At 65.5% G+C, this 57,671-nt stretch carries 47 protein-coding genes (2 of these 47 cut by a window edge); 31 read left to right on the forward strand and 16 right to left on the reverse strand.

Features of this window, described 5'->3' with window-relative positions:
- A protein-coding gene (gene nudB / locus ACI48I_RS21725; protein WP_193687391.1) for a dihydroneopterin triphosphate diphosphatase crosses the window boundary here: on the forward strand, positions 1–17 show its final stretch. Its footprint begins 448 nt before the window's first position; only the last 17 of its 465 coding nucleotides appear in the window; the start codon falls outside the window, past its left edge; the stop codon is at positions 15–17.
- A 164-nt stretch (positions 18–181) separates the two neighbouring features.
- Positions 182–2,899 carry an N-acetylmuramoyl-L-alanine amidase gene (locus tag ACI48I_RS21730; RefSeq protein WP_498575370.1) on the forward strand — a complete coding sequence of 906 codons (2,718 nt, stop codon included), beginning with the start codon at positions 182–184 and terminating at the stop codon, positions 2,897–2,899.
- Here the strand turns inward: ACI48I_RS21730 and ACI48I_RS21735 are convergent.
- Positions 2,896–3,306, reverse strand: a complete 411-nt coding sequence (locus ACI48I_RS21735) for a hypothetical protein (RefSeq protein ID WP_193687389.1) — start codon at positions 3,304–3,306, stop codon at positions 2,896–2,898. The two genes, ACI48I_RS21730 and ACI48I_RS21735, sit on opposite strands and share 4 nt — an antisense overlap.
- 478 nt (positions 3,307–3,784) lie before the next feature.
- On the opposite strand from ACI48I_RS21735, the gene epsC reads away from it, so the two are divergent.
- Positions 3,785–4,702, forward strand: a complete 918-nt coding sequence (gene epsC / locus ACI48I_RS21740; RefSeq protein ID WP_193687388.1) for a serine O-acetyltransferase EpsC — start codon at positions 3,785–3,787, stop codon at positions 4,700–4,702.
- On the opposite strand, the gene ACI48I_RS21745 is transcribed toward epsC, so the two are convergent.
- Genes ACI48I_RS21745 through ACI48I_RS21765 form a run of 5 tightly spaced genes read right to left on the reverse strand, consistent with a single transcriptional unit; the run spans position 4,699 to position 9,628 of the window.
- Positions 4,699–6,102, reverse strand: coding sequence for an LLM class flavin-dependent oxidoreductase (locus ACI48I_RS21745; RefSeq protein ID WP_498575371.1), 1,404 nt, complete (start codon positions 6,100–6,102; stop codon positions 4,699–4,701). The genes epsC and ACI48I_RS21745 overlap by 4 nt on opposite strands.
- Positions 6,099–6,926 (reverse strand): MetQ/NlpA family ABC transporter substrate-binding protein, encoded by an 828-nt coding sequence (locus ACI48I_RS21750; protein WP_498575372.1) that lies wholly within the window; start codon positions 6,924–6,926, stop codon positions 6,099–6,101. The genes ACI48I_RS21745 and ACI48I_RS21750 overlap by 4 nt, the downstream gene beginning before the upstream one ends.
- Before the next feature lie 29 nt (positions 6,927–6,955).
- Positions 6,956–7,618: a methionine ABC transporter permease gene (locus tag ACI48I_RS21755; protein ID WP_193687385.1), complete on the reverse strand. Its 663-nt coding sequence runs from the start codon at positions 7,616–7,618 to the stop codon at positions 6,956–6,958.
- On the reverse strand, positions 7,611–8,423 hold the full coding sequence (locus ACI48I_RS21760; protein ID WP_498575373.1) for a methionine ABC transporter ATP-binding protein: 813 nt from the start codon (positions 8,421–8,423) through the stop codon (positions 7,611–7,613). Before ACI48I_RS21760 ends, ACI48I_RS21755 begins: the two co-directional genes overlap by 8 nt.
- Positions 8,423–9,628, reverse strand: a complete 1,206-nt coding sequence (locus tag ACI48I_RS21765) for an acyl-CoA dehydrogenase family protein (protein WP_498575374.1) — start codon at positions 9,626–9,628, stop codon at positions 8,423–8,425. Before ACI48I_RS21765 ends, ACI48I_RS21760 begins: the two co-directional genes overlap by 1 nt.
- Positions 9,629–9,818: 190 nt before the next feature.
- Here ACI48I_RS21765 and ssuE point away from each other — a divergent pair, with 190 nt between their 5' ends.
- From ssuE to ACI48I_RS21835, 14 genes are all read left to right on the forward strand, one after another.
- A complete protein-coding gene (gene ssuE, locus ACI48I_RS21770) occupies positions 9,819–10,370 on the forward strand; it encodes an NADPH-dependent FMN reductase (protein ID WP_498575375.1) in 552 nt (183 codons plus the stop codon).
- A gap of 33 nt (positions 10,371–10,403) precedes the next feature.
- Complete coding sequence (locus ACI48I_RS21775) at positions 10,404–11,381, forward strand: sulfonate ABC transporter substrate-binding protein (protein ID WP_498575376.1); 978 nt, start codon at positions 10,404–10,406, stop codon at positions 11,379–11,381.
- 10 nt (positions 11,382–11,391) lie between these two features.
- Entirely contained in the window at positions 11,392–12,543 is a 1,152-nt protein-coding gene (ssuD, locus tag ACI48I_RS21780) for an FMNH2-dependent alkanesulfonate monooxygenase (RefSeq protein WP_498575377.1), read from the forward strand.
- A complete protein-coding gene (gene ssuC / locus ACI48I_RS21785; protein WP_193687379.1) occupies positions 12,543–13,328 on the forward strand; it encodes an aliphatic sulfonate ABC transporter permease SsuC in 786 nt (261 codons plus the stop codon). Before ssuD ends, ssuC begins: the two co-directional genes overlap by 1 nt.
- A 19-nt stretch (positions 13,329–13,347) precedes the next feature.
- Positions 13,348–14,100: an ATP-binding cassette domain-containing protein gene (locus ACI48I_RS21790; RefSeq protein ID WP_498575378.1), complete on the forward strand. Its 753-nt coding sequence runs from the start codon at positions 13,348–13,350 to the stop codon at positions 14,098–14,100.
- Between the two features lie 525 nt (positions 14,101–14,625).
- Positions 14,626–14,829, forward strand: coding sequence for a hypothetical protein (locus ACI48I_RS21795; RefSeq protein ID WP_193687377.1), 204 nt, complete (start codon positions 14,626–14,628; stop codon positions 14,827–14,829).
- A 100-nt stretch (positions 14,830–14,929) separates the two neighbouring features.
- Positions 14,930–15,742, forward strand: a complete 813-nt coding sequence (locus ACI48I_RS21800) for an endonuclease/exonuclease/phosphatase family protein (RefSeq protein WP_193687376.1) — start codon at positions 14,930–14,932, stop codon at positions 15,740–15,742.
- Positions 15,743–15,746: 4 nt separating this feature from the next.
- Positions 15,747–16,907, forward strand: a complete 1,161-nt coding sequence (gene clsB, locus ACI48I_RS21805; RefSeq protein WP_498575379.1) for a cardiolipin synthase ClsB — start codon at positions 15,747–15,749, stop codon at positions 16,905–16,907.
- A gap of 13 nt (positions 16,908–16,920) precedes the next feature.
- Positions 16,921–17,295 carry an RNA-binding S4 domain-containing protein gene (locus ACI48I_RS21810; RefSeq protein WP_498575380.1) on the forward strand — a complete coding sequence of 125 codons (375 nt, stop codon included), beginning with the start codon at positions 16,921–16,923 and terminating at the stop codon, positions 17,293–17,295.
- 242 nt (positions 17,296–17,537) lie between these two features.
- A complete protein-coding gene (locus tag ACI48I_RS21815) occupies positions 17,538–18,149 on the forward strand; it encodes a TetR/AcrR family transcriptional regulator (protein WP_498575381.1) in 612 nt (203 codons plus the stop codon).
- A gap of 65 nt (positions 18,150–18,214) precedes the next feature.
- The gene (locus tag ACI48I_RS21820) at positions 18,215–20,005 is read left to right on the forward strand and encodes an acyl-CoA dehydrogenase C-terminal domain-containing protein (protein WP_193687373.1); all 1,791 of its coding nucleotides are present in this window, start codon (positions 18,215–18,217) and stop codon (positions 20,003–20,005) included.
- A gap of 20 nt (positions 20,006–20,025) precedes the next feature.
- The gene (locus tag ACI48I_RS21825) at positions 20,026–22,422 is read left to right on the forward strand and encodes a 3-hydroxyacyl-CoA dehydrogenase/enoyl-CoA hydratase family protein (protein WP_193687372.1); all 2,397 of its coding nucleotides are present in this window, start codon (positions 20,026–20,028) and stop codon (positions 22,420–22,422) included.
- 15 nt (positions 22,423–22,437) lie between these two features.
- The gene (locus ACI48I_RS21830; protein ID WP_193687371.1) at positions 22,438–23,634 is read left to right on the forward strand and encodes an acetyl-CoA C-acyltransferase; all 1,197 of its coding nucleotides are present in this window, start codon (positions 22,438–22,440) and stop codon (positions 23,632–23,634) included.
- Positions 23,635–23,790: 156 nt separating this feature from the next.
- Positions 23,791–24,564: an enoyl-CoA hydratase gene (locus tag ACI48I_RS21835; RefSeq protein ID WP_498575382.1), complete on the forward strand. Its 774-nt coding sequence runs from the start codon at positions 23,791–23,793 to the stop codon at positions 24,562–24,564.
- A gap of 66 nt (positions 24,565–24,630) precedes the next feature.
- Here ACI48I_RS21835 and ACI48I_RS21840 read toward each other — a convergent pair whose 3' ends face one another.
- The 4 genes from ACI48I_RS21840 to ACI48I_RS21855 all read right to left on the reverse strand — a co-directional run bounded on the left by ACI48I_RS21840 (position 24,631) and on the right by ACI48I_RS21855 (position 29,263).
- A complete protein-coding gene (locus ACI48I_RS21840; protein ID WP_498575383.1) occupies positions 24,631–26,799 on the reverse strand; it encodes a putative bifunctional diguanylate cyclase/phosphodiesterase in 2,169 nt (722 codons plus the stop codon).
- A gap of 276 nt (positions 26,800–27,075) precedes the next feature.
- Entirely contained in the window at positions 27,076–27,540 is a 465-nt protein-coding gene (locus ACI48I_RS21845) for a hypothetical protein (protein ID WP_193687368.1), read from the reverse strand.
- 158 nt (positions 27,541–27,698) lie between these two features.
- Complete coding sequence (locus ACI48I_RS21850; RefSeq protein ID WP_498575384.1) at positions 27,699–28,730, reverse strand: acetoacetate decarboxylase (ADC); 1,032 nt, start codon at positions 28,728–28,730, stop codon at positions 27,699–27,701.
- Positions 28,731–28,840: 110 nt separating this feature from the next.
- A complete protein-coding gene (locus ACI48I_RS21855; protein ID WP_498575385.1) occupies positions 28,841–29,263 on the reverse strand; it encodes a MerR family transcriptional regulator in 423 nt (140 codons plus the stop codon).
- Positions 29,264–29,446: 183 nt separating this feature from the next.
- On the opposite strand from ACI48I_RS21855, the gene ACI48I_RS21860 reads away from it, so the two are divergent.
- Together ACI48I_RS21860 and ACI48I_RS21865 are read left to right on the forward strand one after the other, a co-directional pair.
- The gene (locus tag ACI48I_RS21860; protein WP_498575386.1) at positions 29,447–30,679 is read left to right on the forward strand and encodes an NADH:flavin oxidoreductase/NADH oxidase family protein; all 1,233 of its coding nucleotides are present in this window, start codon (positions 29,447–29,449) and stop codon (positions 30,677–30,679) included.
- 12 nt (positions 30,680–30,691) lie between these two features.
- Positions 30,692–32,209 carry a coniferyl aldehyde dehydrogenase gene (locus ACI48I_RS21865; RefSeq protein WP_498575387.1) on the forward strand — a complete coding sequence of 506 codons (1,518 nt, stop codon included), beginning with the start codon at positions 30,692–30,694 and terminating at the stop codon, positions 32,207–32,209.
- Positions 32,210–32,286: 77 nt separating this feature from the next.
- Here ACI48I_RS21865 and ACI48I_RS21870 read toward each other — a convergent pair whose 3' ends face one another.
- The 3 genes from ACI48I_RS21870 to ACI48I_RS21880 form a co-directional block, all read right to left on the reverse strand.
- Complete coding sequence (locus ACI48I_RS21870; protein WP_498575388.1) at positions 32,287–34,287, reverse strand: MHYT domain-containing protein; 2,001 nt, start codon at positions 34,285–34,287, stop codon at positions 32,287–32,289.
- 188 nt (positions 34,288–34,475) lie between these two features.
- Positions 34,476–35,708, reverse strand: a complete 1,233-nt coding sequence (locus ACI48I_RS21875; RefSeq protein ID WP_193687362.1) for an MFS transporter — start codon at positions 35,706–35,708, stop codon at positions 34,476–34,478.
- Between the two features lie 96 nt (positions 35,709–35,804).
- On the reverse strand, positions 35,805–36,203 hold the full coding sequence (locus ACI48I_RS21880) for a hypothetical protein (RefSeq protein ID WP_193687361.1): 399 nt from the start codon (positions 36,201–36,203) through the stop codon (positions 35,805–35,807).
- A gap of 250 nt (positions 36,204–36,453) precedes the next feature.
- Between ACI48I_RS21880 and ACI48I_RS21885 the strand changes: the two genes are divergently transcribed.
- Complete coding sequence (locus tag ACI48I_RS21885) at positions 36,454–38,853, forward strand: sensor domain-containing protein (RefSeq protein ID WP_498575389.1); 2,400 nt, start codon at positions 36,454–36,456, stop codon at positions 38,851–38,853.
- Between the two features lie 3 nt (positions 38,854–38,856).
- On the opposite strand, the gene ACI48I_RS21890 is transcribed toward ACI48I_RS21885, so the two are convergent.
- Positions 38,857–39,138, reverse strand: a complete 282-nt coding sequence (locus tag ACI48I_RS21890; RefSeq protein WP_498575390.1) for a hypothetical protein — start codon at positions 39,136–39,138, stop codon at positions 38,857–38,859.
- Between the two features lie 160 nt (positions 39,139–39,298).
- On the opposite strand from ACI48I_RS21890, the gene acpA reads away from it, so the two are divergent.
- The 6 genes from acpA to ACI48I_RS21920 all read left to right on the forward strand — a co-directional run bounded on the left by acpA (position 39,299) and on the right by ACI48I_RS21920 (position 46,783).
- Complete coding sequence (acpA, locus tag ACI48I_RS21895; protein WP_498575391.1) at positions 39,299–40,945, forward strand: acid phosphatase; 1,647 nt, start codon at positions 39,299–39,301, stop codon at positions 40,943–40,945.
- A 207-nt stretch (positions 40,946–41,152) separates the two neighbouring features.
- A complete protein-coding gene (locus ACI48I_RS21900) occupies positions 41,153–41,896 on the forward strand; it encodes a DUF4142 domain-containing protein (protein ID WP_193687357.1) in 744 nt (247 codons plus the stop codon).
- Between the two features lie 164 nt (positions 41,897–42,060).
- On the forward strand, positions 42,061–42,627 hold the full coding sequence (locus ACI48I_RS21905; protein WP_193687356.1) for a DNA-3-methyladenine glycosylase I: 567 nt from the start codon (positions 42,061–42,063) through the stop codon (positions 42,625–42,627).
- The gene (gene mnmC1 / locus ACI48I_RS21910; RefSeq protein ID WP_193687355.1) at positions 42,624–44,279 is read left to right on the forward strand and encodes an FAD-dependent 5-carboxymethylaminomethyl-2-thiouridine(34) oxidoreductase MnmC1; all 1,656 of its coding nucleotides are present in this window, start codon (positions 42,624–42,626) and stop codon (positions 44,277–44,279) included. The genes ACI48I_RS21905 and mnmC1 overlap by 4 nt, the downstream gene beginning before the upstream one ends.
- Positions 44,280–44,375: 96 nt before the next feature.
- Positions 44,376–45,092, forward strand: coding sequence for a sensor histidine kinase (locus tag ACI48I_RS21915; protein WP_498575392.1), 717 nt, complete (start codon positions 44,376–44,378; stop codon positions 45,090–45,092).
- Entirely contained in the window at positions 45,089–46,783 is a 1,695-nt protein-coding gene (locus ACI48I_RS21920) for a tetratricopeptide repeat protein (protein WP_498575393.1), read from the forward strand. The genes ACI48I_RS21915 and ACI48I_RS21920 overlap by 4 nt, the downstream gene beginning before the upstream one ends.
- 232 nt (positions 46,784–47,015) lie before the next feature.
- On the opposite strand, the gene ACI48I_RS21925 is transcribed toward ACI48I_RS21920, so the two are convergent.
- Positions 47,016–50,294 carry a patatin-like phospholipase family protein gene (locus ACI48I_RS21925; RefSeq protein ID WP_498575394.1) on the reverse strand — a complete coding sequence of 1,093 codons (3,279 nt, stop codon included), beginning with the start codon at positions 50,292–50,294 and terminating at the stop codon, positions 47,016–47,018.
- A gap of 133 nt (positions 50,295–50,427) precedes the next feature.
- Complete coding sequence (locus ACI48I_RS21930) at positions 50,428–51,129, reverse strand: PhaM family polyhydroxyalkanoate granule multifunctional regulatory protein (protein WP_498575395.1); 702 nt, start codon at positions 51,127–51,129, stop codon at positions 50,428–50,430.
- A 111-nt stretch (positions 51,130–51,240) separates the two neighbouring features.
- On the opposite strand from ACI48I_RS21930, the gene ACI48I_RS21935 reads away from it, so the two are divergent.
- The 5 genes from ACI48I_RS21935 to ACI48I_RS21955 form a co-directional block, all read left to right on the forward strand.
- Positions 51,241–52,347: a DUF3108 domain-containing protein gene (locus tag ACI48I_RS21935; protein ID WP_498575396.1), complete on the forward strand. Its 1,107-nt coding sequence runs from the start codon at positions 51,241–51,243 to the stop codon at positions 52,345–52,347.
- A 2-nt stretch (positions 52,348–52,349) separates the two neighbouring features.
- On the forward strand, positions 52,350–53,093 hold the full coding sequence (locus ACI48I_RS21940; protein ID WP_498575397.1) for a DUF3108 domain-containing protein: 744 nt from the start codon (positions 52,350–52,352) through the stop codon (positions 53,091–53,093).
- A 322-nt stretch (positions 53,094–53,415) separates the two neighbouring features.
- Complete coding sequence (locus tag ACI48I_RS21945; RefSeq protein WP_193687349.1) at positions 53,416–54,795, forward strand: hypothetical protein; 1,380 nt, start codon at positions 53,416–53,418, stop codon at positions 54,793–54,795.
- Positions 54,788–55,486 carry a hypothetical protein gene (locus tag ACI48I_RS21950; protein ID WP_498575398.1) on the forward strand — a complete coding sequence of 233 codons (699 nt, stop codon included), beginning with the start codon at positions 54,788–54,790 and terminating at the stop codon, positions 55,484–55,486. Before ACI48I_RS21945 ends, ACI48I_RS21950 begins: the two co-directional genes overlap by 8 nt.
- A gap of 6 nt (positions 55,487–55,492) precedes the next feature.
- Positions 55,493–57,671, forward strand: the 5' portion of a protein-coding gene (locus tag ACI48I_RS21955) for an ATP-binding protein (RefSeq protein WP_498575399.1). The gene runs 644 nt beyond the window's last position; 2,179 of the gene's 2,823 nt are visible here — the first part of the coding sequence; its start codon is at positions 55,493–55,495; its stop codon lies off the right edge, out of view.

Raw genomic sequence — 57,671 nt, forward strand, 5'->3', positions numbered from 1 at the left:
GTGGGGCCGACACCTGACAAGGCCGGAATTTGTCGGCCAGATGCGCGGACGTCCTCCCCTGGCGCTGCGCTGCCATGCTGGCGGTTGAACTCTGCTTCTCAGCGGTGTCTAACACATCATCAAGCTGTCGGCTTTCAGCGCGAGCCGGTGTGTGAATGACGTTCACCGACAGGAGGGCGGCATGGCGATTGCGGTTATCGATCCCGGGCACGGCGGGACCAGCGAGGTCGGAGGTTCGGACGCGAACCACGCCGAGGGGCCGATGGGGCTGCTCGAGAAGGACGTCACCCTCGACCTCGCGCGCCGCGTGTGCAAGGCACTCAATGGGTCGGACGTCGAGGCCCGGCTGACGCGCGACGCCGATCGCAACCTCGGCCTGAAAGCGCGCGCCGACATCGCCCGGCAAGCGCGGGCGGACGCCTTCGTCTCGATCCATTTCAATGGCTTCGACCACTCGGCGCAAGGCACCGAAACCTGGCACCACAGGTCGGCCTCGAGCGACTCGAAGGCATTGGCCACGCTCGTGCAGACGGCTGTCTGCAAGGCGACCGGGCTCAAGGATCGCGGAGTGAAGTCGAGTGGCTTCGGCGTGCTGCGACCCGAACAACACGCGGCCACGACAGCGGCCTGCCTCGTCGAGGTGAGCTTCATGGACGTCGCAGCCGAGGAGGCGCGCCTCGAGACCGACGCCTACAAGGACAAGATCGCCGCCGCGCTCGCCGGGGCCGTCAAGGGATGGCTGGTCGCTGACGGACGCATGGCCAGGCCCGAGCTGCTCGCCGCGACCGCTACCCCTCGCACCAGGCCCGAAGCGGAACCCCAGGACGGCTACGACGTGATTCAACTCGACGATGCGCAGACGAGCGAACGCGCCCCTCAGGGCGAGGTGGCGCGGATGGACCCCGCGGGCGCGCCGCGTCCCGCCGGGGAGACGTACGGCGGCGATCTGTCCCTGTCAATCGGCTTCCTCGCCAACCCGCGCGAGCGCGCGATCAACAGCGCGGCCGGCGTCGAGGATCTCGGCGCGATGTTGCGCGGCTGGCGCAAGGAACGGCTCTGCCCGCCGGACAGCGATGGCATCCGGCCGGAGATCATCATCGGCCGCGATGAGTCGCTCGAGGCCGCCTTCCTTGAGCGGCTCGCCAGGCAGCGCCAGGCGGTCGGTATCGTCCGTACCGAGGGAGTCGACTTTCTCGGCCGCCGCGGCCGCTGGAGTGGCACCGGCTTCCTGGTGGCGCCCAACATCCTGCTTACCAATCACCACGTGCTGAACTCGCCGGAGGTGGCCGAAGCTGCGGAAGTCGCCTTCGACTACGAACTGAGCGCCCAGGCGCTCGCGAGCGGGCGCAAGACCGAGCCGGCGCCGGGACGGCGCTATCGGTTGCGCCCCGACCGGCTGTTCGTGACCAGTCCGATCAAGGACGGGCTCGATTACAGTTTCGTCGGGATAGAAGACGTGCAGCTGGCCGATGGCGCGCTCATCCGCATGGAGCGGGTGGCCTTCGCGATCCAGCCCGAGGAGCGGGCCTTCATCATCCATCACCCGAGTGGCCGTCCCAAGCGCGTTTCACTCGACGACACGGACATCGTCACGGCTCGCCCCGACGGTGCCGTCCTCCACTATACGAGCGATACCGAGCCCGGCTCGTCAGGCGCGCCCGTGTTCGACCGCAGCGGCCGGCTCATCGCCCTCCATCATGCGTCGCAACCTAACCGCGATGGCATCCAGGACTCGGACGGACTCAGGCCGGAATACGTCAACGAAGGCATTAAGCTGGCCGCCATCGCGCTCGACCTGGAGGCACGCCGCGGCCGCGAAGCGAACGCCATGATCGACGTGATCCTGGGCGAAGTGTACGGGTCCGACACGCTCAGCGGTTTCTTCGGCGCCGCCGGGCGCCAGGTGGACGCCGCCCAGCCTGGCGCCGAGCGGGTGGTCGACCTGTATAACGCGACCACGCAGGACATCGACATCGGCTTCTGGAACATCGAGTGGTTCGCCAACCGCTACGACGAAAAGGTCGACGAGATCGCTACCATGATCGTCGACCTTGGCCTCGACCTCTGGGCACTCGTCGAGACCTCGCCGCCGGCGACGGCTGCGCTGGCAGAGACCATCGAGCGCAAGTTCGGGCTGCCAATGCGCTACCTCCATTCCGAACCCGACTCGCCGGAGTCGAAGCAGACAACCGCCGTTCTCTGGAACCCGGCCACGGTGGACGGCGAGCAGCTCGCCTGGCCGGCCGGGATCGACGCGCTGTTTCGTCTCCGTAGCGGCGACTTCGAGGCGGAGTCGCAAGTGGCGCCGAAGCCGGGCAAGATCTTCGACCGCTACCCGGCGCTATTTCGCTTCCGCGCACGCTCGGATGCGGGCGACGGCGTCGATTTCAACCTGGTGCCGCTCCATCTCAAGGCGATGGCCGAGGGCTGGAAGCGCCGGCGCATGGCGTCGCAGATCCTCGCGCGTGCCGTCAAGGAGATGATCGAGCGGCACGATGCCGACCAGGACTGGGTGCTGGGCGGCGACTTCAATGCCGAACTCGCGAGCGGGGATTTCGACCCGCTCATCAAAGCCGACTTCAAGCCCTTGTCGGCACAAGACGAGGCGGCCGGGGCGGTGAGCTACCTCAAGAGCCCGCACTCGCTCATCGACCATGTGTTCCTGTCGCCGAACATGTCGCGGCTCTACGGGCCGCAGGACTTCTTCATCCTCGCCAGGGAGAAGAGCCAGGTCGACTACCTCAAGCGCTTCTCCGACCACCGCCCGGTGCTGCTGCGCCTGTCCGCCCGCAGCGCAGGAACGGCGCCCGAACAGTGGATCGGGCCCGACCGCGCGCTCGACGAGCGGATCGACGCAGCCTTGCGCCGCGCGCGCGGTCGAGAGGGCGCGGATGCTTAACGGCGGCAGCTCAGGCGCAGGGTTTCGTTTTCGCGCGCGACCACCCGTACCGGTTCGTCGTCGCCGCAACGGTAGACGATGCTCAGGCGCTTCTCGACGTTACGGATCGGATCGCCGCACAACTGATTGTTGGCGGTGATGATGGCGCCGCCTCGCTCGACTTCCTGGCGAACGGCCTGGCGCGCGTCGCACATCGCGCCGCGCGCGCCATAAGTCGCTTCTTCGATATGCAGGCGGTTGCGGCCGTAGCCGCGGCCGCCGTCATCGCGGGCGGCGCGCTGGCCGGCGGCAAAACCGTCTTCGTAGCCACGGCGATACTCGGCACTCTGGGCGAACGCCGAGGTGGAAGCGGCGGTCAGGGCCAGGACGGCGGCGATGCGCATGATGGATTGGTTAGTAAATCGCATGGTTGTTCTCCGATTCAGTGATGAGTCGATGCTAGCGTGCCGCTAGTGCCCGCTCTGTACGTACGCCCACAGTGTGTCAGCGAATGGCTTCGAAAGCTGTTGATGGCGCTGTAAGAGAAGTTTCAATCTGTATCAGCGGGCGTTGGTTCTCGAATTGCCGGTCCCGTCAGGCCGACCGGTCCAGGTACTTGTCCAGCAAACCAACCGGCTTGTAGTGATCGATGCCTTCGAAAAAGCCGGTACTGATGACTTGCTGGGCCAAGATAATGCTCTGCCATTTGATTTGCCGGCATTTTCTTCCTTTCTTTATCTTCGAGAGCAAGTGGCTAATCGGCAGTGTAGGTCGGAAGTTTATTGGCGGCAATAGATTAATCCTTCTCATCGTAAGCGGAACAGGCTGCTGGAAAGCGGCCACCGCATATAAATAACTGTATTTAAAATCGTTCGTTTTCTCCGGCGCCTGGAGTAATCTGGTCGAATGGATAACTACGACACGGAGCAGGCCGGCTCCAGCCATTGGCACCTCGGCCCCATCATCGACGCGCTGCGCACCTCGCGCGAATCGACCCACAACATCCGTCACCAGGGGCGCGTGCGCGAACTGCCTTCGCGCACCGTGCTGCGCCAGGTGATCGAAGGCGTGTCGGCGGCGCTGTTTCCGACCCATTACGGCCGTCCCGACCTGAACGACGAGAGCATCGATTATTTCGTCGGCGACACTTTAAATGTCGCGCTCGACCGCCTGGTCGAACAGGTGCGGCGCGCACTGCGCTTCACTCCGGGAATGGAGGACATCGCCGAGGCCGAACTGGCCGAGCGGGCGCGGGCGATCACGCGCCGCTTCGCCGCCAGCCTGCCCGAAATCCGCGCCTTACTCGTGTCCGACGTGCAGGCGGCGCTGGCCGGCGACCCGGCCGCCAGCTCGGTCGCCGAAATCATGCTCTGCTATCCGGGCACGATCGCCGTCCTCTACCACCGCCTGGCGCATTGCCTGCACCGTCTCGGCGCGCCCTTCCTGGCGCGATTGGCGGCCGACATCGCCCACACGCTGACCGGCATCGACATCCACCCGGCCGCCCAGATCGGCGCCAGCTTCTTCATCGACCACGGCACCGGCGTCGTCATCGGAGAGACCGCCATCATCGGCAAGCACGTGCGCCTGTACCAGGCCGTGACATTGGGCGCACGCCGCTTCCCGCTTGATGCGACCGGGGCACTGGTCAAAGGCGCGCCGCGCCATCCGATCGTCGAGGACGACGTCGTCATCTATGCCGGCGCCACCATCCTCGGCCGCATCACGGTCGGCGCCGGCTCGACCATCGGCGGCAACGTCTGGCTGACGCAGAGCGTGGCGCCGGGCAGTAACGTGACGCAGGCGAAGATGTGCAACGACTAGGCTGCGGGGCGCAGCGAAGCAAGGGAGCCAGGCCCGTCGATCCGCACCTGGCGGCCCGGGTGCGTCTGATGCAGGCGCGGACCGGCGCCGAGCAGGCGTTCGCGCAACGTGGCGCCGCCGCTGTCGACCCGGTAACGCCCGCGCCGCTGCAGCTCGGGCACGACCAGTTCGACGACATTGCGCATGTCTTCATGCGGCAGCGCGTAGGCAAGATTAAAACCGTCGATGCCGGTCACGTCGAGCCAGGTCTCCAGTTGGTCGGCCACCTGCGCCGCATCGCCGGCCAGCACCGGTCCGCGGCCGCCGAGGCCGATGAACTGCGCCGCTTCGCGCACGGTCCAGCGTTTATCCGGATCGGCCACGCTGAGCGAAGCGAGCGCCGAGCGGCCGGCATCGGTGTCGATGTAGTCGATGGTGTCGTCCAATGCATAGCGCGAAAAATCGACGCCGGTCCAGCCCGAGAGCAGGGTCAATGCGGCCTCGATGTCGATGTGCTGCCGGTAGTCGCGCAGGCGCGCCTGCGCTTCGGCTTCGGTGGCGCCGGTGACGATCAGCGCCTGGGCATACACCAGCAAGGAATCGCCGTCGCGCCCGGCGGCGCGGGTGGCGGCGCGCGCGCTGTCGACATAGCGTTTCACGATGCCCGGCGTCGGTCCGCTGACGAAAGTCGCTTCCGCATGGCGCGCCGCGAACGCCAGTCCGCGCGGCGAAGCGCCGGCCTGGTACAGGAAAGGCGTGCGCTGGGGAGACGGTTCGCACAGGTGGATGCCGGGCACCGTATAGTGCGTTCCCTGGTGATCGATCGGATGCACCCGCGCCGGGTCGGTGTAGATGCCGCGTTCCCGGTCGCGCAGCACGGCGCCGTCTTCCCAGCTCTTCTCCCACAATTTATAGACGACCTCCAGAAATTCGTCGGCCAGGTCATATCTCGCGTCGTGCCCGAGCTGGTGCTGCTGGCCGAGGTTGCGTGCGGCGCTGTCGAGGTAGCCGGTGACGATGTTCCAGCCGACCCGTCCGCCGCTCAGGTGGTCGAGCGTCGACATGCGCCGCGCGAAGGTGTACGGGTGCTCGTAGCTGACGGCGGCCGTCACGCCGATGCCCAGGCGCGTGGTCGCTCCGGCGATCAGCGGCACCAGCGCCAGCGGATCGTTCAGCGGCAGCTGCACGCCGTGTCTTAACGCCGCGTCGGCGCTGCCGGCATACACGTCGTAGGCGCCCAGCACGTCGGCCAGGAAGAGCGCGTCGAAGCCGCCCGCTTCCAGCAGCTGCGCCAGCTCGACCCAGTACGCGGCGTCGAGGTAGGACGCGGCGCTGCGCGGATGGCGCCACAGTCCCGGCGACTGGTGGCTCGCCGTGTTCATCTGGAAGGCGTTGAAGCGGATCGGCCTGAGGGTGCTCATTGTGCGCTCTTCTCCAGCGCCAGCTGGTAGTCGGTCTTGGCGTAATCCGCAAACAGGCGGTTCGTCACCTCGAGGAATTCGCGCGAGCGGTAGGCGGCCGCGATGTCGCGCGCGAAGGGCTTGTCGCGGTCGGCCGTGCGCACGGCGACCAGGTTGGCGTAGCTCGGCGAGATGGTCTCGCGGCGCAGCGCGTCGCGCAGCTTGAGGCCGGAGGCGAGCGCGAAATTGCCGTTCACGAAAGCGTAGTCGGCGTCCTGCAGCGAACGCGGCAATTGGGCCGCCTCCAGCGGCAGCAGTTTGATCTGTTTGAGGTTGGCGGCGATGTCCTTTTCCGAGGCCTTGATCGGGTCGATACCGGGTTTCAGCCTGACCCACCCGAGCTGATCGAGCATGACCAGGGCGCGCGCCTGGTTGGTCGGGTCGTTCGGCAGCGCCACCGTGGTGCCGGCGCGTACTTCGTCGAGCGACTTGTGCTTGTGGCTGTAGATCGCGATCGGCGCCGTCGGGATTTTCACGAGTTCCGACAAGGCCAGCTTGTGCTGCTCGGCGAAGCGCGTCAGGTAGACGATGTGCTGGAACACGTTGGCGTCGAGCGCGCCTTCGGCCAGGGCGAAGTTCGGCTGGATGTAGTCGTTGAATTCGACCAGCTTGACCTTGTAACCCTGGCGTTCCAGGATCGGCTTGATGCCGAGGCGGACCTGGTCGGCGTAGGGACCGGCGCTGGTGCCGATGACGACTTCCTTCGGGTCGCGTGCCTGGGCATTGAAGCTGAGCGTCGCGGCAAGGGCCAGGGTGACAAGCAGGGAACGGCGGGGAGGGCGCATGCGGTGGGTCCTTTCGGTAAGTGGAAGAGTCAACGTTTGTCGAGGCGGCGCGCCAGGCGGGTGCCGGTCAGCTGGATCAGCTGCACCAGCGCGACCAGGATCACGACCGTCAACACCATGACGTCGGTTTCGAAGCGGTAGTAGCCGTAGCGGATCGCCAGGTCTCCGATGCCGCCGCCGCCCACCACGCCGGCAACCGCCGAGTAGGAAAGGAAGCTGATCGCCAGCACGGTGAGCGAGAGCACCAGGGCGGCGCGCGCTTCGGGCAGCAGCACGCGCAGCACGATTTGCAGTTCCGAGGCACCCATCGCCTGCGCCGCCTCGATCACGCCGCGCGGCACGTCGCGCAGGTTCTGCTCGACCAGGCGCGCGAAATAGGGGATGGCGGCAAACGACAGCGGCACCGCGGCCGCGAGCGGCCCGATCGAGGTGCCCGCCAGGCTGCGCGTGATCGGCACCAGCGCCACCATCAGGATGATGAAGGGGAAGGAACGCACCGTGTTCACGAACCAGCCCAGCACCAGCGCCAGCTTGCGGTTGTGCAGCGCCTGGCCGTCGGAGAACAGGAACAGCAGCACGCCGAGCGGGCCGCCGATGACGAGCGCGGCGATCAAACCGATGCCGAGCATGAGCGCCGTCTGCAGGAAGGCGGTCCAGAGTTCCGGCAGGATGGCGACGAGTTGGTCAGGCATGTGCATCTCCCCAGGCGGCGGCCGCGAAGGCCTCGGTGCCGTAATAAGCCAGTTCGCGTCCCAGCGCGGTCTTGCGCGGCGCGCTGTGGTCGTCCAGCGAAAACTCCTCGGCCACGATCCCGTGTTCGATCACGGCGACGCGGTCGCACAGGGTGCCGAGTACCTGCAGTTCGTGGCTGACGATGACGATGGTGACGCCCAGCTGGCGGTTGATGTCGCGCAGCGTTTCCAGCAGTTCGCGCGTCGTCTCAGGATCGAGTGCCGAAGTCGGCTCGTCGCACAGCAGCACCGCCGGCTGGCTGGCCAGGGCGCGCGCGATCGCCACGCGCTGTTTCTGGCCGCCCGAGAGCTGGGCCGGGTAGCTGGCTGCGCGGTCCGCCAGGCCGACCAGCGCCAGGCACTCCTCGACGCGCGCCTTCAGGCGCGGCGCGTTCATCGCATCGTGGATGCGCAGCGGGAAGGCGACGTTCTCGAACACCGTCGCGTTCTGCAGCAAATTAAACTGCTGGAAGATCATGCCGATGCGCCGCCGCGCATTGCGCAGTTCGCGCTTGCCGAGCCGCGTCAGCTCGGCGCCGTCGACGGTGACGCTGCCGCGGTCCGGGCGTTCCAACAGATTCATCAGGCGCAGCAGGGTCGACTTGCCGGCGCCGCTGCGGCCGACCAGGCCGACAATCTCGCCTGCGCGCACTTCGAGCGTCACGCCCTGCACGGCCGCGAAGGTGCCGCCGCCGGGCAGGGCGAAGCTGCGTGCCACATCGTCGAGCCGGATCGCGACGGCGGGAGGAGGAAGGGGCGCGTTCATCACGAATACGGGGTCGGGTCGGGCAGGCGGCCTTCCAGCGCGTAGCGCCCGAGGTCGCGCAATTTATAGTCGACCGGATCGTGCAGCGTATGCACGCGCGCATTGCGCCAGAAGCGATCAAAACCGAAACGGGCCGAGGTCGAGCGGGCGCCGGTCAGTTCGAACATCTCGTTGCCGATCTCGATGGCCGCTCGGTGCGCCAGTACCTTCGCTTCGGCGCCGGCCACCGCGACCTCGCCGCGTTCGCGCGCCGTCAATGCCGCGCCCTTCGCGAATGCGGCGTCGAGCAGCTGCGCCGCATGGTCGGCCAGCAGGGTTGCCGGGCGCAGTTTGAGCCACAGGTCGCCGTAGCGGTGCTGGATAAACGGGTCGCGCGTGGCTTCGTCGACGCCGGATGCGAACCAGGGGCGGGCCTGGGTCAGCGTATATTCGCGCGCCGCCTCGAAGGCGCCCAGCGCGATGCCGAGATACAGGTTGGTCATGACCAGTTGCGCCACCTGCGAGCGCAGCGTGGCCTGGGCGGTGGGCGTTTGTCCCGGTGCCTGCAAAACCAGCGCCGCGGGCAAATACACCTTTTCGAAACTGACGTTGCCGCTGTCGGTCTGGCGCTGGCCGAAGGCGTCCCAGTCGGCTTCGACCTGCACGCCCGGCTGGGCGGCGGGCAGCACCGCGATCAGGGCGGCGCCAGCCTCGTTGTCCCAGGCGGAGATCGTCAGCCAGTCGGCACCGACCGAACCGGAAGCGAAACTTTTGACGCCGTCGAGGACGTAGCCGCCGGGGATGGCACGCGCCGTCGTCCTGCGGTCGAGGGGATTCAATGCATTCCCCCAGAACAGCCCCTGCTGCACGCTGGCGCTGTACAGGTTGCGCTGCTGGACCGCGCTGCCGTACAGCGCGATGCCGGCCAGCTGCAGGTGGTGGAAGCCGAACACGTGGGCGAGGGCGCTGTCGGCGCGGGCCAGGCTGCGGATCACCGCGTAGACGGTCGACCAGGGTGCGCCTTGGCCGCCGAATTCCGTTGGAATCGACAGCGTCAGCAGGCCGCTGTCGCGGATCAGGCTGCGTTCGTGGGCAGCGTGGCCGCCGGCGCGGTCGCGCTCGACGGCAGTGGCGGCGAATTGTTCTGCCAGCTGTGCCGCCACGGCCAACGGATCGGTGAATCTGCCGGAATCAGGAGTGCGCAAGGGAAGGACGGAGGAAGACATCGGATGGGCCTTGATGAGTGAATGACAAACAGTGTGCATCGGCGTGTGCGCCGCGTGAACGAAGAAATCCGCCCGTCGATATGCGCAAAACCTTAAAACGCCGGACGCATATGGATGTGCAAAACGATTCGTGTCCTTTCGTCCCGGACCGCTCTAGGCTGTCCTCATCTGTGAACGAATGGACAACACCATGAGCATCATCCTGCTGGGCGGAAGCCCATCCCCGAACTCCTCGACCTCGCGCCTGCTGCAGCACGTCGGCAACCAGCTGGCCCCCTTCGGCCGGCGCATCACCCGGATCGAAGCGCGCGAACTCGATCCCCAGGCCTTGCTGGCGGCCGACTGCGGCGAGCCCGGTATCGCCCGCCTGCTGCACCTGGTGGCGCAGGCCGAGGTGCTGGTCGTGGCCACGCCGGTCTACAAGGCGGCCTACAGCGGCCTGCTGAAAGCGGTGATCGACCTGCTGCCGCAGGATGGCCTGGCCGGCCAGCTGGTGCTGCCGCTGGCGACGGGAGGCAGCCAGTCGCACATGCTGGCGCTCGACTACGCGCTGCGCCCGGTGCTGGCGTCGATGGCGCCGCGCTCGATCCTGCCGAGCATCTATGCCACCTCCGACCAGCTCGGACGCCATCCCGACGGCAGCCTGGCGCCGGCACCCGGCATCGCCGCGCGCGTGGCGCTCGGTATCGAACAGCTCGGCGCCGAACTCGGCACCCGGGACGCCGCCGCGCTCGCGGCCTGAATTTCATCGCCCATTCATATAAGAGAGAACACCATGCACGATCACCCATCGCGGCCGGCGCGCCGCCGCACCCTCGGCCTGCTGGCGGCCGCAATCGCATCCGGTGCGGCCGCCGGCCTGCCCGGCCGCGCATTCGCCCAGGCGCCGAAGGAAGTGCGCATCGGCTACCAGAAGTACGGCACGCTCACCCTGCTCAAGGGACGCGGCACGCTGGAGCAGCGCCTGGCCGCGCAGAAGATCGCCGTCAAATGGACCGAATTCCCGGCCGGCCCCGTGCTGCTGGAGGGCCTGAACGTCGGCAGCATCGATTTCGGCACGGTCGGCGAGGCGCCGCCGATCTTCGCCCAGGCTGCCGGCGCGCGCCTGGTATATGTCGGCCACGAGCCGCCTTCGCCCGGCAGCGAAGCGATCGTGGTGCCGAAGGGCTCCGCCTTGCGCACGCTGGCCGACCTGCGCGGCAAGAAGATCGTGCTGAACAAGGGCTCGAACGTGCACTTCCTGTTAGTGCGGGCCCTGGAAAAGGCGGGCGTGCCCTGGTCCGGAATCCAGCCGATCTACCTGCCGCCGGCCGAAGCGCGCGCCGCCTTCGAGCGCGGCAGTGTCGACGCCTGGGTGATCTGGGATCCCTTCCTGGCCGCCGCCGAGCAGCAGCTGGGCGCGCGCGTGCTGGCCGACGGCCGCGGCCTGGTCTCGAACCACCAGTTTTATCTGGCCGCGCGCGGCTTCGTCGAGCAGCAGCCGGCGCTGACGCGCATCCTGTTGGAAGAGATCGCGAAGGTCGACGACTGGGGCCGGGAGAACCCGGCCGAGGTGACCCGGATTCTCGCCGCCCAGACCGGCCTGCCGCCGAACGTCGTCGAGCTGGCGGGGCGCCGCTATGCGTATGGCGTCAGGAAGATCTCGCCGGAGGTCGTGCGCGAGCAGCAGCGCATCGCCGACGCCTTCCACAACCTGAAACTGATCCCGAAACCGCTGAATGTGGCCGAGGCCCTGCCTGCGGCGCCGCTCTGAAGGAAACACCATGTCCACCCCCAACATCTTCTGGTTCCTCCCCACCCACGGCGACAGCCGTTATCTCGGCACGGCGAAGGGCGCGCGCGCGGTCGATGCCGACTACCTGCGCCAGATCGCCGTCGCCGCCGACACCTTTGGCTACGACGGCGTGCTGCTGCCGACCGGGCGCTCCTGCGAAGACCCCTGGATCGTCGCGGCCTCGCTGATCGGCGCTACCCGCCAACTGAAATTTCTGGTCGCGATCCGCCCCGGCCTGTCGACGCCGGGTCTCGCCGTGCGCCAGGCCGCGACCTTCGACCGCCTGTCGAACGGGCGCCTGTTGATCAACGTCGTCACCGGCGGCGACCAGGGAGAACTGGAAGCGGACGGCCTGTTCGCCGACCATGCGAAGCGTTACGCCATCTCCGACGAATTCATCCGCGTCTGGCGCGCCAGTCTGGCAGGCGAGGGCGGGGCGGCCGGCTACGATTTCGAGGGCAAGCATATCCAGGTGAAGGGCGCGAAGACCTTGTATCCGCCGCTGCAGACGCCGCATCCGCCGCTGTACTTCGGCGGCTCGTCCGAGCCGGCGCACCAACTGGCGGCCGAACAGATGGACGTCTATCTGACCTGGGGCGAGCCGCCGGCGGCGGTGGCGGAAAAGCTGGCCGACATCCGCGCCCGCGCCGCGAAACACGGCCGTACGCTGCGCTTCGGCATCCGCCTTCACGTGATCGTGCGCGAGACCAATGAAGAAGCCTGGCGCGCCGCCGATGAACTCATCAGCCACCTGGACGACGAAGTCATCGCCAAGGCGCAGGCCGCGTTCGCGAAGATGGATTCGGTCGGCCAGCAGCGCATGGCGGCCCTGCACGGCGGGCGGCGCGACAAGCTGGAGGTCTCACCCAACCTGTGGGCGGGCGTGGGCCTGGTGCGCGGCGGCGCCGGCACCGCATTGGTGGGCGACCCGGAAACGGTAGCGGCCCGCATGCGCGAGTACGCGGACCTCGGCATCGAGACGTTCATCTTGTCCGGCTACCCGCACCTGGAAGAGTCGTACCGCTTCGCCGAGCTGGTGTTCCCGCTGCTCGGCAAAGGAAAAACGGGCGGCGAGCAATCGATCACCGGGCCGTTCGGCGAGATGATGGCCAGCGACATCGTGCCGAAGAAGGCGGCGTGATGGCGGCCGGAGCAAACCCGGCGCCGCGTGGGCTAACCGGGCTGCTGGCGCCCTGGGCCTTGCCGGCCTTGCTGGTGCTGGCCTGGCAGGTCGCGGCGCAGGCCGGCTGGCTCTCGAGCCGCATCCTGCCCGAGCCGCTGGCGGTGCTGCGCGCCTTCTGGACTTTGACGGTCTCGGGCGAACTCTGGATCCACCTGCGCACCAGCCTGTGGCGCGCCGGGGCCGGCTTTGCCATCGGCGCCGGCGCCGGTCTGCTGCTGGGTCTGTTGAACGGCAGTTCGCGGCGCGCCGAAACCCTGCTCGACACCAGCCTGCAAATGCTGCGCAACATCCCGGCACTGGCGCTGGTGCCCTTATTGATCCTCTGGTTCGGCATCGACGAGACCGCCAAGCTCTTCCTGCTGGCGGTGGGGGTGTTCTTCCCCGTCTATTTAAATACCTTTCACGGGGTGCGCTCGGCCGACGCCGGCCTGATCGAAATGGCACGCAGCTACGGGTTGTCGGGCTGGACGCTGTACCGCGACGTGATCCTGCCGGCGGCGCTGCCCGCTATCCTGGTCGGCATCCGCTTCGCGCTCGGCCTGGTCTGGGTGCTGCTGATCGTGGCCGAGACGATTTCGGCCCAGCAGGGGATCGGCTACATGACCATGAATGCGCGCGAATTCCTGCAGACCGACGTGGTGCTGGTCGGCATCCTGCTGTACGCGCTGCTGGGCAAGGCCGCCGACGTCGGCGCGCGGTTGCTCGAACGCCATTTCCTGCGCTGGAATCCGGCTTACCTTTGATTACCGTTAACGAGGACATATGCGGATCACAAGCGAAGAAACGCAGCGGGTCGCCGCTGCCAGCGACGCCGTCGCCTTGCGCGGGCTGACCAAGCGCTATGCCGGGCGTACCGTGCTCGACGGCATCGACCTGCGCATCGCCCCGGGCGAATTCGTGGCCCTGGTCGGGCGCAGCGGCTGCGGCAAAAGCACCTTGTTGCGCCTCGTTGCCGGGCTCGAGCAGGCAGACGGCGGCACGGTGGCGATCGACGGCGCCGGGCGCGCCGATGCGCTGCGCCTGATGTTCCAGGAGGCCAGGCTGCTGCCCTGGAAGAGCGTACTCGACAATGTCGCGCTGGGACTGGCCGGGCGCGACGGGCGCGATGCGGCGCGCGCGGCGCTGGCGCAGGTGGGCCTGGAAGCGCGTGCCGACGAGTGGCCTGCGGTCCTTTCCGGCGGGCAGCGCCAGCGCGTCGCCCTTGCCCGGGCCCTGGTCCACGCGCCCGGCATCCTGCTGCTGGACGAACCGCTGGGCGCCCTCGATGCGCTGACCCGGATCGGAATGCAGCAATTGATCGAGTCGCTCTGGCTGCGCCACGGCTTCAGCGCCGTGCTCGTTACCCACGATGTCCAGGAGGCGCTGGTGCTGGCGGACCGGGTGCTGGTGATCGAAGCGGGGCGGGTCGCGCACGATATCCGGGTCAACTTGTCCCGGCCACGTGAGCGTGGCAGTGCCGCTTTCGGTGCGCTGGAACGCGAACTGCTGGGACGGGTATTGGGTGGGCCGACCTAGATCGACAGCTGTTTTATTGACAGGCGGCAAGCTTCAGGCTTTCCACCATCCCAGGCTGCCGATTTTTGTTCCGTTAAGTAAATCATAAGGCAGTTTATTCCTTGTCAAGGAATTTTTTATCTGTAGGCGCAAATACAACAGTCACCTTCCTTTTGTCCTACACGACTACCTCACGAAGACGTACAAAAAATTGTCTGAATGAAAAAATTCTGTTCATTCGGTACCAATAGTCATTAATGACTCAGTGAAAGTTCGTCAGACTGCCCGGAAAACCCGGCTAACATGCATACAAATTGATACAAATATGCTCTTGGCTTAAACAAATTATATATGGAAACATTTCCTGTTACATATTGAAACAAGTTCCCCAGGGAAAAATTACTGAAGGAAATTCGCTATGTTAGGTAGCGCACAATAGAATCCGCGTTTGACAAGAGGGAGCTCGTCCCCTATCGTCAGCAATTCGCGTCGAGCGAAGTTTTTAAACTGCAACACGTCCAACCAACGGATTCTGGGAGAAAATACATGGAACAATTCGAACCGAAGCACGAGGAAAAAGTGAAGGCAGTGAGCGTAGACGATGATTGCTTCTACATCGACCTGCTCTGCGGACTGCGCCTGAGCGGCCCGCGTCTGGTTTCCGTTCCTCTGTCCGAGGCAGAGAATCTGGCCGCGCCGCGCAATGCCGCGTTGCGCCAGCATTGGGAAGCAGCTCCCGCATTTGAATAAGCTGCACACGGGGTCGTGGCTCCCAGAAGGCTGCACCCCGTGCCGCACGATTGGAAACGTTATAAAAATGAACACGGACTGATGGGGTTAGAATGTTCCCATGAAGATTCGTGTCGCTACCTACAATATCCATAAGGGTGTCTCCTCGCTGCGCAGTACCCCCCGGGTGCTTGCGCTTAAGAAGGCGATTGCCGAGTTTCACGCCGATATCGTTTTCCTGCAGGAAGTGCAAGGGCGGCACGACCGCCATCACGCACGCTACGGCCAGCATAAACGCGAGACCCGCATCTGGCCGGAAGCCGCGCAATACGAATACTTTGCCGGCGAGTCGCATCACTCCGCCTATGGCATGAACGCCGTCTACGACCACGGCCACCATGGCAATGCCCTGCTCAGCTGTTTTCCGATCGAAAACTCGCATAACCACGACGTCTCCGACCACGCCTACGAGCAGCGCGGCATCCTGCACTGCGTGCTGGAAACGCCGGCGGGCAAGGTGCATTGCTATGTCGTCCACCTCGGCCTGTTCGAAGGCGGGCGCGGGCGCCAGACCGAACAGCTGATCGAAGCGGTCAACAAGTCGGCGCCGAACGGCGAGCCGGTCCTCATCGCCGGCGACTTCAACGACTGGCGCAATACCCTCAGCGAGCGCCTGCGCAATGCGCTCGGCGTGGTCGAGGTGTTTGACGAACTCGGGCCGAAATCGGCGCTGGGCGACATGGTGCGCGGCTGGGCCGGCCGCCAGCCGAGACTGGCGCCGGCACGCACCTTCCCGGCCGCGCTGCCCTGGTTCCGCCTCGACCGCATCTATGTGCGCGGCTTCAAGGTCGACAACGCCCAGGTGATGGCCGGCCCGATCTGGGCCAAGCTGTCGGACCACGCGCCCATCGTCGCCGAATTGCAGCTGGCCTGAAGCGATGCGCAGCGTTACCTATGTAGCGAACAACGACATCACCCTGCTGGAAACCGGACAACAGCTGTTCCCGGCGATGATCGCCGCGATCGACGCCGCCCGGCACGACATCCTGTTCGAAACCTATATCTTTGCCGAGGACGCCGTCGCGCGCGGCATCGAAGCGGCGCTGATTCGCGCAGCCGGGCGCGGCGTCAAGGTGCGGGTGCTGGTCGACTGGTTCGGCACCGGCCACCGCGCCTGCTGCCGCCGCGCCGAAGCCTTTGCCCAGGCCGGCGTCCAGTACCGCGTCTTCAACCCCTGGTTCAAGCGTGGCATCGCCCGCACCCACCGCAAGATCACGGTGGTCGACGGCGAAATTGCCTTTGTCGGCGGCATCAACATCAACGACGACATGCTGTGCGACTACGAGCCTTACCGGCCCTTGTCCGCCCCGCGCTGGGATTTCGCGGTGCAGGTACGCGGGCCGCTGCTGGCCCAGATCCACTTTGAAGCGCAGGCGCAATGGATGCGCGCCGGACGCCTCGATCTGCTCAGCCGCATCGAGCTGTTCCGCGAGACGCGCCGCTCGCCGCCGACCGAAGGCGCGCGCCCGATGCGCGCCGCCTTTGTCGTGCGCGACAACCTGCGCAACCGGAGGACCATCCAGCGCGCCTATTTACAAGCGATCGGCCAGGCCAGGAAAAGCGTGCTGCTGGCCAATCCGTATTTCGCGCCGGGCCGCAAGTTCCGCGAGGCCCTGGCCCAGGCCGCAAGGCGCGGCGTACAAGTGACGCTCTTGATCGGCGTCGGCGAATTCAAGATGCAGGATGCCGTGGCGCGTTCCTTCTATCCGAAGCTGCTCGCGGACGGCATCGACGTCGTGGAATACCGCAAGACGCAGTTGCACGCGAAGATCGCCGTGGTCGACGACGACTGGGCGACGGTCGGCTCCAGCAATTGCGACGGACTGTCCCTGTTCCTGAACCAGGAAGCGAATATCGTCGTGAAAAACGCTGCCTTTGCGCGCGCCGTGCGTACCCACATCGAGCGCGGCATTGCCGACGGCGAAGTGGTGCGCATGGAGGACTTCGAGGGCATCGGATGGGTGCGCCGCGTGCGCTATGAAATGGCTTACCTTCTCTATAAACTGACCATGCGCATTTTTGCTATCGGTTACGCATAAGGAAGAGCCAGACATGGATAACGTACGCATCGACAAGTGGCTGTGGGCCGCGCGTTTTTTCAAAACCCGTTCGATGGCGGCCGATGCCGTCGAGCGCGGGCGAGTGCGCATTGCCGGCGAACCGGTGAAGCCGGCGCGCGCCGTCAAAGTCGACGACAAGATTGCCATCGACAATGGTTCGGATCGCTGGGAAGTGGTGGTGCTCGGGATTTCCGATAAACGCGGCGCGGCGCCGATCGCGCGCGAGTTGTACCGGGAGACCGAGGAGAGCATCCAGCGCCGCGAGAACGATTCGGAGGCGAGAAGGTTGTTTCCGGAGCCGGGCAGTACGATCAAGGGCAGGCCGACCAAGCGGGACCGCCGGGCGATTGCGCGGGCCAGCGAGTAGGGTGGGCATGCCCACGCGGAACGTGATGTCATCGGCGGCGCCCAAAGCGAAGCCAACATGGTTCGACCGTTCGCGTGGGCACGGAGTGCCCACCCTACCGTAGCATCGGCACGGGGTGCCGATGCTACTAGAACCCCACCTCTAAGTTCCCGTTTGACATTCCACGCCTGATAGATAATAGTACGAGCGTTCGGATTTTTCGATTCACCCAGGGGAAACGTATCAACACTTCAGCAAAATTCATGCGCAAGGGCGAGCAGACGCGGGCGGCGATTCTCGACGTCGCGCTCGAGCTGGCCAGCCGTAATGGCCTCGAAGGCCTGACCATCGGCTTGCTCGCGGATCGCATGAACATGAGCAAGTCGGGCGTGTTTGCCCACTTCGGTTCGCGCGAAGATTTGCAGATGGAAGTGCTCAAGCTCTACCACCACCGTTTCGAACAGGAAGTGTTTTTCCCAAGCGTCAAGGAAGCACGCGGCTTGCCGCGCCTGGAATCGATGTTTGCGCGCTGGGTCAAGCGGGTATCGGTCGAAATCGCATCGGGCTGCATTTATATCAGCGGCGCGGTGGAGTACGATGACCGGCCAGGCCCGATCCGCGAATCGCTGGTAGCGATGGTGCGTGCCTGGCAGGGCGCGCTGTTGCGCGCCGTGCAGCAAAGCATCGACTGCGGCGACCTGCAAACGGGCGCCGACCCGCAGCAGCTGGTCTACGAGATGTACGGGCTGATCCTGGCCCTGCACCACGACGCACGTTTCCTGCGCGTCCCCGGCGCGCTCGACCGCGCCAACCGCGGCTTCGCCCGGCTGATCGAGAATTACCGCAATCCGGTTCACTGCAAGCATTCAGATTAAATGCGGCCGGCCTCGCCGCCCGCTCTTCAGTTACAAACAAATCTCACCTTCATCAGGAGAACACCATGGGTCAGTACGTCGCGCCAATCCGGGATATGCAGTTTGTGCTGCATGAATTCCTCAACGTCACCGAAGAATTCAAGAACCTGCCTGCCTACCAGGAAATCGACGCCGACATCATCAACCAGGTGCTGGAAGAAGGCGCAAAGTTCACCCAGGAAGTGCTGTTCCCGCTGAACCACTCGGGCGACCGCGAAGGCTGCCATTTCGACGCCGCCACCAAGACCGTGACCACCCCGAAAGGTTTTAAAGAAGCCTATAAACAGTACGTCGAAGGTGGCTGGGCGGCGCTGGCCTGCGATCCGGAATACGGCGGCCAGGGCCTGCCGGTTTCGCTGAACAATTCGTTCTACGAAATGCTGAACTCGGCCAACCAGGCCTGGACCATGTACCCGGGCCTGTCGCACGGCGCCTACGAGTGCCTGAAGGAACACGGCACGGACGAGCAGAAGCAGTTCTACCTGCCGAAGCTGGTCTCGGGCGAGTGGACCGGCACCATGTGCCTGACCGAAGCGCATTGCGGTACCGACCTGGGCCTCTTGCGCTCGAAGGCCGAGCCGCAGGGCGACGGCACCTATAAAATCACCGGCTCCAAGATTTTCATTTCCGCCGGCGAACACGACGTTGCCGAAAACATCATCCACCTGGTGCTGGCGCGCCTGCCGGACGCACCGGAAGGTTCGAAAGGCATCTCGCTGTTCCTGGTGCCGAAATTCCTGCCGAACGCGGACGGCTCGCTGGGCGAACGCAACCCGATCTTCTGCGGCGCCATCGAAGAAAAGATGGGCATCCACGGCAACGCCACCTGCCAGATGAACCTGGACGGCGCCGTCGGCACCCTGATCGGCCAGCCGCATAAAGGCCTGAACGCGATGTTCGTGTTCATGAACGCCGCCCGCCTCGGCGTCGGCATGCAGTCGCTCGGCCTGACCGAAGTCGCTTACCAGAACGCCCTGGTCTACGCCAAGGACCGCATCCAGATGCGCAGCCTGTCGGGCCCGAAAGCACCGGACAAGCCAGCCGACCCGATCATCGTGCACCCGGACGTGCGCCGCATGTTACTCACTGCTAAAGCCTACGCCGAAGGCGCCCGTGCAGTGTGCTCGTATGTCGCGCTGCAGATCGACCGCGAACTGAACCACCCGGACGAAGATGTCCGCAAGGAAGCCGCCGGCGAAGTCGCGCTGCTGACCCCAATCGTGAAAGCCTTCATCACCGACAACGGCTGGATCGCCACCTCGGAAGCGATGCAGGTCTACGGCGGCCACGGCTACATCAGCGAGTGGGGCATGGAGCAGTACGTGCGCGATGCGCGCATCAACATGATCTACGAAGGCACCAATACCATCCAGTCGCTGGACCTGCTGGGCCGTAAGATCCTGATGGACAACGGCGCCAAGCTGCGCGCCTTCGGCGAGAAGATCAAGGCATTCGTCGAAGAGAACGGCCTCGACGAGGCGATGTCCGAGTTCGTGACCCCGCTGGGCGAACTGGGCGACAAGGTCGGCAAGCTGACCATGGAAATCGGCATGAAGGCATTCACGAACCAGGACGAAGTCGGCGCCGCTGCCGTGCCTTACCTGCGCGTCGTGGGCCACATGGTGTTCTCGTACTTCTTCGCGCAGATGGCGAAGATCGCGCTGTCCAAGCAGGATTCCGATGACAAGTTCTATGCATCGAAGCTGGCCACCGCGCGCTTCTACTTTGCCCGCCTGTACCCGGAAACCGCGATGCTGATCCGCCAGGCACGCTCGGGTTCCGCCAACCTGATGGCGCTCGACGCCGACCTGTTCTAAGAACGCAAGGGATAAAAACCATGACCAATTTCACCGTCAAGAAAGTCGCCGTGCTGGGCGCGGGCGTGATGGGCGCGCAGATCGCTGCGCACTGCGTCAACGCCAAGGTGCCTGTCGTGCTGTTCGACCTGCCTGCGAAGGAAGGCCCGAAGAACGGCATCGTGCTGCGCGCCATCGAGAACCTGAAAAAGCTGTCGCCGGCCCCGCTGGGCAACAAGGACGACGCATCGCTGATCGAAGTCGCCAACTACGAAGACAACCTCGACGTGCTGGCTGGCTGCGACCTGATCATCGAAGCCATCGCCGAGCGCATGGACTGGAAGCACGACCTGTACGCCAAGGTCGCGCCGCACATCGCCCAAAACGCGATCTTCGCCTCGAACACCTCGGGCCTGTCGATCAACAAGCTGGCCGAAGGTTTCGATGAGAACCTGAAGGCGCGCTTCTGCGGCGTCCACTTCTTCAACCCGCCGCGCTACATGCATCTGGTCGAGCTGATCCCGACCACGTCGACCAATCCGGAAATCCTCGACCAGCTCGAGACCTTCCTGACATCGACCCTCGGTAAAGGCGTCGTGCGCGCCAAGGACACGCCGAACTTCATCGCCAACCGCGTCGGCATCTTCGGCATGCTGGCCACCATCCACGAAGCCGAAAAATTCGGCCTGTCGGTGGACGTGGTCGACGACTTGACCGGCGCCAAGCTGGGCCGCGCGAAGTCGGGCACCTTCCGTACCGCCGATGTCGTCGGCCTGGACACGATGGGCCATGTGATCAAGACCATGCAGGACACCCTGCAGGACGATCCGTTCTTCAGCGTGTACAAGACGCCTGAAGTCCTGTCGAAACTGATCGAGAAGGGCGCCCTGGGCCAGAAGAGCGGCGGCGGCTTCTACAAGAAGGTCGGCAAGGACATCCAGCGCCTCGATTTTGCAACCGGCGAGTACGTCGCAGGCGGCGGCAAGGCAGCCGACATCGTCGCGCGCATCCTGAAGGAAAAGGACCCGGTCAAGAAGTTCAAGGCCCTGCGCGAATCGACCAACCCGCAGGCGCAGTTCCTGTGGGCGATCTACCGCGACGCCTTCCATTACATCGCCGTCCACCTCGACACCATCGCCGACAACGCGCGCGACATCGACTTCGCGATGCGCTGGGGCTTCGGCTGGAGCGTCGGTCCGTTCGAGACCTGGCAGGCCGCAGGCTGGACCCAGATCGCGCAGTGGGTCAAGGAAGACATCGATAGCGGCAAGGCGCTGACCAACACCCCGCTGCCAGCATGGGTCTTCGAGGGACAAGTCGCCGAGAAGGGCGTGCACACCGTCGAGGGTTCGTACTCGGCCGCATCGAACAGCTATGTGCCGCGCTCGACCCTGGCCGTGTACGAGCGCCAGGCCTTCCGTGCACCGGTGCTGGGCGCAGGCGTCACCGACGCGAAAACCGCCGGCACCACCGTGTTCGAGGACGACTCGGTGCGCCTGTGGCACACCGGCGACGAGGTCCTGATCATTTCGCTCAAGACCAAGATGCACGTCATCGGCGACGGCGTGATCCAGGGCCTGAAGCGCGGTCTCGCAGAGGCCGAGAAGAACTTCAAGGGCCTGGTGATCTGGAATACCGACGCCACCGAAGGCGGCGCCTTCTCGGCCGGCGCGGACCTGCAATCGGCCCTGCCTGCCTTCATGGCCGGCGGCGCGAAAGCGATGGACCCGATCGTCAAGGAACTGCAGGACACCTTCATGCAGATGAAGTACTCGAACGTGCCGGTGGTCGCCGCAGTGGCTGGCCTGGCGCTGGGCGGCGGCTGCGAGATGGCCCTGCACGCGTCGAAGCGTGTCGCCTCGATCGAGTCCTATATCGGCCTGGTCGAAGTTGGCGTCGGCCTGGTGCCGGCCGGCGGCGGCCTGAAGGAAGCGGCAGTGCGCGCCTTCACGGAAGCCAAGGGCAACGACATCCTGCAATTCCTGAAGACCGGTTTCACCAACGCCGCCACCGCGCAGGTGTCGAAGTCGGCACTGGAAGCGAAGGCAATGGGTTACCTGAAGGAAGACGACATCATCGTCTTCAACGCCTACGAGCTGCTGCACGTGGCGAAGGTCCAGGCGCGCGCGATGTTCGACGCCGGCTACCGCGCACCGCTGCAGCGCCCTGTGACCGTGACCGGCCGCTACGGCTGGGCGACGATCCGCGGCCAGCTGGTCAACATGCGTGACGGCGGCTTCATCTCGGCCCACGACTACAAGCTGGGCGACATGATCGCCGAGATCGTGACCGGCGGCGACGTCGACCAGGGCAGCGTGGTGTCGGAGCAGTGGCTGCTCGACATGGAACGTAAAGCCTTCATCGAACTGCTGAACAACCCGAAGACGCAAGAGCGGATCATGGGCATGATGCAGACCGGCAAGCCAGTGCGGAACTAATCAAGGACGAATGACATGAGCAAACAACTTCAAGACGCATACATCGTCGCAGCGACCCGCACCCCGATCGGCAAGGCGCCACGCGGCATGTTCAAGACCACCCGTCCGGACGACCTGCTGGTCGCCGCGATCCGCGGTGCGATGGCCGCCGTGCCGAACCTGGACCCGGCACTGATCGTCGACGCCATCGTCGGCTGCTCGTTCCCGGAAGCGGAGCAGGGCTTCAATATCGCCCGTAATTCGGTGGTGCTGGCCGGCCTGCCGAACACGGTCGGCGGCGTGACCGTCAACCGCTACTGCGCCTCGGGCATCACCGCCCTGGCGATGGCGGCCGACCGCATCCGCGTCGGCGAAGCCGACGTGATGATCGCCGGCGGCGTGGAATCGATGTCGATGGTGCCGATGATGGGCCACCACCCGTCGATCAACATGGACACCTTTAAGGACGAGAACGTGGGCCTGGCCTACGGCATGGGCCTGACCGCAGAGAAGGTCGCCCAGCAGTGGAAAGTGTCGCGCGAAGACCAGGACGCATTCGGCCTGGAATCGCACCGCCGCGCCATCGCGGCCCAGCAGGCAGGCCTGTTCAAGGACGAGATCACCCCGGTCGAGATCATCACCCGCACGCCGAACCTGGCGACCGGCGAGATCTCGGTCAAGCGCCGCACCGTCGACCTCGACGAAGGCCCGCGCGCCGACGCCAGCCCTGAGGGCATGGCCAAGCTCAAGCCCGTCTTCGCCGCCAAGGGCACCGTCACCGCTGCGACTTCGTCGCAGATGTCGGACGGCGCCGGCGCCCTGATCGTCGTCAGCGAGAAGATCCTGCGCGAGCACAACCTGACTCCGCTCGCGAAATTCTCCTCGTTCGCCGTGCGCGGCGTACCGCCGGAGATCATGGGCATCGGCCCGAAGGTCGCGATTCCCGCAGCCCTGGCCGCCGCCGGCATCACCCAGGACCAGCTGGACTGGATCGAACTGAACGAAGCCTTTGCCGCGCAGGCATTGGCCGTGATCCGCGACCTCGGCCTGGACACCAGCAAGGTCAACCCGATGGGCGGCGCGATCGCCCTCGGCCACCCGCTGGGCGCAACCGGTGCCATCCGCGCCGCGACCGTCGTGCACGCACTGCGCCGCAATAACCTGAAATACGGCATGGTGACGATGTGCGTCGGCGCCGGCATGGGCGCGGCCGGTATCATCGAGCGCGTTTAATTGTGAACAGTGGCCGTGTCAGCGTGTTCGTTGATGCGGCCGGCACGTATCACCGCGTGGGCACGAGTGCCCACCCTACGGCCGTCGCGTAACGTAGGGTGGGCACTTGTGCCCACGCGTTTTCGTGCTTCTGAAAACCCGGGAGACAAAAACATCATGAGCATTCAAACGACCAAAACCAACGGTGTTCTGACCATCGAATTCAACCGCCTCGAGCGCAAGAACGCCATCACCGGCGCCATGTATTCGACCATGGCCGAGGCGCTCCTCGACGCCGAGCAGGACCCGCAAGTGCGCGCCGTCCTCATCACCGGCAAGCCCGAAATTTTCACGGCCGGTAACGACCTCGACGACTTCCTGAACAACGCCGGCGACGGCGCCATGACCGAAGACCGTCCCGTCTTCCAGTTCATGAAAGCGCTGGAGGGCTGCACCAAGCCGGTCGTCGCCGCTGTCGCCGGCGCCGCGGTCGGCATCGGCACCACGATGCTGATGCACTGCGATCTGGTCTATTGCGCCGACAACGCGAAATTCTCGATGCCGTTTACCCAGCTCGGCCTGTGCCCGGAATTCGCCTCGTCCCTGCTGGTCGCGCAAGCGGCCGGCTATACCCGCGCGGCCGAAAAGCTGATGCTGGGCGAAGCGTTTACGGCACAGGAAGCCTTCGAGATGGGCATCGTCGCCAAAGTGCTGCCGGCCGCCGAGCTGCTCGCCTTCGCGCAGGGCCAGGCGATGAAACTGGTGGCGCTGCCTGCCGCCTCGATCCGCGCCACCAAGGCCCTGATGCGCCGTCCGCGCGCCGCCATCGTCGCCGAGACGATGAACGTCGAAAACAAGCAGTTCGGCGCCATGCTGGTCGGCGCCGAAGCGAAGGAAGCGTTCACGGCTTTCTTCCAGAAGCGCAAGCCGGACTTTTCGAAGTTCGATTGAGCAAAAGCAGGGACAGGGATGACATTCGGACACGCACTCAACTGTAGCGCTGCAGTGAGGCGGAGGTCATGTTCGAATGTCGGACCTGGCGCCAGTAGGGATGCTGCTGCCGGGCGGTGAGACTGTTTCGCAGCGTTCGGTGAGCCAGGCCAGAAACGCGTCCTTGTCCATCGGCCGCGCGATGTAATAGCCCTGCAGCGCCCAGATACTCATCTTCGCCAGCGTGGCGCGTTGCGTCTCGTTTTCAACACCCTCTGCGACCACCTGCATGTCCATGTGGCGCGCAATGCGGACGATCGTCTCGACCAGGTCGGTATCGCGGGCGTTCATGCCCAGGTTCTTGACGAAGCTCTGGTCGATTTTTAGTTCATCGATCGGCAGCCGGCGCAGGTAGGACAAGGACGCATATCCGGTGCCGAAGTCATCGATGCTGAAGCGTAAGCCGAGAGCGCGCAAGGCGTTAATCCGCGCGATGGCGTCGTTCAGGTCGTGGATGAACAGGCTTTCCGTTATTTCAAGCGTCAGGCGGGAGGCGTCCGCCCCAGCGTTCGCGAGGATGTCCTGGACGTGGCTATCGAAACCTCTCTGGTTGATTTGCCAGTTACTGATATTCACGGAGATGTGGCCGTCAAAGGCCGGCACGTTTCGGGCCAGCTGTCCAACCTGTTCACACGCCTGCTGTAAAACCCATGTTCCCAGGTCGTGAACGAAGCCGCTCCGTTCCGCGATCGGGATGAAGACAGCGGGCGAAACGAACCCTTTGCCGGGATGCCGCCAGCGCAGCAATGCTTCGGCACCCAGGACATTGCCCTGAAAATCCACTTGAGGCTGGTAATAGAGCTGGAATTCGCCTCGCTTCAGGCCAATGCGCATGTCGCGCTCGAGCTCGTGCTTCTCTGCCAGTTCGGTCTGCATCCCGGATTCATACAGCTGGATGCTGCCGCGCCCGGCGGACTTGGCACGCGCCAGCGCCATTTCCGCGCATTGCAGAGGCTTCTTTGCCAACGGGGAGGGGTAGGCGAATACCGAAATGCCGGCACATGCCCCAACGTCAAGCGTCCTGTCATTGAACGCGAATGGTTGGGACAAGATATGCAGGCAGCGTCTTGCAATGTCGCATGCCACCTCCGTCGGCTCGCGTGTATCGAAGGCAAGATCGGGAAACAGGAAACTGAATTCGTCTCCACCATAGCGAGTAAGTAATCCGCCTTCTATGTCGGAAGCTCCCAGCCTCTGTGCCACCAGCTGTAGGACGGTGTCGCCCACGTCATGTCCAAGCACATTGTTGATGGTCTTGAAGTCGTCCAGGCCAAGCATGATCAGCGCGCCGTGCTTGCTGCCGGTTTCCTGTCGCAACACCAGATCGAGCTGTTCGTCCAGCTTGGCGCGGTTGGGGAGCCCGGTCAGGCTGTCGCGAAAGCCGATTTGCCGGATATATTCTTCGGTCCTTTCGCGTAGCGTGATTTGGTGCTGCAGGTGTTTGGAAGTCCTTTCCAATGCACGGTTCATTTCGTGCAGATCCATTCCCAGCGAGAAGTTCATGAACAGGATCAGCCCGAAGTAGGCAATGCCGCCCAAATAGAGAAACTGGACACGCCCAAGGTCGACCAGCAAACTCGATACCGACGCCGCCAGCATGGCCAGTAGCGCCAGGCCCAGCAGGATTGCAGCGCGTCGGGCGCCATGCCGGTAGAGATGGGCGGACCTGGCCAGGCCCCATAGCAGGACCGTCGTCGTCAGGCACCTGGAAACGATATTCCAGCGACTGATGCTCCCATAACGCAGTGCGAAAGTTTCGCCCCAGGGCATCGATTGCACTCGTACGCTATCCAGGGAGTCGAAGCGCAAGCTATAGGGCATGGCGAAATTGAGGGCGACGAGACCGGCGCTGGCGATCGTCATCAGCAACAGCCAGCGGCGGTAGCGTTCCTGTCCGGTATAGATCGCGATGAATCCAAACAGGGCCGGATAAAATGCCAGCGCAAACGCCACGCGCCACTGCGTGAGCCTGGCCGTGACCGCGGGCGCGTCTGCCATATAGAAGCGGTGATCGACCAGGAATAAAAGCGTTACGGCGATACTCATCGCAGCGTAAAAACTGTACAGGCCACGACGATAGCCGGAGAAGACAACGAGCAGAGCCTGCATGGCCGTATAAGCGGAAATTGCCGCTGCCAGCAGAAATGCGAGGGGGACCAACTGCATCTGTCCCGGTTCGTTCAGCATGAGATTCATGGGCGCTCCGGCATCGGTGATCGATCGGCGGCAGGAAGTGAGCCGCGATGCCTGACTCGGTCGAGCGCAATTGCAGCGTAGTCATTGATGTCTCGTCCCCAGTCTACCCGCAGTGGATAGGAGAGACAAGGCAAGGCACGCCTGAATCGTGCTACCGAAAGGCGCGATGTTCCAGGAAACAAAAAGGGGCAAAACTGCCGCGTGACAAAACCTGACCCCGAAAAGAAATCTTTCCGGCACCAACGCCCATGTACGCAGGCAGGTCTGCCCTGGGGGCTAGTAATCCGTGCTAGCGGAGCTCAGGCGATCCGCGACGACGGCGGTCACCACCGCCTGCAGCACGTGGATCGCCCAGCGCTCGCCGGCCTTGCGCGGGCCCGCTTTGATCTCGCCTTGCGTGATGCCGAGCACCGGTGCGATGGCGCCGATGTTGACGGCGTACAGCGCCGTGCCGTACAGCGCACCGAGTGCGACCGGCGAGACCGAAGGCGCGAGATCCTGGATCTTGGCGTAGCCCGCACCGAAGGCGGCCGAGGCGCCCAGGTGATTGACGAACTCGACGACGCTGGTGCCGGTGTCGCCGATCACCGCGCGCGAACCCGTCTTGTCGTCGATCCAGTCGACGGCATCCCGGTCCAGCGTCTTGGTCAATACGCCGCTCTTGCGGCCCGCAAACATCACTGCGCTCGTCACCACTCCCGCGATGACTCCGCCTACCATGGCGGCGATCTGTCGTTGCATGAACGCTCTCCTGTAAAAGTTGAATCGACGGCGGCGGTGCCCGCACTGCCGGGGTTGTCTTGCGACATTACCCCGCCGCGCCGCGTGCTTCGGTTCGATATCGTACGGAGTGGCGCCAGGCGGCGCGACAGGCAGTGCGCGTCCGCTGCCCAGTCGAACTACTTCCCTTCAGAAGCAAGAGCCAGCGGTGCCGGTGCATACAAGGCACTCTGGAAATCGGGAACATATTCGTACTTCAGCATCTTCCCCAGCTTCAGCGCCTTGATATAGGCCGACAGGCTTCCCTCTCCCAGCCTCAGCGTGACGGCCTCTTCCTCCTTGCTCGACGCATGCTGAAGTTGGCGGGAAACGGCGTAGCCGGAAGTCAGTCGATCCTGTCGATCGGTATTCGTAAAACTGTTTTTGACGAGCGTGACCTCGTTCGACAGATCGGGCAGTTTGCGGCCCTCGAAGACGACGTCGGTCTTGCCCGTCCCGCTATCGGCAATGGCAAAGGCCAGGGTCTTGTCGTTCTCGCGAATATCGATGCCGGTCGTCCATTTCGGCAGGTTGTAGCCGACCACGCCGCGTACCCTGGCCAGCTCCGTATTCACCGGCAGCTTGAGCACATAACCCCAATAGTCGTCCGCCATCGATTGGCGCAGCAGGGAAATCGGGCCGAAGTTGAAGCTGCCCGGTTTGTTGGTCACGATGGACAGGGAGATTTCGTTGTAGCTGTCGTTGTCGCAAACCTCGTAGGCATAGGCAGTCAGCGCGACCACGCCCCGACCCGGCCATAATTGCAGCGGCTGCACTGCCTGCTTCACCTGCGCCGGCATCAATTCGCGCAGTCGCTCCAGGTCGGCCGTGAAGATGGCCGTGATCCGGCGGTTCTTGTAATAAAAATTGGGCGAATACGTCTCGAAGCCGACATCGACCCTGGTCTTGGGAAGCGTCCTGAACCAGCTCAGGTCCAGCTCCGGCGCCGCGGCCTGGATCACGGAAAGGGGAGGATTCGATCGATAGCGGTCGTACAGGCCGCCTGCGACGACGGGTACCTTGTGGCCGGCAATGTCGATGGTCGTGGTGTCTGCCTTCGTGTCGTTCACGATGGACATTGCCAGCAGACCCGCCAGGGTCAGTGCTGCTGTTGTGGAGTGCATATGCTGTCGCCTTGCTGAAGATTTCAGTGGATTCCATGAGGTGGCCAAGGCCCCTCACTCATGGCGCGCGGGTGTCCTCGTGTGCCGCCAGGCGGCACCATCGTTCACCCTCGACGCGATCCTAGGCTTCAAGCAAACTTGAAGGTCAAGCGAAAAATTCAGGAAAGTTTTTTCTGGTCTGGAATGCCGACCGTGTCCATGACCCGGGCCGCATTCTCCGCGCAGGCCATGTCGTCCGGTTTCGAGTTGATGAGCTCGATGAGGGTGCGCAGATGCGCCTTGTTTTGCGCCAGCCGCAGCTCCATCGATTCGATGTCCTCCAGTTTCTTCGTCAGCATGGCGACCAGCTCGTCATGCCGCCAGTTGGTGGAGTTGGCAGGCAGTACCTGCCTGATTTCGTCGAGCGTAAAGCCGGTCTGTTGGGCATTGATGATGATCGACAGGATGGCGACGGCTTCGAGCGGATACTCCCGGTAACCGTTGGACAGGCGGCCTACCGATTTCAACAATCCTTTCGATTCGTAGAAGCGGATCGTCGATGGGGTGAGGCCGGTACGTTTGGCGAGCTCGCTGATTTTCATGGGGGTCTCGTGGGGAAAAACGGAAAAACGGTGCATGCCGACTCTACACGTGAAGTTAACTTGAATGTCAACAGGGTCGGCGAAGTGCGTCGCGTGGAGATTACGCGACACAATAATTTTTCGCTTGACCTTCAAGTTCACTTGAACCTTAGGATGCTCCATATTGCACACAAGGAGCATCGAATGAACCCATTTTCCCCACTGACTTTGCCAAACGGCACCGTTATCCCGAATCGATTCGCCAAAGCGGCGATGGAGGAAAACCTGGCCGATGCCGACCATGCGCCCTCCGACGACTTGATCCGCCTGTACCGGACCTGGGCCGAGGGCGGGGTCGGCTTGATGATCACCGGAAACGTCATGGTCGATCGCCGTGCCATGACCGGACCCGGTGGCGTCGTGCTCGAATCCGGGGAACACCAGGCGCGCTTCCAGCGCTGGGCCGAATTTGCCCGCGCCCGCGGCGCCCAGATCTGGATGCAGATTAATCACCCGGGGCGCCAGATGCCGGCCGCCCTGGGCCAGGATACGGTCGCTCCTTCTGCCGTTCCTATGGACATGGGTAATTTCTCGAAGCAGTTTACGGCGCCTCGTGAAATGACGGAGCGCGAGATCGAGGAAGTCAGGGAGCGCTTCGTCAACGCGGCGGTGCTGGCCGAACAAGCCGGTTTCAATGGGGTGCAGGTGCATGCGGCCCATGGCTACCTGGTCAGCCAGTTCCTGTCGCCGATCACGAACCGGCGTACCGACCGCTGGGGCGGCGCGCTCGAGAACCGGGCGCGCCTGCTGGTCGACATCGTCAAGGACATCCGCGGCCGCGTCGGTCCGGCCTTTGCGCTCTCGGTCAAGCTCAACTCGGCGGACTTCCAGCGCGGCGGTTTCAGTCCCGAGGACGCCAGGCAAGTCGTCTCCCTGCTCAATCCGCTCGGCGTCGACCTGATCGAGATTTCCGGCGGCAGCTACGAGGCGCCGGCCATGCACGGCCAGGCGCGCGACGGCCGCACCCTGGCGCGGGAAGCGTATTTTCTCGAGTTCGCCCGGGACATCGCCGCGGTCGCCCGCATGCCGGTCATGGTCACCGGCGGGATCCGCCGCATGCCCGTTGCCGAGCAGGTGCTGGCCAGCGGCGTCGCCATGGTCGGGATCGGCACCGCGCTGGCCCTGAACCCGAACCTACCGCGCGAATGGCAAGCGGGCAAGTCCAGCGCGCCGATGCTGCGTGCGATCGCATGGAAGAGCAAGGTATTGGCATCGCTGGCCTACATGGCGATGGTCAAGCACCAGATGCGCCGCCTGAGCAAAGGGAAGTCGACGAACCCCGGCGTCGGGCCGGCATTTGCCTTCATCGAACAGCAGCTCGACACGATGATTAAAACGCGCCGCTACCGCCGCTGGATCGGGCGCCAGGCGACTTGAACAGGAGTTTCCATGACCGCAATGCCCAAGATACTCCCTGAAGAGCTGATGCACATGACGCTGCTGCGCCAGCGCACCGCCTTTCTCGCGGAGGGGCCGCCCACGCTCGCCGAACGCAAGGACAGCCTGAAGCGGCTGCGCGCCCTGGTCCTCGATTACCGGACCGAACTCGAGAGCGCGATCAGCCTCGACTTCGGACACCGGTCCCGCCATGAGACCGGTCTCATGGAGCTGATGGGGGTGGTCGGGGCCATCGATTACCTGCTGCGCCACCTGCGCCGCTTCATGCAGGCCGAGCGCAGGCACGTCGCCCTGTCGTACCGGCCGGGCCGCGCTTATGTGACGTACCAGCCCAAAGGCGTGATCGGCATCATGGCGCCCTGGAACTATCCCTTCTCGCTGGCGATGATCCCGCTCGCAACCGCGCTGGCCGCGGGAAACCGCGCCATGATCAAGCCGTCCGAACTGACGCCGCGCACGAGCGAACTGATGAAGCGGATGCTGGCTACTGGTTTCGCGACGGACGAAGTGGCGGTGGTGCTGGGCGGCCCCGAGGTCGGGGCGCAGTTCAGCGGCCTGGCCTTCGATCATCTGGTCTTTACCGGGAGCACGGAAGTGGGGCGCAAGGTCATGAAGGCCGCGAGCGACAACCTGGTGCCGGTCACGCTCGAACTCGGCGGCAAGAGCCCGGCAGTCGTCGCGCCGGGGCAGTGCGACGCGCGTACGGTGTCGAGCCTGGTGTTCGGCAAATTGTCGAATGCCGGGCAAACCTGTGTGGCGCCGGATTACGCCATGGTGCATGTGGACGATTTGGCGCAGTTCGTCGCGCGCTACCAGGATGCGGTGTCCGCCTTCTATCCCGAGGGCCCGACCGCCGCCGACTACACCTCGATCGTCAGCGAGCGCCACCTCGCGCGGCTGCGCGGGCTGCTGGACGATGCCCGGGACAAGGGCGCCACCGTGATCGAAGCAGGGGTCGATCCCGCCAGCGCGGCCAGTCGCATTCGGACGCTCGCGCCGACGTTGGTCCTGAACGTCGACGACAGCATGAACATCATGCGAGAAGAGATATTCGGCCCCATCCTGCCGGTGCTCTCCTACCGTACCCTAGACGAGGTCGTCGACTACGTGAACGCGCGTCCGCGGCCGCTCGCACTCTATTATTTCGGCCCGGACGACAGCAATTGCAGGAGCCTGTTGCGGCGCACGACTTCAGGCAATGTCGGCATCAACAATACCTTGATGCATGTTGCGCAGGACGACTTGCCCTTCGGCGGAGTGGGGCCGAGCGGTATCGGCGCCTATCACGGCATCGAGGGCTTCAGGGCCATGAGCCATGGGAAGGGAGTCTATGCGCAGGGACGCTGGAGTCTCGCACGGCTGCTGCATGCCCCTTTCGGACGCATTGCCGACAGGACGCTGGCGCTGTATCTGGGCCGCGGCGGCAAGGGCCGGCAGCGGCCGGCGCCCCGCCAGGTGACGGAGGGGGAATCTGGTGCCGGTATGTTTCCCGACCGCCGGCGCCGGTAGGGCAGCGACGCTGCCGTGTTCTTGCGAACAGGGCTATCTTCGCTCCGGAATATGACAGCCTCTTGACGGCCGTCCGGCTAGACCCGCTTCGGCGCCGGCGCCGGCCTGTGCAGCGCGCTGTCGCACAAGGTCAGCACCGCGCGCACCAGTTCCGCCGGCGCCACCGGCTTCGACAGGTATTCGTCGAAACCCGCTTCCAGCGAGCGCAGGCGGTCTTCGCGGCGCGAGAAGGCGGTCAGCGCCAGGGCGCGCACGGCGGCCACCTGCGGGTTGTTTGAAGCGCGCACGCGGCGGATCAGTTCCAGGCCGTCCATGCCCGGCATGCCGATGTCGCTCACCATCAGGTCCGGCTTCAGGCGGTCGATCATCTGCAGGGCTTCGTAGGCGGTCGAGGCGGTGACGATGGTGGCGGCCATGTCGGCCAGCACGTAGTGCACGATGTCGAGCGAATCGCGCTCGTCGTCGACCACCAGGATCGTCAGCCCGGCCAGGGCCCCGCTGCTGGCGCGTACGGCGTCGAGGTCGTGCGGCTTGAGCAGGCAGTCGGGCGCGGCAGGGGTGTCGTCCTGGCTCGAGAGCGGCATGGTCAGCGTGAAGGTCGCGCCTTCGCCCTCGCCGGGGCTGGCCGCGCTCAGGCGCCCGCCCTGCAGTTCGACCAGCTGCTGGGCGATCGACAGGCCCAGGCCGAGGCCGCCGTGGCGCCGCGTGGACGAGGAATCGGCCTGGCGGAAGCGGTCGAACACGTAGGGCATGAACTCCGGCTTGATGCCGATGCCGGTGTCGGTGACCTCGATGACGATCGTGTCTCCTGCGCGCTTCGAGCTGACGCGCACCGCGCCGCCGCCGGGCGTGAACTTGATCGCGTTCGACAGCAAATTCGTCATCACCTGCTGCAGGCGGCCGGCGTCCGCCGCGAGGGGGCCGGCGTGGCTTTCGATCAGCATTTCCAGGCGCACGCCCTTGGCCAGGGCGACGGGACGCACGGTCTCGACCGCGGCGCTGATGAAGTCGGACGGCCAGGTGCGGTCGACCTCGATCCGGATCTTGCCGGCGATCAGGCGGCTCATGTCGAGCATGTCTTCGATCAGCTGCGACTGCGCGCGCGCATTGCGCTCGATGGTCTGCAGGCCGCGCTTGAGCATCTTTTCGTCCTTGCCGCCGTCCATCAGCAATTGCGCCCAGCCGAGCATGGCGTTCAAAGGCGTGCGCAGTTCGTGCGAGAGGGTGGAGAGGAATTCGTCCTTCATGTCGGACAGGCGCTCGGCTTCCACGCGCGCCTTCTGTTCATGCAGGTACAGGGTCTGGCGTTCGGCCGAGGTGGCGAGCGACGCGGCCAGGATGCGCGAGCGGTCTTCCAGGCGCGAGTCGTAGACGGCGACCAGGGTGGCGATCGTCAGCAGCAGCAGGGCGGTGACGGTGACCATCGCGGCCAGCAAATCCTGGCTGATGCCGACGTCGGCTTCCAGGCAGATGCTGCCCGCCGAGAAATGCGCCGCTTCCATGCCGGTATAGTGCATGCCGACGATGGCGCCGCCCATCACCAGCGCGGCCGCGAACTGGGCCAGTCCGGCGTGCTGCATGCGATGGCGCAGGTGGAAGGCGAGCCAGAGGGCGCCGGCCGAGGCGCCGATGGCGATCAGGACCGACAAGGCAAACAGCAGCGGGTCGTATTCGATGCCGGGACGCATGCGCATGGCCGCCATGCCGGTGTAATGCATGGCATTGATGCCGATGCCCATCAGCACCGCGCTGAGCGCGAAATGGGAGGCCCGTGGCGCCGGGCGGCTGATCTGCGACAGGGCCAGCACCGAGGCCAGCACCGGCAGCAGCCAGGAAATGAAGGTGATGCCGGTGTCGTAGCCGACCGGGAAAGGCAGGCGGTAGGCCTGCATGCCGATGAAGTGCATGGCCCAGATGCCGGTACCCATGGCAAAGGCGCCGCCCGCCATCCACCAGTAGGTGGCGCGGCCGTGCGAATGGCGCACGCGCTCGGCCAGGCTCAGCGCCGTGTACGATGCGTAAACCGCGACCAGGATCGACACCATGACCAGTGTCGGTTCGTAATGGCCAAGAGACATGGCAAACCCGATAGCTCAGCGGGCAAAACTGCCCGCCAGGTTGGAAATGAAGACAAGGGAGCAAGTCTACACGGCGACGGCTCAGGCCGCAGTAGATTTCCTATCGGCAATTCGCGCTGTGATGCAATCTGGCGCGGGGATGCAACAGCGCCAGGGTAAAGGCTGCCGTTCCGCCTGCGCCGTCCAGTCTATTTCTTCCGGGTAGTCGGCAGGAAGGCCGTCGCCAGGCCCAGCAGCGGCAGGAAGGAAATCACGCCGTACACCCAGACGATGCCATAGGTGTCGGCCAGCTTGCCGAGGCAGGCGGCACCGATGCCGCCGATGCCGAACATGAGCCCGAACATCAGGCCCGAGACCATGCCGACCCGTCCCGGCACCGCTTCCTGGGCATAGACGACGAGCGCCGCAAAGGCCGACGACATCACCAGGCCGATCGTGATGGCCAGCACGGCTGTCCAGAACAGGTTGGCATAGGGGAGCGCGAGCGCGAAAGGCGCGACGCCGAGGAAGGAGATCCAGATCACGGCCTTGCGGCCGATCCGGTCGCCGACGGGGCCGCCGGCAAAGGTGCCGGCCGCCACCGCCGCCAGGAACAGGAACAGGAACATCTGGCTGTGCTGGACGCCGAGGCCGAAGCGCTCCATCAGGTAAAACGTAAAATAATTCGTGAACGAGGCGATGTACACGAATTTGGCGAACATCAGGATGCAGATGACGATCACGGCGCGGATCACGCCGGCGCGGTCGAGGCCTTCATGGTGGCCGTGCGAGAGGCTTTTCGCCTTGGCTGTGCCGTGGTGCATGACCCAGCGCGTCAGGCGCGACAGCAGCAGGATCGCCGCCAGGGCGACGACCATGAACCAGGCGACAGCAGCCTGGCCGTAGGGAATGACGATGGCGGCCGTGACGAGCGGGCCGATGGCGCTGCCGCTGTTGCCGCCGACCTGGAAGGTCGATTGCGCCGTGCCGAACCGGCCGCCCGAGGCGAGGCGCGCGATGCGCGAGGTTTCCGGGTGGAAGGTGGCGGAACCGACGCCGATGGTGGCGGCCGCGGCCAGCAGCATCGGATAGCTGCCGGCGGTGGCCAGCAGCCCGATGCCGATCAGGGTCATCACCATTCCGAGGGGCAGCAGCCAGGGTTTCGGATGCTTGTCCGTATAAAAGCCGATCCAGGGTTGCAGCAGCGACGCCGTCAACTGGTAGACGAGCGCGATGATGCCGATCTGCCCGAAGTTCAGGGCGAAATTGGTTTTAAGAAGAGGATAGATCGCAGGCAGCATCGCCTGGATCATGTCGTTGAGCAGGTGGGCGACCGCCGCGCCGCCGACGATGGGCAGCAGGAAACCGTGCGGCTGTTGCCCGGCAGTGGAAGGTGCAGCTGCGGCGTCCGGCGTGCCGGCTTTCGGGAGAGGTGCTGTCATGGTTCGGCGTTGCCAAAAAAATGCGCGAACCGAAGCATAGCGCGTTCCGGCATCGGCCGTCTGCCCCGGGGCCGCCGGCACCGGCAGACGAGCAGGCTAGCGCTTGAGGATCAGTGCCGCCATGGCCGCCACCACGCCGGCCGCCGCCACCGCCCAGGGACCGATGCGCATGATCTCGCCGGATTGCCCGGCCTGCACGGCAAGCGGCCCGGAAATCGGGCGCCATTCGTCGCGGCGGGCGTCTGCGGCACGCGCGGCGGCCGCTTCCTGTTCGTACAGGCTGGAAAAGCGTTCGAGGTCGAGCGGATTGAGCGTGGCCATGTAGGCGACGATCTGGTCGTGCTGGTCGAGGCGCACCTGGTAAGGATTGCGGCCATGGGCCACCGCATTGCGCAGGTGGGCGGCTTCGGTGTCGACCAGTTCGCGCACGCTCTCGCGCGTGATGGCCGCCAGGGCGATCCTGGGTCGTTCAACGCTTCGTCTGTCGGCTTGCACTTGCTGTCTCTCTCGGCATTCCATCTGGAGAAGCAGTCTACGCCGTCACCCGCCCGCTTGCCAACACGCTTGGTTCGCCGTGTCCGGCAATCAGAATTGTTACATCGCCACGCAAACCGTCTCATAATTTCTACAAAGAAAGGAATATTTCAGCCAGTTACCAGAATGCCATTTAGTCTCCGGGGCGCGTGCGCTAACCTGAGCGGCTCGCCGCATTCAGCGGCGGACACGGCAGCACATGGGATTCGAATTGAACGACAAGACAACCACGGCGGACCTGGCACGGCTGGCCGAAGAAAACACCGCACTCATTGAGAATTCGCTCGACCTGATCGCCCTCATCGACGCCGAGGGCCGCTTCCTGCGCGTGAACGCGGCGACCTTCGACATCCTCGGTTACCGTCCGGAGGAACTGGTGGGGCGCCGCTACGCCGAGCTGCTGGGCGCCGAAGAGCGCGGGCTGTTCGAGACCTTGCGCCTGGACCTGCGCGCCGGCATGTCGATCCGGCACGACCTGCAGAGCCGCTGGGTGCGCAAGGACGGTCGCGTGATCATGATGTCGGTCTCGGTGCGCTGGTGCGCGTTCAGCCAGGTGACCTATGCGACGGGACGCGACGTCACCGAACAGCATGCGGCGCGCCAGGCACTCGATAAATCGCGGCAGCTGCAGCAGGTCATGCTGGAAAGTATCGGCGACGCGTTTTTCGCCGTCGATCGCGACTGGCGCATCACCTATGCCAACCGCAAGGCCGGCGCTTTCGTCGACGTCGACGTGGACGAAAGCATCGGCAAGGACCTGCTCGCGGTCGCGCCCGACCTGCGCGACTCTCCCTCGCTCGGCTATTATCAGCGCGCCATGGAAACGGGCGAGGCCTGTACCTTCGAAACCTTCTGGGAACCGTCCGGCGTCTGGATCGAGGTACGCGCCTATCCGAGCGAGGATGGCCTGTCCGTGTACTTCCACGACATCAGCTTCAAGCACCACGCCGAGCAGGCGCTGAAGAAGAGCGAGCAGCGCTACCGCAACCTGTTCCAGCAGGCGGCCGACAGCATCGTCATCGCCGACCGCGACCTGTTCATCGTCGCCGCCAACGGCCGCGCGTGCAGCGTTTTCGGCTATACCGAAGAAGAATTCCTGCGGCTGCGCGTGCCCGACATCGACAGCGGCTACACCTATACGGACAGCCTGGCGCTGGCGCTGGAAGAGGGGCAAACGCAGCTGCTGCGCATCACCAAGCGCAGGAAGGACGGCAGCACCTTCCCGGCCGACGTGCACATCTCGCGCTTCGAGGATGGCGGCGCGGAGTATTACCAGGCTATCATCCGCGACGTCACCGAGCGTGAGGAAACCCAGAACCGGCTGCGCGAGCTGGCCACCCACGACACGCTGACCGGCCTGCCGAACCGCGCGCTGCTGAACGAACGCGTTCAGCGCCTGCTCGATACCTGCCCGCGCGAGTCGGCCGTGGCCGCGATGTTCTTCGACCTCGACCGCTTCAAGGAAATCAACGACTCCTTCGGCCACGAGTTCGGCGATGTCCTGCTGTGCGAAGTGGCGGCGCGCCTGCGCCGGGTGATCCGTCCGGGCGACGTCATCGCCCGCCTGGGCGGCGACGAATTCGTGATCGCGGCCCACTGCAGCAGCGGCCAGGGCGCGGCCGCGCGCATCGCCGAAAAGCTGCTCGACGTGCTGACCGCGCCGATCACGATCGCCGGGCAGGATGTGATCATCGGCGCCTCGATCGGCATCAGCCTGTATCCCTTCGACGGCCTCAGCAAGGAGCAGCTGTTCCAGGCCGCGGATACGGCCATGTACCGCGCCAAGGCGGCCGGGCGCAACCGCTACCGCTTCTTCGAGCCCGAAATGGCGTTTGCCACGCGCGAACGGATGGCGCTGGAAACCTCGCTGCGTCCGGCGCTGGCGCGCGGTGAATTCGAACTGCACTACCAGCCGCGCATCGACCTGCGCAGCATGCAGATGGTCGGCATGGAGGCCCTGATCCGCTGGAACCATCCCGGGCGCGGCCTCGTCTCGCCGGCGCAATTCATCCCGATCGCCGAGGAGACCGGCCTGATCGCGCCGATCGGACGCTGGGTGCTGCACGAAGCCTGCATGCAGACGATGCGCCTGATGACGGAGTTCAAGCGCGAGATCCGCGTCTCGGTCAACGTCTCGGCGCGCCAGCTGGCGCATGCGACCTTTGTCGGCGAGGTGCGGCAAACCTTGCAGGAGTCCGGCATCCCGCCGCATTGCCTGGAGCTGGAACTGACCGAAAGCGCGCTGATCGCCGATATCGAGCGCACCGCGCTGATGCTGCGCGAGCTGCACGAACTGGGCGTGAAACTGGCGGTCGACGACTTCGGCACCGGCTATTCGGGCCTGGCTTACCTGCGCAGCTTCCCGATCGACGTGCTCAAACTCGACCGCTCCTTCGTGCTGCAGGACGACGAGCGCATCAGCGCCTTCGACTTCGTCAAGGCCTTCGTCGACATGGCGCACGCCCTCAAACTGGCCGTGGTGGCCGAAGGGGTGGAGACGGACGACGTGGTCGAATTCCTGCGCGCGGCCGACTGCGACGAGGCCCAGGGTTATCACTTCGCGCGGCCCTTGCCGCTGGCGGCCCTGCGCGAACGCTTGTCGGCAGGCTAGGAGTCAGGGCGCGCCGCCGGCGTCGTGTTCGCGTTCATCCTCGTTCGCATCTTCGTGCTGTGCGACGAAACGTTCGGCGGCGGTGCTGTCGGCGAGATCGGCGCCGTCTTCGTCGCCCAGTTCGGGCGGATGGAGCATGTCGCGGATCAGCGCGGCCAGCTCCGGGGTGTCCCAGTCCTGGCCGGCGCGCCGGCGCGCCTCGATGAAATGGGTGATTTCGCGCTCTTGCTGCACGCTCAGGGGCAGGCCGCGAAACGCGGTGCCCGGATTCGGCTCGTTGAACATGATGGCCTCCTGCCAGTGCGGTGAACCCGCGTGTCCGAATCTACGCCGATTCATACGGCAGCGGCGCCCGCGACCCGCATCAGCCCTCCCGTCAATATTTTCAGGCGGCAAGAAAAAAGCGATAATCGCCGTTTCCCCCGTCCAGCAACGAAAGCATCCCATGCATGACCGCGACCCCATAGCCCCTCCGGCGCAAGCGCCTGCCAGCCCGTCGCGCCGGCGCATCTTCCAGGCCGCTGCGGCCGTCGGTCTCGGCGCCGGCCTGCCCGCTGCCGCCGAAGCCGCGCCGCGCCCCGCCATGAAGCCGGGGTCTTCGCTCGACGCCAAGCTCAAGGCCCATGTCAAGAACGTGGTCGTGATCTTTCTCGAGAACCGCAGTTTTAATAACCTGTTCGCCGGCTTCCCGGGCCTGGCCGCGCCGCTCCCGGGCAGTGCGCCGCAGCGCGACCGCGACGGCTCGATCCTGCCTGTGCTGCCGAAGATCTGGGGCGGCATGGTGCCCGGGCGCCAGGACATCGGCGGCAAGGATTACCTGATCGGCGAGGACAAGATCGTCGACCTGCCGAACGGGCCGTGGAAGCTGGTCGATGCCGAAGGCAAGCCGCTACCGGAAGCGCTCGTCACGCGCGACCTGGTGCACAATTTTTATCACAACCAGATGCAGATCAACGGCGGCCGCAACGACGGCTTTGTCGCCTGGGGAGATTCGGGCGCGCTGGTGATGGGCCATTACGGCGAGACCAGTAAAAACCTGGGGCTGTGGCAGATCGCGCGCGACTATACGCTGTGCGACAACTTCTTCATGGGCGCCTTTGGCGGCTCCTACCTGAACCACCAGTTCCTGATCAGCGCACGCACGCCGGAATTCTTCAACGCCGCCGAGACGCCGGCGAAGAAGAAGATCGCCGTGCTGGCAGACGGGCCGCTTGGGAAGCGCCTGGCCGTGGCGCCGGACTCGCCGCAGTCCGCGCTCGACGGTAAGCCGAAGTTCGTCAACAACGGCGCGATCACGCCCGACGGCTATGCCGTCAACACGATGGCGCCGCCGTATCAACCGAGCTGGGTGCGGCCGCCCGCCGGCGGCGACGCCGACAGCGCCGATCCGCAGGACCCGTCGGTGCTGCCGCCGCAAGGCTACGACACGATCGGCGATCTGCTGTCGCGCGCGAAGGTGAGCTGGGCCTGGTACGGCGGCGCCTGGCAGGCGGCGATCGATGGACGCGGCGCCGGCCAGCGGCCGAACTTCCAGCACCACCACCAGCCGTTCAATTACTTCCGCCAGTTCGCTCCGGGCACGGCGGCGCGCGCCGAACACCTGCGCGACGGCGGCCTGGGCGACAGCCCGATCTCGAACCGGTTCATTGCCGACGCCATTGCCGGCAAGCTGCCGGCTGTGTCCTTCTACAAGCCGCAGGGCAACCTGAACCTGCATGCGGGCTATTCCGACATCGAATCGGGCGACGCCCACGTCGCCAACGTGATCGAGCACCTGAAAAAATCGCCGCAGTGGAAAGACATGGTGGTGGTCATCACCTTCGACGAGAACGGCGGCTGGTGGGACCACGTGGCGCCGCCCGAGGGCGACCGCTGGGGACCGGGTTCGCGCATTCCGGCGATTGTCGTCTCGCCCCATGCGAAGAAGGGGGCAGTGGACCACAACTTCTACGACACCACCTCGATCCTGCGTTTTATTACGCGCCTGCACGGCTTGCCGCGCCTGGAAGGACTGGCCGCGCGCGACGCCGCGTTTGCGGCACGCGGCGCGCGCGGACCGGGCGACCTGACGGCCACGCTCAGCTTCCGCTGACGAGGTCGCATGCATCCCGAAGCCGGCCCTGCGCCGGCTTTTTTCATGTTCGTTCTCTCGACAATATTGCCAAAAGGCTACCGCGCGCTCGGTTGTGGAACGCGGCGATACACTGCCCGGTGGCTTGAATATCTTGCCAAAGTAATCAACAGGAGCGGCGCATCGGAGACGTGATGCCGGCTCCTTCCCCAACCCCAGGAGAGCATCATGCAAAAAAATAAAGCGTTGAAGGGACTGCTCGCCGTGTCGGCCGCAGCCGCCATGTTCGCCAGCTTTGGCGTGCAGGCACAGACGCCCGTCGTCGGAGACAAGGCGGGTTCCGAAAAAATGACCGATGCGACCGGCAAGAACAGCGCCGGCATGGCAGGCCACTCCATGCATGGCCAGAGCGGCGCGGGCATGAGCGGCAGCACCGGCTCCGGCGCGACCGGCATGTCGGAATCGACCTCGGGCCAGTCGGGCACCGCGGGCGCCACCGCCTCGGGCAGCGCGAAGATGAGCAAGACCGACAGCAAGGCCGTCATGGACATGGCGATGGTGAACATGGCCGAAGTCGAAATGGGCAAGATGGCACAGAGCAAGAGCCAGAATCCGGAAGTGAAAACCTTCGCCCAGCAGATGATCGACGACCATACCAAGGGCCTGAGCGAAGTGCAGACCGTGGCGCAGGCCAAGGGCATCACCCTGCCGACCGAGCTCGACGCCAAGCACAAGGCCATGTCGGCCAAGCTGGCCAAGCTGGAAGGCGACAAGTTCGACCGCGAGTACATGAAGATGGGCGGCACGGGCGGCCACAAGGAAGCCCTGGCCATGCTGAAGAAGAACGAAAAGAGCGCCAAGGATGCCGAGGTCAAGGGCCTGGCAACGAAGATGATGCCGACGGTGGAACAGCACCTGAAGGCTGCCCAGCAGATGCCGGCTGCGAAGAGCGGTACGACGTCCGGCAAATAAGCAGGCAAAAAAGCAGTAGCGATATCGCTGTTGCCGGGGCGTGCCCTGGCCGCAGCGGCGTCGACAAGCGCGCGCCGGGAGCGATTCAGGGGCGCGCTTTTTGTTCGTCGGGCGGCAAGGTTCCGCCATCGCACGGTGATGCGACCTGACGTATACTTCACGCCATGACGACCCACCGCTGCCGCTGGGCCAACCCGGCCAATCCCCGCTACCTCGACTACCACGACCACGAATGGGGCGTGCCCTGCCATGACGAGCGGCGCCTGTTCGAGATGCTCAACCTGGAAGGGGCCCAGGCCGGCCTGTCCTGGGAAACCATCCTGAATAAGCGGGAGACTTACCGCGCCGCCTTCGACGGCTGGGATGCCGAGAAGATCGCGCGCTACGACGATACCAAGGTAGCCGAGCTGCTGGCCAATCCCGGCATCGTGCGCAACCGCCTGAAAGTGGCGGCGGCGATCGCCAACGCGCGCGCCTATTTGAACTTGCGCGCCGAAGGGCAGACCCTCGACAGTTACCTGTGGGCCTATGTGGACGGCCAGCCACTCGTCGGCGACTGGGCCGACGGCACGCGCCCGAGCAAGACCCCCTTGTCCGACCGCCTCTCGAAAGACCTGTCGAAACGCGGCTTCAAGTTCGTCGGCTCGACCATCGTCTACGCCTACATGCAGGGCATCGGCATGGTCGACGACCACCATCCGTCCTGCTTCCGTTACGCGGGAGCGGCGTGAACCCCACGCGCTTCTGGCAGGGCCGCGAACGCTACACGGTCTTCGACACGCGCTACGGCGACGGCAGGCGCGTGGCCGCGCTGATCGACGCCTGGCGCCTCGATCCCGAACGTCCGGCGCGCCTGCACATCGTGGCACTGGCCGACGGCCTGCTGCCGGGCTTTCACCGCATTCCGCAGGAGGACGCCGGCGTCACGCTCGACCTCCTGAACGCATCGTTCGAGGCGGCCCTGGCCCAGCTCTCGGCGCGCATCGACTTCGTCCAGCTCGATGGACTGCGTGGACCGAACACCCATTTTGCGCGCGGCTTGGCGCGGCTGGCGGCCGTCGACGCCCGTCTCGCCTTCGACTGGCTCGAGCAGGAGCAGGTGGCGGCCCTGATGGCGCAGGGCTTCGTACTGGAGGGCAGCGGGGCGCGCTTTGCCAGCCGCAAGCCGCGCCCTGCGCTTCCTCCCGTACCGGCACGTCACGCGATCGTGATCGGCGCGGGACTGGCCGGCTGCGCGGCTGCCGAGCGCCTGTGTGCGCGCGGCTGGGAAGTGACCCTGGTCGAGCGCCATGCGGAACCGGCCCGTGAAGCCTCGGGCAACCTGGCCGGCATCTTCATGCCGCTGCTCTCGAAAGACGACAACATCCCGACCCGTCTGACGCGCGCGGCCTACCTGTACGCGCTGCGCTACTGGGAAACCCTGGGCGGCATCGGCAGCAAGATCGAAGGCGCGGCCTGCGGCGTGATGCAGCTCGCGCGCGACGCCGGCCACGCCGAGGCCGCGCGCGCGATCGCCGCCGCAGGCCATTATCCGCGCGCCTTCGCGCAATGGCTGGAAGCGGAACAGGCAGGGGCGCTGCTCGGCCTGCCGGCGCCGGATGGCGCCTGGCTGTTCCGCCAGGGCGGCTGGGCGCGTCCGGGCAGCGTCTGCGACGCCATGCTCGACGCCTGCGGCGCACGCCTGACCCGGCGTTTCGGCGTCGGCAGCGTGACGCTCGCGCGTGTTGGGGCGGAGTGGGAGGTGCGCGGCGAGCAGGGCATCATCGCGCGCGCGGCCACCGTGGTGCTGGCCGGCGGCGCGGCATCGACCGGGTTTGCGCAAGCAGCGCGCCTGCCGCTGTCCGCGCTGCGCGGCCAGGTGACGCACCTGGATGCCGGCACGCTGCCGCAGCTGCCTTTTGTGCTGTGCCGCGAAGCCTATCTGACGCCGGCGGCGAACGGCATCGCCTGCGCCGGCGCCACCTACGACCTCGACACCGACCCGCGGCTGCGCGCGTCCAGCCAGCAGGAAAACCTGGAGCGCTTGCGCGCCCTGGTTTCCAGTCCGGACGCCGGCGCCGGTGCGCCGCTGCGCGGACGCGTCGGTTTTCGCAGCGTGGCGCCGGACCGGCTGCCGCTGGTCGGCGCGCTGCCGGACTTCGAGGCCGCCGGCAGCACCGAGCGCCTGCGCGACCTGCCGCGCCATCCCGGTTTATTCAGCCTGCTCGGTTACGCCTCGCGCGGCCTGATCTGGGCGCCGCTGTGCGCCGAACTGCTGGCATCGCGGCTGGAAAACGAACCGCTGCCGCTGGAAGCGAACCTGGCCGATGCCCTCGATCCGGCCCGTTTCGTGTTGCGGGCTCGCCGCACCGGTCGTATTCCGACAACATTTGCGCCTGATTAAGCGTTTCAAAGCCGGTACGAGCTGAATTGTGTCGCCCGATGGGCGTATAATTTTCCTAAGGCAACTTTTTGCGCCACCCGATGGCGCTGCGCTTGGATGACACCCGTGGACGACCCCGCACCTTCGCAGGACCTGCTCCTGTTCCTGGCCTCCACCGCCCACGACATGAAGAACTCGATCAGCGTGCTCTCCGGGACCCTGGAGCGCCTGCTGGTCGGGGCCGGCCCGCACCCTGACGCGGCCTATCCGCAGATGGCGCAGATGCTGTACCAGACGCGCCGCCTGAACGACAACCTGATGCAGTTGCTGGCCCTGTATAAACGGGTCGGCACGCCCGAGTATCCGTTCGACGTGCAGCCGATCGAAGCGGCGCAGCTGCTCGATCAGGTCGTGTCCCTGGGCCGCGTGCTGCTCGAGGCGAAAGGAATCGCGCTCGAGGTCGAGGGCGACCGGGACCTGATCTGGCATCTCGACGAAGACCTGATCGTCGGCGTCGTCTCGCATGCCGTCAACAACGCCGCCCACTACACGCGCGACCGCATCCGGCTCGCGCTGCGCGAGGCCGGCGGCCTGCTCGAAATCCGCGTCGAGGACAATGGCGACGGCTATCCGCAGCCCCTGCTCGACGCCGGCGCCGCGGGTCTCGACGGTGCCGCCAGCGGCATCGATTTCCGCACCAACAGCGCCGGTCTCGGCTTGCACTTTTCGCGCGAGGTCGCGCGCATGCACCGCCACCGCGGCCGCGAAGGGAGCGTGCGCCTCGAAAACGGCGGCGCCTTTGGCGGCGGCTGTTTCGTATTGAGCCTGCCATGAACGCCCTGGTTAGCAACGCGCCGGCCCAGACGAAGGCCGAACCGATCGACTGGGCCGGCAAGAACTACCTGGTGGTCGACGATTTTATCGGCGTGCGCCAGCTGCTGAGGGAGGCCCTGCGCAGCCTGGGCGCCAGGAACATCGACCAGGCCGCGAGCGGCGGAGAAGCGATCGGCCTGCTGGCCAAGACGCGCTACGACGTGGTGCTGTGCGACTTCAATCTCGGCGACGGCAAGAACGGCCAGCAGGTGCTGGAAGAAGCGCGGGTGCGCAACCTGCTGCTGCCGTCCAGCGTGTGGATGATGGTCTCGGCCGAAAAGAGCGTCGAATCGGTGATGGGCGCGGCCGAGCACCAGCCCGACGCCTACCTGGTGAAACCGATCACCGAGGGTGTGCTGCTCACGCGCCTGAACCGCGCCTGGCACCGCAAGCAGGTGTTCCGTCCGATCGACCAGGCCTACGCCGAAAAGGACTACCTGCGCGCGGCGCGCCTGTGCGACGAGCAGATCGGCGCCAGCCGCGTGCACGAAGTCGAGCTGCTGCGCATGAAGGCGCGCCTGATGGAAAAGAGCGGCGAGCCGGAAAAGGCGCGCGAGGCCTACGAGCGCGTGCTGAATCAGCGCGAATACCAGTGGGCGCGCGCGGGACTGGCCAAGATCCGCCTCGCCAACGGCGAGTTCGAAGCGGCGCGCCAGATGTTCCAGGGCGTGATCGCCGAGAACCGCTACTACATCGACGCCTATGACCAGCTGGCGCTGGCCTGGCAAGGCATGGGCAAACTCGAGGAGGCCTGCTCGGTCCTCGAGCGCGCGGCCAGGCTGTCGCCGAACTCCGTGCCGCGCCAGCGCAACCTGGGGCTGGTCTGCCTCAAGCTGGGCAACGTCGCCCTGGCCGAAAAGGCCTTCCGCAAGTGCATCGCGGTCGGAGAATATTCGGTGCGGCGCACGCCCGACGCCTATCTCGGCCTGGCGCGCGTCTGCGGCCTGAAAAACGATCCGAAGGAAGCGCAGGCGCTGCTGCAAGCGGCGCAACGTGATTTCAGCGAGGCTCATCCCGACATCGACCTGCGCGCCAAGATCACCGAGGGCCTGGTGTATCACGAGAGCGGAGACTATCGCCGCGCGCGCAAGGCCGGCGACGAACTGGAAGCCCTGCTGGGCGCCCGCGAGGACCGCCCCGACACGGAAACCTGCCTCGAGATGGCGACCTTGCTGTTTGCGGTCGGCGTCAAGGAAGCGCCAAGCGAGCTGCTTTGCTACGTCATCCGCAACAACCACGACAACGCGGTGCTGCTCGACGAGGTGCAGGCGATCTTCGACAAGGCGAGATTGACGGACGAGGGCGGGGACCTGATCCGCTCCTCGAAAAAGGAAGCGGCCGACCTGATGAACCAGGGCGTGCTGCTCTGGAAGACCGGCAAACTGCAGGAAGCCGTCGACTGGATGCGCGAAGCGCGCGCCCGGCTGCCGAACAACCAGCGCATCCTGTTCAACGCGGCGCAGGTGCTGGTCTCGCACATGCGCGAGCGCGGCTTCGACGAGGCCCTGTCTCTCGAAGCACACGAAGTGCTGGCCCACGTCGACCGCCTGCAGCCGGGCCAGCAGCGCTTCGCGCAGTTGATGGAGCAGCTGGCGGCGCTGGCGCCGAAGGCGGAGCCCGAGACGCCGCCGGCCGTCGATACAAGGGCATAAGATCTGATCCTTGGCCGTGGTGTACCGTAGGGTGGGCTCTCCGAGCCCACGCGGTGATACGTGTCTTCAAGATCGGCGAGCACGACATCGGAGCCGGTCCGTATCACGCGTGGGGTCATTGAAGCCAATGGCTTCAATGACAGCTTCACTTCGGAGAGCCCACCCTACGGTACTGGCGCCGAAAGTAGAGCCCGAGACGCCGCCGGCCGTCGATACGACCGCGTAGCCCGGCTTACCTGAATTCGTCCCGTACTTCTTCCACGGAAGCAGGAGGCGTCGCAGGCGCCGATGCCTCCGCCAGCCCATGCTCGCGCAGCAGGCAATCGCACAACTTCGTCACATCATGCCGTCCGTCTGCCAGCACCGACGCCGCCGCCGCCCTGGCCAGCGCCGCCTTGGCGATGTGATACCCGAGCGCCCGGTAACTCTCGAACTGCGCCTCGTCGAACCACTGGTCCGCCGTGCTCTGGTGCGGGTAGGCGGGATTCGCCTTGCGGTAGTTGAGCACGTCCGCGTTTTCGAGGCCGACGATGGCCGGCTTGATGTACAGGAAGGTGCCGTCCAGCCCATCCGGATCCACATGGCTGTAGCGGAGCGCGCCGACCGCGCAGCTGGCGCCGCACAGGCCCGTGCTTTTCACGATGTCCATCTTCGTCACGTCGACCTCGATATTCACGTGCAGGTCGGTGGCGCATTTGCGGATCGCATTACCCAGGTCTTCGAAGGCCATGGCCTTGTCGCTGGCGACGTCGACCGCGACGATCAGGCGGCAGCGGCGGCGCACCAGCTCATATATGCCGAGGTTCTCGAAATGGCCACCGTCCGACAGGTAGACGTAGTTGGCGTCGGCATTCGTCATGCCGAACAGTTCGGCAATCAGGCTGAACAGACCGATGCGGGGCGAGGAGCGGGTCCAGCTCGATTTGAGCGGGTTCGGGCACCAGCGCCCCAGGCGCACGTTAAACATCGTCATCAGGAAGTTCAGCGGCGGCGACGAGTGGGTGCCCATGTTGGGGCTGGCCGCGGCGCCCGACAGGGCCACCGCCATGCCGAGCCGCACGGTGGCGTCGTCGTCGCCGGCGCCGGACCCGGACGCGTATTCGCGCGTGGGGCGGTAGACGCCGCGCTGGGCGTCGTGCGTACCGCCGCTCACGCTTTGTGCCGGCATGCGCGGCATCTCGAAGCCGCAAAAGCGCGGGGTAAAGGCGAACGATGCCGCCTTTCTCGTCTGCCAGGCCAGCTCTTCGCCGCTGACCAGGTTCAGGGCCGTGTTGACGATATGGTAGGGGCGCTGGTTTTCCATCTCGGCCAGCTGCGGGTCGTCGGTGGGATCGAATCCGGTGAAGGGATGGGGTGTGCGGTGCGCGCTGCTGGCGCCGAAATAGGCGCGCACCAGGCGGTTCCGGTACAGCATATACAGCGAAAATTTGTTGATGTCGACGCGCCAGCCGAGCAGCAGGGCCGCGCCCAGGAAACAGCAGAAGGCGACCGCCAGCGTGCTGCCGCTGGTGGCCAGGGTGGCGTTGGCGTGGGCGGCATAGATGCAGGGCAGCGAGACCGGAGCAGGGCAGTCCACGTGCGGCAGGGCGACCACGGCCTGCACCAGGCTCGACAACATGGCGAAGATACCGACGGTGAAAAAATACGGCGCCAGCCGTGCGGCGAATTCGCGCTTGGCGCAGTTGCCTCCGGCCGGACCGGTGGCGCTGCCGCTGCCGGCCTTCAGGCCGATCACGGTCATGACCAGCCAGCCGATCGCGGTGCCGGCATTGGCGATCGGATCGTAGGTCAGCCAGGCCCAGTGCAGCAGCGGCGCGAAGAAGAAGGCGACGCCGAAGGTGATCAGCCAGGCCAGCGAGAAGATCGAGGACCAGGCGCCTTGCCGGCTCCACCATTCGCGGCTGGCGTCGCTGTACAGGGAGCCGATCAGGCCGATCATCAGGGTCATCGTCACCGAGAACAGCGTCATCATCAGCGGCATGCCGAAGGTGCTCAGGGCGATGGCATTGTTCAGGACCGGATGTTCCTGGGGATTGGGCAGCAGCGCCAGGCCCGCCAGCAGCAGCAGCGTGCCGGCGGCGAGCGCCCCGATCGCGCAGACGAAGTGACTCAGGCCCTCGATCAGCTCGGCGCGCGAGAGATCGCGGACCGGGCGGTGCAGGCGCAGCCGCTGTTCCAGCGCCAGTGCCGCGCCGATGACGACCATCAGCACGCACAGCGCCGGGCAGATGCGCCAGGCCAGCAGTTGCGCGACCTCGAGGCTCAAGAGGTGCGCCACCGCGCCCGGCGCGAATGCGAGCGCCGCCGACAGCGACATGCTGGCGACCAGGGCCGCGCCCGCGCCGCACAGCACATAGCCGGCGCGGCGATAGGAGCTGGTGCGGTCGTGCGCCAGGTACCAGCCGCTGGCCCAGACGATGAAGTACACGAGGCCGGGCACCAGCAGCCAACAGGCGCCCCAGCCCCTGAAACGCGAGGGCAGGCCCACTTCCCACAGCGCCGGCACGGCGCCGCCGTGGCGCCACAGGCCGATGCTGACCAGGAAGCCGGCCGCCAGCAGCGGCAAATTAATGCAGCGCAGGACCGCCCCCTGCTGCAGCGGAAAGCGGCGCAGGCCGGTTGAACTTTCCGGCTTGCTCGAGATGGAGAGCGCGATGCAGAACACGGCAAACAGGAACAGCAGCATGCCGATCAGCCAGATCGCGTCCGACCAGGCGGCCCAGGGACCGCCCGGCTTGACGACGCGGTGCACGCCCCAGACCGCGAAGCGCGGCAGGATGAGCAAGGCGCACAGCCAGGCGACCAGCATGGCGAGGTTCAGGAAGGTATTGCGCACATAGGTGCCGATCAGGGTCCAGGTGTCGGCGCTGAAGGTACCGCTCCTGGGAGACAGGTAGTTGCTGTACTGGCGCAGGAACTGGATCTCGACCGGTTCGCTTGCGACCGCCTGGCCGGCCGCGCCGGGCGTCAACAAGGCCTCCACGGCCTTGACGTCGCCGCGCCGCTCGCGGATGCATTTCGAGAGCCAGCCGCCGATGAAGCCGCCGCCCGAGACCGTGGACAGATAGTCGATGTCGCGCAGCAGGCGCAGCTCGGCCAGCGCCTGCAGGGCGCCGAGGTTGAAGGTGGCGCTGCGCACGCCGCCGCCCGACAGCGCCAGCCCGGCCAGCTGCGCCCCGTGCGCCTGGCTGAGGAGGTCGCAGGTAGCGGCCGGCTGCACGTCTTCGGGGCCGCCGCTGGCCCCCTCCGGACCCGGGCGCAGGAGGCCGAGTTCGTTCTGGAACACTTCGCTGAAGACGCTGCCGCTGCAGGCGTTCAGGCGGCGCCAGGTCGCCTCGTCGAGCGGACCGCCGCCGGGCAAGCCCTGCTGGCGCCGGAAGGCGGCGATCGCGCCGTCCAGCTCTGCAAGATGATGGGCGCTGGGCGGCACCGGGCAGCCAGCGCTGTCGAGTTTACGCCGCAGGTCGGCGACCTGCTCGGCCGTGAGGAGGGAAAAATCGATGGTGGGCATTGCCGGTCTCCAACTTGGGAACGCGGCGGCCGGATGGCCCCGGCCGCACTGTCAAGTTCAGCACGGCGGGGGCGGGTGTGATGCCCGTCAAATCAAGACATGGGCTCGGCAGGAAGCTTTTCCTGCCCGGGAATTACGCTTTGTCGGATTTCGTCCGGGAAGGTTTCTGCGAGGAAGTGCCGGGCGTGCCGCCGGTGTCGCCACCAGTGCTTGCACGGGCGGCGGGATCCGGCACAGCAAGGTTTGCCTTGTCTCCCTTCTCGCCGGAGGACTTGGCGGCGGCCGGCTTGTCGGACGGCCCGCCGTCCGCCGGCATGGCGCTGGCCACGGCCTGGCGGAACTGGTCTTGCAGCAGGTTCCACCATGCGACGGCGGCGGGCATCATCGCGTCCGCTGACGCCGGTCCTGCCGCGGCGCCGGGACCTGCCTGCGCGCCTGCCTGTGTCCCTGGTGCGGGCGGGGTGCCGGCCTGCTGGTTGCCGGCCGCATTGAAGAAGGCGGCAAACGGCGGCAGCGAGGCGGTCTGATCGCCTTTCTGGCCCATCGCCTGCGCCATGCTCTCGCTCATCGACTTCAGGGTGGCGAGCGTGCCGCGCTGCACCTCCAGGGCCTGGATCGAGGTGCGCAGCATCGACAGGTTCAAATTGAGCCAGCTTTCCACGGCTTTCAAATCGGTGATGCGCTTGTCGAGATCGTCGGTGGAGAGGGCGGGGGCGCCGAGGCCGGAGGCGCCGGGCGCCGGCATGCCGGGCACGCCCATGCCGCCCCACAGGTTTTTCACGAACTCGAGCGTATCGGTCATGCCGGGAACATTCTGCGAGGGAGGTTTCAGCATATTGGTCTCCATTGATTGTCGTCTTAGCGTAGCAGATAACTAACATGCGTCCAAGCGGAGAGACGAACTGTCGAGCGGCAAGCGTGCACGTGGGCGAGTACACTAGGCGCCATGGGTATTGTCGCCACCATTTTCCGACAGCGCCGTGCCGTGCTGGTCGGCCTGCTGATCGTCCTCCTGCACGCCGCGCTGTTTTCGTTTATTTCGGGAACGGTGGCGCTGCCGCGCCTGCCTGCCGCGTCGAGCATGGAATTCGTGCAGGCCCAGGTGCTGCCCACGCCCCCGGCGCCGCCGCCGGCGCCGCTTGCGCCGCCCTTGCCGAAACCGCTGCCGCCGCCGCCCTTGCCGGAACTGGCCCAGGACAGCGCGCCGGTACTCAACGAGGATGCCGTCGGGCCGCCCGTCGAGCCGGGCAACGGCGGTACGGGCGAGGCGCCCGGGGACAGCGCGGCGCCGGCCGTCGCCGCGGCCGCGCCGCCGCCTGCATCTCCACCCGCCGAAGCGCCCGCGCCGCCGGTCCCGCTGGTACCTGAAATGCGCCGCTACAAGGTCGACGTGCCGCCGCCAGCCACCATCACGATGGACGTTGCACGCGTCGACGGCGACGGCACCCGCTGGAACGGCGAAGCGCAGCTGCTCTGGACTATCCGTGACGATACCTACCACATCGAATTCGAGGCCGGCATCCGCATCGTCTTTACGCGTGTGAACCTGGCGGTGCTGACCAGCGAGGGCGCGCTCGGGGCCACCGGTTTCATGCCCGTGAAAATGACGGAGAAGCGGCGTGGGCGCGCGCTCACTGCCACCCACTTCGACTGGTCGCACGACAAGATCAGCTTCTCGTCCTCGCAAAAGACGATTGCCCTGGCCGCCGGCGCCCAGGACAAGGCCAGCGTGCCGCTGCAACTGGCGGCGATCGCGCGCGGCGACCCGGCGCAGCTCGCCGGCGAGATCGACATCCAGGTGGGAGAGGACCGCGACGCCGTCATGTTCCGCTTCGTCGTGGTCGGACAGGAGGAGATCGATACGAAGCTCGGCAAGCTGCAGACCGTGCACCTGTCGCGCCCGCCGAAAGAGGGGTCCTACCGCTCGCGCCTGGACGTCTGGCTGGCCCCGGGCAAGGGCTGGTATCCGGTGCAGATTCGCAACACGGAAGCCAACGGTGCAGTAACCACGCAAACCGTGAATAATATAGCCCTTACCGATACAGGAAAATGATAATGCGAAGCAATCTTCTGAAGGGCGGGGCAGCGGCAGTCCTGCTGGCCCTGGGTCTGGGCGCGCAGGCCGCGGCACCGGTAAAACGTGCGGTCGAACTGCCGCCGCCGGCCGACATCGCCTATGAACTGAACGCCCAGCAGCGCGGCTTCGGCCTGAAGGGAGAAGCGCTGATCGCCTGGCGCGGCGGCGACGGCAAATACAACGTGAATGTGGAAGCGCGCGTGCCCCTGATCGGCAAGCTGACCGAATACCGCAGCCACGGCGTGATCGACAACTTCGGCCTGGCGCCCGACGAATTCTATGAAAAGCGCTACCGCAAGGATCCGACGACCACCGTGTTCGACCGCGACAGCAACACGATCACGTTCACCGACGCGAAGGAACCGTATGTCATGAAGGGCGGCGAGCAGGACCGCGCCTCGGTCACCTGGCAACTGGCCTCGGTGGCGCGCGCCGCGGGAGAAGCGAAGTTCAAGCCGGGCAGCGAATGGAGTTTCATCGTCGCCGGCCGGCGCGACGCCGAGCCCTGGACCTTCAAAGTCATGAAACGCGAAAAGATCCAGACCGGCATGGGCGAACTCGATACTTTATTGGTAACGCGCCAGCCGCGCGGCGAGGGCAAGACCGAAGGCGTCGATATCTGGCTGGCACCGGGGCAGGAGTGGTATCCCGTGAAAATCCGTTTCCGCGACGACGACCGTGAAGCGATCGAGCAGACGGTCACCAAAATCACAAAAAAATAGGTAACACGGGCGGTGCGCGGCGCTTCGAACGCCGCGCACCGTAGGGGGCATTGCGGCCAATGGCCGCAATGCCGGTTTCCCCGGGCTCTTGAGTAACGTAGGGTGGGCTCTCCGAGCCCACGCGGTGATACGTGCTGCCCGCCCCTCGAAACCGCACCGCCACCGTTTTGCAAGCACCACCCGTCAACTGTGTCATTCCCGCCAACCCCACCCGATCCCCTCCTAGTTGCCGGTTCTTAACTGTTATACTTGGCGCCCTCGCGGAAAAGCAGGGCTATCACAGGCCACCTGACATTCCGCGCTCGCAAACTGGTAATCCCCTATGATCGACATACAGGCAGGCGCGGCCCTCGCCGCGGAACCCCATGGCGTAGTACCCGACGAGCTCGACCCGCTCGCCGCGCATTTTCAAAATGGCATCGCCCCGGACGAAATCGAGCAGGTCTTCCATTTAAAACGTGCGCAGCCCATGCTGTCCGCGTTCACGGCGCTGTTCCACGGCAGCCAGGACGGCGTGCTGGTGCGCCTGCTGGTGCTGCGCGAACTGGCGGCCGACACCGGCAGCTCGGCGTTTTCGCGCGCGGACATCAACACCAAACTCGCTTACCTGATCCCGGAAAGCCTGGAGACGGTGCTGAACCGCCTGCGCACCCACGGCCTGCTGGCCTGGGATGCGCCGAGCGCCGTCTACCGCATCACGCCGCTGGCAAGGAATGTGCTGTCGGCGCTGGACACCCTGATCGCGCTGGCGAAACCTGAAGAGGACGACGCCGAGATGGGCTTCCTGCTGTCGCAGGTGGCGGGCGCCCAGGCGGTCGGCGGCGTCACGGTCGAACAATTGCGGCATTTGCTGGGCCGCCTGATCGAATTGACGGAAGAATTCCGCGACGCGATCGCCTCCGGCTCCGAATTCAAGCTGCGCAACTCGCAGGCGAAGTGGCACATGGCCTGCGACTGGGTCGAGAAGGGCTCCGTCATCCTGCGCGCGATCACCTCCGACGAACGCGCCGATGCGGCCACCCACAAGGCGGCGCAGGCGATCGGCAGGGCACAAAGCGCACTCTTGAACATGCAAGGCATGTTCTCGCGCGCCCTGAACCAGATCGAACGCCAGCGCGTGCACCTCGGTCAGTCCGGCCTGTCGACCACCGACGTCAAGCGCTGGCTGCTGGCCCACGACGATCTCGCCAGTCTCGCCGAAGGCGCGATCGACCGTCCGGTGGTGCCGCTGTTCGGTACGCCGGCCGAGATGATCGACGTGGCCGAAACCGAACTCCTGCTCGAACGCGCCATCGTGGTTGGACCGAAGGGCCTGCCGTCGGGCGAAGACGCGCCCCTGACCGTCAACGACAACCCGGCGATGCAGGCCGAACTGAACGACTGGATCAACAAGCTGGCCGACTTCGCCAACCTCGGCAACTTCCCGGAATTCTCGGAGACGGGGCCGAAGAAGGTGCAGCTGCACGAATCCCTGCTGCCGGCCGGCTTCGCGGTCGCTTCCTACCGCGCGTCCCTGCTGCCGCTGCTGGGCGACGCCGCCGAAGCCAGCCTGCAGGGCGCGACCGCAGAACTGGCGCGCCTGCCGATCCGCTTCGAACCCACCGACGAAATGGTCCAGCTGGACGATCCGGAAGTGGCGGCCATGTCGTTTGCAACCCTTTCATTAAACCTGGATTTAGAGCTGGGCCCCGAACATGAATGACGATGCACAAATCCTGATCGCGCGCCTGCTGACGCACCAGACGCTGCGCCGCGACGACAAGATGGTCAAGCGCGCGCTGTCGGACGAGCAGTTCCGCATCGAAGTCGACAAGCGCCTGCTGGAATGCGGCCTGAAACTGCTGGACAACGTGTATGCCGACCACGTGACGATCGCATTGCACCGCAATGTCGAGCCGAAGATCTTCGGCGCCAAGGACATCTGGCAGAACAATAATTTTGGTCTCACGCGCGACGGCGTGGCCTTGCTGGTGGTGCTGTGGGCACAGATCATCCTGCCCAAGCGCGAGCGCCAGGAAACCCACGTCACCGTCGCCGACGACCAGAACGACCTGTTCGACAAGGACAACCCGATCCCGCGCGCCGAAGACACCTCGATCGGCATCTCCTACACGGCGCTCTTGTCCGACTTCGGCGACAAGCTGGGCAAGAAGACGCGCATGGACATGAACCTGGGCCAGCTGTCGAAACTCGGCTTCATCGAGCGGCGCGGCGACGTGATCCTGGAGGGACCCCTGCTCGACCTGATGATGGACACCGACGTGCTCAAGGAGCGCATCATCAACGGCGCCCTGTCCGACGTGTTCAAGCGCGCGCCGCTGGCCGCCGCGCCGCGCAAGGTCGACGCCGCCAACGACGCCGATTCGCTCGAGTCAACCGAACCATCGAATTGAGACAGCATGTTCCACATTAAATCACTCGAACTGGTCCACTGGGATTACTGGCAGCGGATCAAGAACATCCCCCTCGACGCCAAGATCATCACCATCGCCGGCCAGAACGGCTCCGGCAAGACGACCCTGCTCGACGCGCTGCGCACGCTCTTCGGCCTCGATTGCTCGATGGGCCGCACCTATAAACACTATGCGCGCCACTCCGGCCAGCAGAGCGCCTGGATCCGCGCCGTGGTCGACAACAAGCCGGTCGGGCGCCAGCTGTCGAACCGGCCGTTCCGCCATTCCGGCTTTTTCGCCGACGACGAAGTCACGCTCTTCTGCCAGGTGCAGAAGAACGGCGGCGACTGGAAGCGCCAGTACCTGATGCGCCCGGGGAACGTCAACATCGAGGAAGTCACCGAAGCGACCGACTGGCTCGGCGTCGAGAACTACCGGAAACGACTCGCATCAGCAGGATTGTCGCCGGCGATGTCCAAGGTGCTGGCCCTGGAGCAGGGCGAGACCGATAAACTGTGCGAATACGCGCCGCGCCAGCTGCTGGACCTGGTGTTCCAGGTCTTCGGCGACAAGGAAGTGCTGGACGCCTACGACGAAGCCAAGCGCCACCAGCGCGACACCGAGACGGAACTCAAACGCTTCGAAGCGGAACTGGAAACCTCGCGCATCAACCTCGAGGGCCTGCGCCTGCGCGTGGCGAACTACCATCAATGGGAAGACCTGCACAAGGAACGGCGCGACCTGAAGGAAGAAGTGCTGCCGAGCCTCGAGTACCACGAGGCGCGCGAAAAGGCGGCGAACATCAGCCGCACCCTGCACGAACAGCGCAAGCCGATGGCGCAGGTCGACAGCGTGCTGGCCGAGAAACGCCAGGCCCTGGCCGCCCAGCAGCGCGCGCTGACCGAAGCCCAGCAGCAGGAAACCCTGCTGGAGCAGGAAGGCACCGTCCTCGCCAGCCGCCTTACCCAGATCAACAGCCGCATCAAACCGCTGGAAAACCTGATCGAGCAGAAGGAACGCCTGCAGAAGCTGGCGGCGGAAGCGGGCGCCGACATGGCGGAAGTCGCTTCCCAGCTCGAAGAAAAGGAAGCGGAGCTGGCGCGCCAGAAAGCCGCGCGCGAAGCGCTGGGCGCGAAGATCGCCGCCGAAATGGCGACCATCTCCGCGCTGCAGGGCAAGAGCGCGATGCCGGAGCCGGAAGCCCAGAGATTGATGCGTCGCGCCCTGCGCGACGAAGGCATCCCGCACGCCATGCTGTCCGATATCGTCGAAGTGACGGATCCGAAATGGCAGGGGGCAGTGGAGGGTGTGCTCGGCGGTTACGCCTCGGTCGTGCTGCTCGAACGCGCCAAGGATGCGCCGGCGGCGTATCGCCTGGCGGAGAAGGAGCGCTATCGCCACTTCATCGTCCCCGACTGCGTCGAGGCGCCGAAGATGAAGGACGACAGCCTGCTGTCGGTGGTGAATTTCTCGGCACCGGCACCGGGCTGGCTGATCGACCAGCTGGCGCGCATCGACCGCGTCGACTCGGTCGATGCCGGCTTCAAGTCGGGCACCGAAGAGTGGATCACGCCGGACGCCTACCACCGCGAACGCCGCGGCGGGCGCTCGTTATTTGTTGAGCCCTCGCGCTACCGTTTCGGCGCCGCGGGTAAAACCCAGCGCCTGGAGGCGATCCAGAAATCCCTGCCGGCGCTCGAAGCGAAGGAAGACGCGCTGACGCTCACGATCAGTAAACTCGCCGCCGAAGTCGGCGCCCTGAAAGCCCGTATCGCGGGTGTCGACGCGGCCAAGGAACTGGCGGCGCGCCAGGCCGAGTTCGAGGAAGCGGCGCGCAGCATGACCCCATTGCGTGCGGAACGCCTGGAAGTGGGCGCGCGCCTGGGCGAACTGCAGACGCTGACGAAAAACGCGACGGTCGCGCGCACCCGTGCCGACACCGTCTGGCAGAACGCGCGCATGGCGCTGTCGGAAGCGGAAGCGGGCTTGCGCCTGAACAGCCGCCGCCAGATCGAGCAGAGAAGCGAACACGCGCAGGCATTGCTGGCGCTGCGCCGCGGCTGGAAGAATATTCCTGCGGCGTGGAAGCGTCCGGCGCGGCGCGCGGCCCTGGTGGCCCAGCACCAGAACGCGCACCAGGTCAACCTGCGCATCTCCTCGCTCGAACACGCGCTGGCGCGCGACG

It is taken from the genome of Massilia sp. LXY-5, from assembly GCF_059801075.1.

Coding starts and splice junctions, on each gene's coding strand:
- ACI48I_RS21945 (WP_193687349.1), top strand. CDS start 53,416: ATGATCGACATACAGGCAGGCGCGGCCCTCGCCGCGGAACCCCATGGC.
- ACI48I_RS21745 (WP_498575371.1), bottom strand. CDS start 6,102: ATGAGCACCCTCAGGCCGATCCGCTTCAACGCCTTCCAGATGAACACG.
- ACI48I_RS21810 (WP_498575380.1), top strand. CDS start 16,921: ATGGATAACGTACGCATCGACAAGTGGCTGTGGGCCGCGCGTTTTTTC.
- ACI48I_RS21875 (WP_193687362.1), bottom strand. CDS start 35,708: ATGACAGCACCTCTCCCGAAAGCCGGCACGCCGGACGCCGCAGCTGCA.
- ACI48I_RS21870 (WP_498575388.1), bottom strand. CDS start 34,287: ATGTCTCTTGGCCATTACGAACCGACACTGGTCATGGTGTCGATCCTG.
- ACI48I_RS21865 (WP_498575387.1), top strand. CDS start 30,692: ATGACCGCAATGCCCAAGATACTCCCTGAAGAGCTGATGCACATGACG.
- ACI48I_RS21730 (WP_498575370.1), top strand. CDS start 182: ATGGCGATTGCGGTTATCGATCCCGGGCACGGCGGGACCAGCGAGGTC.
- ACI48I_RS21905 (WP_193687356.1), top strand. CDS start 42,061: ATGACGACCCACCGCTGCCGCTGGGCCAACCCGGCCAATCCCCGCTAC.
- ACI48I_RS21760 (WP_498575373.1), bottom strand. CDS start 8,423: ATGAACGCGCCCCTTCCTCCTCCCGCCGTCGCGATCCGGCTCGACGAT.
- ssuE (WP_498575375.1), top strand. CDS start 9,819: ATGAGCATCATCCTGCTGGGCGGAAGCCCATCCCCGAACTCCTCGACC.
- ACI48I_RS21855 (WP_498575385.1), bottom strand. CDS start 29,263: ATGAAAATCAGCGAGCTCGCCAAACGTACCGGCCTCACCCCATCGACG.
- epsC (WP_193687388.1), top strand. CDS start 3,785: ATGGATAACTACGACACGGAGCAGGCCGGCTCCAGCCATTGGCACCTC.
- ACI48I_RS21735 (WP_193687389.1), bottom strand. CDS start 3,306: ATGCGATTTACTAACCAATCCATCATGCGCATCGCCGCCGTCCTGGCC.
- ssuC (WP_193687379.1), top strand. CDS start 12,543: ATGGCGGCCGGAGCAAACCCGGCGCCGCGTGGGCTAACCGGGCTGCTG.
- ssuD (WP_498575377.1), top strand. CDS start 11,392: ATGTCCACCCCCAACATCTTCTGGTTCCTCCCCACCCACGGCGACAGC.
- ACI48I_RS21820 (WP_193687373.1), top strand. CDS start 18,215: ATGGGTCAGTACGTCGCGCCAATCCGGGATATGCAGTTTGTGCTGCAT.
- ACI48I_RS21845 (WP_193687368.1), bottom strand. CDS start 27,540: ATGCAACGACAGATCGCCGCCATGGTAGGCGGAGTCATCGCGGGAGTG.
- ACI48I_RS21800 (WP_193687376.1), top strand. CDS start 14,930: ATGAAGATTCGTGTCGCTACCTACAATATCCATAAGGGTGTCTCCTCG.
- ACI48I_RS21940 (WP_498575397.1), top strand. CDS start 52,350: ATGCGAAGCAATCTTCTGAAGGGCGGGGCAGCGGCAGTCCTGCTGGCC.
- acpA (WP_498575391.1), top strand. CDS start 39,299: ATGCATGACCGCGACCCCATAGCCCCTCCGGCGCAAGCGCCTGCCAGC.
- ACI48I_RS21795 (WP_193687377.1), top strand. CDS start 14,626: ATGGAACAATTCGAACCGAAGCACGAGGAAAAAGTGAAGGCAGTGAGC.
- ACI48I_RS21755 (WP_193687385.1), bottom strand. CDS start 7,618: ATGCCTGACCAACTCGTCGCCATCCTGCCGGAACTCTGGACCGCCTTC.
- ACI48I_RS21830 (WP_193687371.1), top strand. CDS start 22,438: ATGAGCAAACAACTTCAAGACGCATACATCGTCGCAGCGACCCGCACC.
- ACI48I_RS21935 (WP_498575396.1), top strand. CDS start 51,241: ATGGGTATTGTCGCCACCATTTTCCGACAGCGCCGTGCCGTGCTGGTC.
- ACI48I_RS21890 (WP_498575390.1), bottom strand. CDS start 39,138: ATGTTCAACGAGCCGAATCCGGGCACCGCGTTTCGCGGCCTGCCCCTG.
- ACI48I_RS21915 (WP_498575392.1), top strand. CDS start 44,376: ATGACACCCGTGGACGACCCCGCACCTTCGCAGGACCTGCTCCTGTTC.
- ACI48I_RS21920 (WP_498575393.1), top strand. CDS start 45,089: ATGAACGCCCTGGTTAGCAACGCGCCGGCCCAGACGAAGGCCGAACCG.
- ACI48I_RS21825 (WP_193687372.1), top strand. CDS start 20,026: ATGACCAATTTCACCGTCAAGAAAGTCGCCGTGCTGGGCGCGGGCGTG.
- ACI48I_RS21765 (WP_498575374.1), bottom strand. CDS start 9,628: ATGTCTTCCTCCGTCCTTCCCTTGCGCACTCCTGATTCCGGCAGATTC.
- ACI48I_RS21840 (WP_498575383.1), bottom strand. CDS start 26,799: ATGAATCTCATGCTGAACGAACCGGGACAGATGCAGTTGGTCCCCCTC.
- ACI48I_RS21790 (WP_498575378.1), top strand. CDS start 13,348: ATGCGGATCACAAGCGAAGAAACGCAGCGGGTCGCCGCTGCCAGCGAC.
- ACI48I_RS21775 (WP_498575376.1), top strand. CDS start 10,404: ATGCACGATCACCCATCGCGGCCGGCGCGCCGCCGCACCCTCGGCCTG.
- ACI48I_RS21815 (WP_498575381.1), top strand. CDS start 17,538: ATGCGCAAGGGCGAGCAGACGCGGGCGGCGATTCTCGACGTCGCGCTC.
- ACI48I_RS21900 (WP_193687357.1), top strand. CDS start 41,153: ATGCAAAAAAATAAAGCGTTGAAGGGACTGCTCGCCGTGTCGGCCGCA.
- ACI48I_RS21950 (WP_498575398.1), top strand. CDS start 54,788: ATGAATGACGATGCACAAATCCTGATCGCGCGCCTGCTGACGCACCAG.
- clsB (WP_498575379.1), top strand. CDS start 15,747: ATGCGCAGCGTTACCTATGTAGCGAACAACGACATCACCCTGCTGGAA.
- ACI48I_RS21860 (WP_498575386.1), top strand. CDS start 29,447: ATGAACCCATTTTCCCCACTGACTTTGCCAAACGGCACCGTTATCCCG.
- ACI48I_RS21835 (WP_498575382.1), top strand. CDS start 23,791: ATGAGCATTCAAACGACCAAAACCAACGGTGTTCTGACCATCGAATTC.
- ACI48I_RS21925 (WP_498575394.1), bottom strand. CDS start 50,294: ATGCCCACCATCGATTTTTCCCTCCTCACGGCCGAGCAGGTCGCCGAC.
- ACI48I_RS21930 (WP_498575395.1), bottom strand. CDS start 51,129: ATGCTGAAACCTCCCTCGCAGAATGTTCCCGGCATGACCGATACGCTC.
- ACI48I_RS21750 (WP_498575372.1), bottom strand. CDS start 6,926: ATGCGCCCTCCCCGCCGTTCCCTGCTTGTCACCCTGGCCCTTGCCGCG.